Source organism: Kitasatospora sp. NPDC090091, assembly GCF_044747365.1.
Taxonomy (GTDB): domain Bacteria; phylum Actinomycetota; class Actinomycetes; order Streptomycetales; family Streptomycetaceae; genus Kitasatospora.
This window is the reverse complement of record NZ_JBIVDY010000025.1, coordinates 67,108-124,778: the sequence shown is the minus strand read 5'-3', so window position 1 is coordinate 124,778 and position 57,671 is coordinate 67,108. Positions and strand designations below refer to the sequence as shown.

44 protein-coding genes and 1 pseudogene (2 of these 45 only partly in view) are annotated in these 57,671 nt (G+C 76.2%); 29 read left to right on the top strand and 16 right to left on the bottom strand.

Translation table 11 applies throughout. From position 1 onward, the window contains the following. Positions 1 to 532, bottom strand: partial view of an NDP-hexose 2,3-dehydratase family protein gene (locus ACIPSC_RS32815; protein WP_400831469.1) — the 5' portion only. Its footprint begins 893 nt before the window's first position; the window shows 532 of its 1,425 coding nt (coding positions 1-532); its start codon is at positions 530 to 532; the stop codon falls past the left edge of the window. Positions 533 to 724: 192 nt separating this feature from the next. On the opposite strand from ACIPSC_RS32815, the gene ACIPSC_RS32810 reads away from it, so the two are divergent. The 6 genes from ACIPSC_RS32810 to ACIPSC_RS32785 all read left to right on the top strand — a co-directional run bounded on the left by ACIPSC_RS32810 (position 725) and on the right by ACIPSC_RS32785 (position 7,645). Further along, the gene (locus ACIPSC_RS32810) at positions 725 to 976 is read left to right on the top strand and encodes an acyl carrier protein (RefSeq protein WP_400831466.1); all 252 of its coding nucleotides are present in this window, start codon (positions 725 to 727) and stop codon (positions 974 to 976) included. Continuing rightward, positions 976 to 1,737 (top strand): SDR family oxidoreductase, encoded by a 762-nt coding sequence (locus ACIPSC_RS32805; protein WP_400831462.1) that lies wholly within the window; start codon positions 976 to 978, stop codon positions 1,735 to 1,737. The genes ACIPSC_RS32810 and ACIPSC_RS32805 overlap by 1 nt, the downstream gene beginning before the upstream one ends. Positions 1,738 to 1,812: 75 nt before the next feature. Continuing rightward, on the top strand, positions 1,813 to 2,592 hold the full coding sequence (locus tag ACIPSC_RS32800) for a cyclase family protein (RefSeq protein WP_400831460.1): 780 nt from the start codon (positions 1,813 to 1,815) through the stop codon (positions 2,590 to 2,592). A gap of 188 nt (positions 2,593 to 2,780) precedes the next feature. Beyond that, complete coding sequence (locus ACIPSC_RS32795) at positions 2,781 to 6,308, top strand: BTAD domain-containing putative transcriptional regulator (protein ID WP_400831458.1); 3,528 nt, start codon at positions 2,781 to 2,783, stop codon at positions 6,306 to 6,308. 66 nt (positions 6,309 to 6,374) lie between these two features. After that, on the top strand, positions 6,375 to 6,731 hold the full coding sequence (locus ACIPSC_RS32790) for a hypothetical protein (protein ID WP_400831455.1): 357 nt from the start codon (positions 6,375 to 6,377) through the stop codon (positions 6,729 to 6,731). A 170-nt stretch (positions 6,732 to 6,901) separates the two neighbouring features. Continuing rightward, positions 6,902 to 7,645: a response regulator transcription factor gene (locus ACIPSC_RS32785; protein ID WP_400831453.1), complete on the top strand. Its 744-nt coding sequence runs from the start codon at positions 6,902 to 6,904 to the stop codon at positions 7,643 to 7,645. Positions 7,646 to 7,718: 73 nt separating this feature from the next. Here the strand turns inward: ACIPSC_RS32785 and ACIPSC_RS32780 are convergent, their stop codons facing one another. Beyond that, positions 7,719 to 9,065 carry a ricin-type beta-trefoil lectin domain protein gene (locus tag ACIPSC_RS32780; protein WP_400831449.1) on the bottom strand — a complete coding sequence of 449 codons (1,347 nt, stop codon included), beginning with the start codon at positions 9,063 to 9,065 and terminating at the stop codon, positions 7,719 to 7,721. Positions 9,066 to 9,494: 429 nt separating this feature from the next. Here ACIPSC_RS32780 and eccCa point away from each other — a divergent pair, with 429 nt between their 5' ends. The 13 genes and pseudogenes from eccCa to ACIPSC_RS32715 all read left to right on the top strand — a co-directional run. Continuing rightward, positions 9,495 to 13,508 (top strand): type VII secretion protein EccCa, encoded by a 4,014-nt coding sequence (gene eccCa / locus ACIPSC_RS32775; protein ID WP_400831446.1) that lies wholly within the window; start codon positions 9,495 to 9,497, stop codon positions 13,506 to 13,508. Continuing rightward, entirely contained in the window at positions 13,505 to 14,899 is a 1,395-nt protein-coding gene (eccD, locus tag ACIPSC_RS32770; RefSeq protein ID WP_400831444.1) for a type VII secretion integral membrane protein EccD, read from the top strand. Before eccCa ends, eccD begins: the two co-directional genes overlap by 4 nt. A 14-nt stretch (positions 14,900 to 14,913) precedes the next feature. After that, positions 14,914 to 16,281 (top strand): type VII secretion protein EccB, encoded by a 1,368-nt coding sequence (eccB, locus tag ACIPSC_RS32765; protein WP_400831442.1) that lies wholly within the window; start codon positions 14,914 to 14,916, stop codon positions 16,279 to 16,281. Then, entirely contained in the window at positions 16,278 to 18,674 is a 2,397-nt protein-coding gene (locus tag ACIPSC_RS32760; RefSeq protein ID WP_400831440.1) for a hypothetical protein, read from the top strand. Before eccB ends, ACIPSC_RS32760 begins: the two co-directional genes overlap by 4 nt. Beyond that, on the top strand, positions 18,671 to 21,943 hold the full coding sequence (locus tag ACIPSC_RS32755) for a right-handed parallel beta-helix repeat-containing protein (protein ID WP_400831437.1): 3,273 nt from the start codon (positions 18,671 to 18,673) through the stop codon (positions 21,941 to 21,943). Before ACIPSC_RS32760 ends, ACIPSC_RS32755 begins: the two co-directional genes overlap by 4 nt. Before the next feature lie 206 nt (positions 21,944 to 22,149). Continuing rightward, positions 22,150 to 22,482, top strand: a complete 333-nt coding sequence (locus ACIPSC_RS32750; RefSeq protein WP_400831434.1) for a WXG100 family type VII secretion target — start codon at positions 22,150 to 22,152, stop codon at positions 22,480 to 22,482. Positions 22,483 to 22,541: 59 nt separating this feature from the next. Then, positions 22,542 to 22,832: a WXG100 family type VII secretion target gene (locus ACIPSC_RS32745; RefSeq protein WP_400831430.1), complete on the top strand. Its 291-nt coding sequence runs from the start codon at positions 22,542 to 22,544 to the stop codon at positions 22,830 to 22,832. Between the two features lies 1 nt (position 22,833). Next, a complete protein-coding gene (locus tag ACIPSC_RS32740) occupies positions 22,834 to 23,586 on the top strand; it encodes a hypothetical protein (protein WP_400831427.1) in 753 nt (250 codons plus the stop codon). Positions 23,587 to 23,636: 50 nt separating this feature from the next. Next, positions 23,637 to 26,006 (top strand): WXG100 family type VII secretion target, encoded by a 2,370-nt coding sequence (locus tag ACIPSC_RS32735; protein ID WP_400831423.1) that lies wholly within the window; start codon positions 23,637 to 23,639, stop codon positions 26,004 to 26,006. An 88-nt stretch (positions 26,007 to 26,094) separates the two neighbouring features. Then, positions 26,095 to 26,526 carry a YbaB/EbfC family nucleoid-associated protein gene (locus ACIPSC_RS32730; protein WP_400831419.1) on the top strand — a complete coding sequence of 144 codons (432 nt, stop codon included), beginning with the start codon at positions 26,095 to 26,097 and terminating at the stop codon, positions 26,524 to 26,526. Beyond that, positions 26,519 to 26,902: a WXG100 family type VII secretion target gene (locus tag ACIPSC_RS32725; protein WP_400831416.1), complete on the top strand. Its 384-nt coding sequence runs from the start codon at positions 26,519 to 26,521 to the stop codon at positions 26,900 to 26,902. Before ACIPSC_RS32730 ends, ACIPSC_RS32725 begins: the two co-directional genes overlap by 8 nt. 96 nt (positions 26,903 to 26,998) lie before the next feature. After that, the gene (locus ACIPSC_RS32720; protein WP_400831411.1) at positions 26,999 to 34,162 is read left to right on the top strand and encodes a hypothetical protein; all 7,164 of its coding nucleotides are present in this window, start codon (positions 26,999 to 27,001) and stop codon (positions 34,160 to 34,162) included. Positions 34,163 to 34,186: 24 nt separating this feature from the next. Further along, a pseudogene (locus ACIPSC_RS32715) lies at positions 34,187 to 34,444 on the top strand (GDSL-type esterase/lipase family protein); the annotation flags it as partial. Positions 34,445 to 34,500: 56 nt separating this feature from the next. On the opposite strand, the gene ACIPSC_RS32710 reads toward ACIPSC_RS32715, so the two are convergent. Continuing rightward, on the bottom strand, positions 34,501 to 35,238 hold the full coding sequence (locus tag ACIPSC_RS32710; RefSeq protein WP_400831409.1) for a class I SAM-dependent methyltransferase: 738 nt from the start codon (positions 35,236 to 35,238) through the stop codon (positions 34,501 to 34,503). Between the two features lie 286 nt (positions 35,239 to 35,524). Between ACIPSC_RS32710 and ACIPSC_RS32705 the strand changes: the two genes are divergently transcribed. Then, entirely contained in the window at positions 35,525 to 36,952 is a 1,428-nt protein-coding gene (locus tag ACIPSC_RS32705; protein WP_400831406.1) for a diaminopimelate decarboxylase, read from the top strand. A gap of 85 nt (positions 36,953 to 37,037) precedes the next feature. Here the strand turns inward: ACIPSC_RS32705 and ACIPSC_RS32700 are convergent, their stop codons facing one another. Then, the gene (locus tag ACIPSC_RS32700) at positions 37,038 to 38,663 is read right to left on the bottom strand and encodes an ADP-ribosyltransferase domain-containing protein (RefSeq protein ID WP_400831404.1); all 1,626 of its coding nucleotides are present in this window, start codon (positions 38,661 to 38,663) and stop codon (positions 37,038 to 37,040) included. A 264-nt stretch (positions 38,664 to 38,927) separates the two neighbouring features. Between ACIPSC_RS32700 and ACIPSC_RS32695 the strand changes: the two genes are divergently transcribed. Then, entirely contained in the window at positions 38,928 to 39,605 is a 678-nt protein-coding gene (locus ACIPSC_RS32695) for a macro domain-containing protein (protein ID WP_400831401.1), read from the top strand. Positions 39,606 to 39,687: 82 nt separating this feature from the next. On the opposite strand, the gene ACIPSC_RS32690 is transcribed toward ACIPSC_RS32695, so the two are convergent. The 5 genes from ACIPSC_RS32690 to ACIPSC_RS32670 all read right to left on the bottom strand — a co-directional run bounded on the left by ACIPSC_RS32690 (position 39,688) and on the right by ACIPSC_RS32670 (position 44,363). Next, positions 39,688 to 40,770, bottom strand: a complete 1,083-nt coding sequence (locus tag ACIPSC_RS32690) for a DUF3048 domain-containing protein (RefSeq protein ID WP_400831397.1) — start codon at positions 40,768 to 40,770, stop codon at positions 39,688 to 39,690. A gap of 163 nt (positions 40,771 to 40,933) precedes the next feature. After that, the gene (locus ACIPSC_RS32685) at positions 40,934 to 41,230 is read right to left on the bottom strand and encodes a hypothetical protein (protein WP_400831394.1); all 297 of its coding nucleotides are present in this window, start codon (positions 41,228 to 41,230) and stop codon (positions 40,934 to 40,936) included. Continuing rightward, positions 41,230 to 41,763, bottom strand: coding sequence for a nucleoside-triphosphatase (locus ACIPSC_RS32680; protein ID WP_400831391.1), 534 nt, complete (start codon positions 41,761 to 41,763; stop codon positions 41,230 to 41,232). Before ACIPSC_RS32680 ends, ACIPSC_RS32685 begins: the two co-directional genes overlap by 1 nt. Before the next feature lie 280 nt (positions 41,764 to 42,043). Continuing rightward, positions 42,044 to 43,411 (bottom strand): serine hydrolase domain-containing protein, encoded by a 1,368-nt coding sequence (locus tag ACIPSC_RS32675; protein ID WP_400831388.1) that lies wholly within the window; start codon positions 43,409 to 43,411, stop codon positions 42,044 to 42,046. Between the two features lie 259 nt (positions 43,412 to 43,670). Further along, a complete protein-coding gene (locus ACIPSC_RS32670) occupies positions 43,671 to 44,363 on the bottom strand; it encodes a DUF998 domain-containing protein (protein ID WP_400831384.1) in 693 nt (230 codons plus the stop codon). A gap of 336 nt (positions 44,364 to 44,699) precedes the next feature. Between ACIPSC_RS32670 and ACIPSC_RS32665 the strand changes: the two genes are divergently transcribed. The 6 genes from ACIPSC_RS32665 to ACIPSC_RS32640 all read left to right on the top strand — a co-directional run bounded on the left by ACIPSC_RS32665 (position 44,700) and on the right by ACIPSC_RS32640 (position 49,051). Further along, positions 44,700 to 44,876: a hypothetical protein gene (locus ACIPSC_RS32665; protein ID WP_400831381.1), complete on the top strand. Its 177-nt coding sequence runs from the start codon at positions 44,700 to 44,702 to the stop codon at positions 44,874 to 44,876. Between the two features lie 368 nt (positions 44,877 to 45,244). Next, complete coding sequence (locus ACIPSC_RS32660; RefSeq protein ID WP_313762417.1) at positions 45,245 to 45,484, top strand: hypothetical protein; 240 nt, start codon at positions 45,245 to 45,247, stop codon at positions 45,482 to 45,484. 75 nt (positions 45,485 to 45,559) lie between these two features. Further along, entirely contained in the window at positions 45,560 to 46,135 is a 576-nt protein-coding gene (locus ACIPSC_RS32655; protein WP_400831375.1) for a hypothetical protein, read from the top strand. Positions 46,136 to 46,137: 2 nt separating this feature from the next. After that, positions 46,138 to 48,051 carry an ABC transporter ATP-binding protein gene (locus ACIPSC_RS32650; RefSeq protein WP_400831485.1) on the top strand — a complete coding sequence of 638 codons (1,914 nt, stop codon included), beginning with the start codon at positions 46,138 to 46,140 and terminating at the stop codon, positions 48,049 to 48,051. Next, positions 48,048 to 48,530, top strand: coding sequence for a S26 family signal peptidase (locus ACIPSC_RS32645; protein WP_400831373.1), 483 nt, complete (start codon positions 48,048 to 48,050; stop codon positions 48,528 to 48,530). The genes ACIPSC_RS32650 and ACIPSC_RS32645 overlap by 4 nt, the downstream gene beginning before the upstream one ends. Continuing rightward, positions 48,527 to 49,051: a MauE/DoxX family redox-associated membrane protein gene (locus ACIPSC_RS32640; protein ID WP_400831369.1), complete on the top strand. Its 525-nt coding sequence runs from the start codon at positions 48,527 to 48,529 to the stop codon at positions 49,049 to 49,051. Before ACIPSC_RS32645 ends, ACIPSC_RS32640 begins: the two co-directional genes overlap by 4 nt. A 116-nt stretch (positions 49,052 to 49,167) precedes the next feature. Here ACIPSC_RS32640 and ACIPSC_RS32635 read toward each other — a convergent pair whose 3' ends face one another. From ACIPSC_RS32635 to ACIPSC_RS32620, 4 genes are all read right to left on the bottom strand, one after another. After that, positions 49,168 to 50,034, bottom strand: coding sequence for a BTAD domain-containing putative transcriptional regulator (locus ACIPSC_RS32635; protein WP_400831366.1), 867 nt, complete (start codon positions 50,032 to 50,034; stop codon positions 49,168 to 49,170). Positions 50,035 to 50,299: 265 nt separating this feature from the next. Further along, positions 50,300 to 50,863, bottom strand: coding sequence for a CGNR zinc finger domain-containing protein (locus ACIPSC_RS32630; protein WP_400831364.1), 564 nt, complete (start codon positions 50,861 to 50,863; stop codon positions 50,300 to 50,302). 165 nt (positions 50,864 to 51,028) lie between these two features. Continuing rightward, positions 51,029 to 51,499, bottom strand: a complete 471-nt coding sequence (locus ACIPSC_RS32625; RefSeq protein ID WP_400831361.1) for an SsgA family sporulation/cell division regulator — start codon at positions 51,497 to 51,499, stop codon at positions 51,029 to 51,031. Between the two features lie 582 nt (positions 51,500 to 52,081). Then, positions 52,082 to 52,441 (bottom strand): hypothetical protein, encoded by a 360-nt coding sequence (locus ACIPSC_RS32620; protein WP_400831359.1) that lies wholly within the window; start codon positions 52,439 to 52,441, stop codon positions 52,082 to 52,084. Positions 52,442 to 52,734: 293 nt separating this feature from the next. Here ACIPSC_RS32620 and ACIPSC_RS32615 point away from each other — a divergent pair, with 293 nt between their 5' ends. Next, complete coding sequence (locus tag ACIPSC_RS32615) at positions 52,735 to 52,929, top strand: hypothetical protein (protein ID WP_400831357.1); 195 nt, start codon at positions 52,735 to 52,737, stop codon at positions 52,927 to 52,929. Between the two features lie 100 nt (positions 52,930 to 53,029). Here the strand turns inward: ACIPSC_RS32615 and ACIPSC_RS32610 are convergent, their stop codons facing one another. The 3 genes from ACIPSC_RS32610 to ACIPSC_RS32600 form a co-directional block, all read right to left on the bottom strand. Beyond that, positions 53,030 to 53,734 (bottom strand): TNT domain-containing protein, encoded by a 705-nt coding sequence (locus ACIPSC_RS32610; RefSeq protein WP_400831355.1) that lies wholly within the window; start codon positions 53,732 to 53,734, stop codon positions 53,030 to 53,032. A 228-nt stretch (positions 53,735 to 53,962) separates the two neighbouring features. Continuing rightward, positions 53,963 to 55,348 (bottom strand): RICIN domain-containing protein, encoded by a 1,386-nt coding sequence (locus ACIPSC_RS32605; RefSeq protein ID WP_400831353.1) that lies wholly within the window; start codon positions 55,346 to 55,348, stop codon positions 53,963 to 53,965. Positions 55,349 to 55,509: 161 nt separating this feature from the next. Continuing rightward, complete coding sequence (locus tag ACIPSC_RS32600) at positions 55,510 to 56,958, bottom strand: hypothetical protein (protein ID WP_400831349.1); 1,449 nt, start codon at positions 56,956 to 56,958, stop codon at positions 55,510 to 55,512. Positions 56,959 to 57,547: 589 nt separating this feature from the next. Here ACIPSC_RS32600 and ACIPSC_RS32595 point away from each other — a divergent pair. Beyond that, positions 57,548 to 57,671 carry the start of a sigma-70 family RNA polymerase sigma factor gene (locus ACIPSC_RS32595; RefSeq protein ID WP_400831346.1) on the top strand. 1,469 nt of this gene lie beyond the right edge of the window, so 124 of the gene's 1,593 nt are visible here — the first part of the coding sequence; the start codon lies at positions 57,548 to 57,550; its stop codon lies beyond the right edge, outside the window.

Genomic DNA, 57,671 nt, shown 5'->3' with positions numbered 1-57,671 from the left:
GGAGCACGTCGGTCAGCACGGTGCCGCGGCCCGCGGCCAGGAAGTACTCGATGTACGGGGTGGCCAGGCCCTGGTGGACGCGGGTGTAGTTGCTGCGGGTGGCCTGGACGGTCGGGCCGAGCTGGATCGTGCCGATGTTGCCCGGCTCCATCTTGGCCTGCATCAGGAAGTGCAGGACGCCGTCGAACTCCTTGGCCAGGATGCCGAGGATGCCGGTCTCCGGCTGGCAGATGATGGGCTGCGACCACGTCCGCCCGTCCTCCTCCCGGACCTCCAGGCCGCGGATCGCGAAGAACCGGCCGGTCTCGTGCACGAGGTCCCCGGTGCCGGCCTCGGTGTGCCACTTCTCCAGGCGGTCGAACGGGATCCGCTCGACCCGGAAGGTGCCGGCCCGCCGCCGGTCGGCCAGCCAGCCGGGCACCTCCTCGGCCCCCTCGGCGGCCGCCGCCGAGCGGGCCAGCCGGGCGGCCGTCTCCGTCGACGGGTGACGGGCGGGCCGGTCCGCCGTCCTGGTCTCTGCTGCGCGGGCCATCACGGTCCCTTCCGAGCGCGGGTGTGGAGGGGCCCACCGTCCCGCGGCGGCGTCGAGACGGCATCGAGGGGGCATCGAGGCGGGCTCGAAGCGGGCTGGAGCGGCGTTCCACGCCGATTCGAGCGGCGCTCCGGCGCCGGCCGCCAGGCTCGACGCGGACCACCTCCATCACGACCCGAGGAGCGAACGACCATGATCACCGAAGCCGATCTCAAGCGGATCATGCGCGAGGGGGCCGGCCAGGCCGAGGGGATCGACCTCGACGGCGACATCGCCGACGTACTCTTCAGCGACCTGGGCTACGACTCGCTCGCCGTCCTGGAGACGGTCAGCCGGATCGAGCGCGAGTACGGCATCCGCATCCCCGAGGACGCGCTCAGTGCCGTCCGGACCCCGGGCGAGTTCCTGGACCTGGTGAACCGGGCCACCGCCGAGGCGGCCTGATGGCCGGGTGGGAGCACCGGACGGCCCTGATCGCCGGCGGTACGCGCGGGGTCGGCCTGGCCGTCGCCCGCGAGCTCGCCGGCCGCGGCTGCCACGTCTACCTCAACCACGCCCGCGACGACGCCGCTGCGAAGGACGCGCTCGCGGCACTCGCCGGCCTGCCCGGCCGGGCGACCGTCCTCAAGGGCGACGTCACCCGCCCCGACACCCTGCCGCGCCTGCTGCGGCGCGTCCGGGAGGAGCGCGGCCGCCTCGACGTCTTCGTCCACAGCGCGGCCTCGTTCCACCCGATGGACGCCGCCCGGCCGGACGTCGAGCTGTTCCGGCAGGACGTCACCACCGCGCTCGCCCCGTTGCTCCTGGGCGTCCGCCCGCTGGTCGAGGCCATGGCCGGCGGACCGGGCCGGATCGTCGCCGTCTCCAGCAACGGCGCCCGGCGCGTCGTCCCGCGCTACCTCGCGGCCGGCGTGGCGAAGGCCGCCCTGGAGGCGCAGATCCGCTACCTCGCCGTCGAGCTGGCACCGCTCGGCATCACCGTCAACGCGGTCGCCGCGGCCAAGCTCGACAAGGGCCCGGGCGCCGCCTCCGCTTCCGCCGCCGACGCCGGCGTCCTGCGCGTCCTCGCGGAGCGCACCCCCGGCGGCCGCCTCACCACCCCGGCCGACCTGGCCCGGACGGTGGCCCTGCTCTGTGCGGACGAGGCGTCCTGGATCCACGGCCAGGTGGTCACCGCCGACGGCGGCCTGAGCCTGCGCGCCTGAGCCCCCCTCCTTCAGCCCCCACGACCACGCGGGCCGTCCGCACGGCCCGCGCCCCACCCCTCCCCGAGGAGACCCGTGCGCATCATCGACCTCTCCACTCCGATCGACGCCGCGGGCTGGGAGCCGGAGCCCGTCGAGCACCGCATCATGTCCGCCGCCGAGGGCGCCAAGCACATGAGCGAGGAGATGCTCGAACACTTCGGCCTGGAGTTCGACCCGACCGTCCTGCCGGACGGCGAGCTCCTCACCATCGACACCCTCACGCTCACCACCCACACCGGCACCCACATCGACGCCCCGTCCCACTACGGCTCCGCCGCCCGCTACGGTGACGGCCGGCCCCGCCACATCGACGAGCTCCCGCTGGAGTGGTTCCACGGCCCCGGCGTCGTCCTGGACCTCACCACCGCCGAGCCGGGCGCCGTCGACGCCGCCCACCTGCGCCGCGAACTGGACCGGATCGGCCACACCCCGGCGCCCGGCGACATCGTGCTGCTGCGCACCGGCGCCTCCCGGCTGGCCGGCACCCCGGAGTACTTCAGCCGCTTCACCGGGCTGGACGGCTCGGCCGTCCACTTCCTGCTCGACCAGGGCGTCCGGGTGATCGGCACCGACGCGTTCAGCCTGGACGCACCGTTCCGGATCATGATCGAGGGCTACCGGGAGACCGGCGACCGCAGCCTCCTCTGGCCGGCCCACCTCGCCGGGCGGGAGCGCGAGTACTGCCAGATCGAGCGGCTCGCGAACCTGGAGGACCTCCCGGCCCCGACCGGCTTCACCGTCAGCTGCTTCCCGGTGAAGATCACCGGTGCCGGCGCCGGCTGGACCCGCGCGGTGGCCGTCCTCCCGGCCTGACCGCCGCGGGCGGCCGTGACACGCGGGGGCGTGTCGGAGGGCGGCTTCCCGGCAGGTCGGACTGTTGTTCGGTAGGTTGGCCCGTCATGCTGGGTGTGCGGGTGCTGGGGCCGACGGAGGCCACGGTCAGTGGAGTACCGGTCTTTGTCGGGGGGCCCCGACAACGGGCCGTGCTGGCGCTGTTGCTGATGGGGAAGGGGCAGGTCGTCCCGGTCGACCGACTGGTCGACGCGCTCTGGCCGGACACCCCCACCCGGCGCGCCCTCGCCTCCCTGCACCCCTGCCTCTCCCACCTGCGCCGCGTGCTGGAGCCCGGGCGCCCGCCGCGCTCGGCGTCCGAACTGCTGGTCAGCCTGCCGCCCGGGTACGCCGTCCGCCTGCCGGTGGAGGCCGTGGACGCCTGGCGGTTCGAAGCCGCGGTGCGGGAGGCCCGGAACGCGCCCCCGGCGGCGGCCCACCGGCGGCTCACCGAGGCGCTCGGCTGGTGGCGCGGCCCCGCCTACCAGGAGTGGGCCGACCAGGACTGGGCGGTCACGGAGATCGCCCGGCTCCGGGAACTGCGCGCGGTGGCGGGGGAGTCGGCGGTCGCCACCGGGCTGCGGGCGGGACTCCCGGCCGAGGTCCTTCCGACGGCCGAGGAGCTGGTGCACGCCGACCCGCTGCGGGAGGAGGGCTGGCGGCTGCTGGCGCTCGCCCAGTGGGCGACGGGACGGCAGGCCGACGCACTGCTGACCCTGCGCCGGGCCGCGGCGGTGATAGCCGAGGAGCTCGGGCTCGACCCTGGCCCGCGGCTCGCCGAGCTCGAACAGGCGGTGCTGAACGGGCGGTTCGACGTGCTGCGGCGGGACGTGCCGGAGCAACTGGACGTCTCGCCCGCCCCTGCACCCGTCCCGGTCGCCCGCGCCGCCGTCGTCCCGCGGCCGCGCGCCGCGCTGGAGACCGGGCGCGGCGCGGCGACGACGCTCGCGGTGCCGGACGCCCGCGGCCCGCTGGACACCCTGCCCGGCGCAGCCCCGCACACCCCGCCGCCCGCCGGGCCCGACCCGGCCCGGCTGGTCGGCCGTGCGGAGCAGACCGCGCTGCTCGCCGCCGCCCTGGAGGGCGCCCGGAGCGGCGCCGGCGGCACCGCCGTCCTGCTGCGCGGCGAGGCCGGCATCGGAAAGTCGGCGCTGCTGGAGTGGACCGCCGGCCGCGCGGAGCGGGCCGGGTTCACGGTGCTGCGCGCCGTCGGCTCCGAGGCCGAGCGCGAGTACGCCTTCAGCGGCCTGCACCAGGTGCTCTGGCCACTGCTGGAGCGCACCCACGACCTGCCGCCGCACCAGCGGGAGGTGCTGGAACACGCGCTGGGCGTCCGCCCCGGCGCGCCGCCCGGCGGGCTCACCGTCGGAGCCGCGGCGCTCGCCCTGCTCGCCGCGGCCGCCCGGGCCCGGCCGCTGCTGGTGCTGGTCGACGACCTGCACTGGGTCGACTCCTCCAGCGTCGCCGTCTTCGCCTTCCTGCACCGGAGGGTCGCCGCCCTGCCGGTCGTCATCGCCAGCGCCAGCCGCCCCGAGGACTCCACCGTGGAGGCCTGGTCGATGCAGCCGGTCGAGGTCGGTGCGCTCTCCTCGGCCGAGGCCGGCGAACTGCTCGAACTGCGCCACCCGGGCCTGGCCGCCGTCGCCGCGGCCCGACTGCTGGCGGACGCCGGCGGCAACCCGCTGGCCCTGGTCGAGCTGCCCCGGCAGCTGCGCCCCGGCCAACTGCGCGGCATCGACCCGCTGCCGGACCACCTGCCGCTCGGGCAGCGGCTGGACCGGCTCTTCGGGGACCGCCTCGCCGGGCTGACCCCGGCCGCCGAACGCGTCCTCCTGCTCGCCGCGCTGGCCGGCTCCGGCACCGCCGAGGGGACGGCCTCCTGGCTGCGCGCCGCCGCGGGCGAGGACGCCGAGTCCGTCCTGGAGACGCTGGAGGCGACCGGGCTCGCCCGGCTCGACCCGGTCGGCCGCCTCGCCTTCCGGCACCCGCTGGTCCGCCGGGGCGTCATCTCCCGGGCGTCGGGCCCCCGCCGGCGCGAGGCCCACCGGCTGCTCGCCGGCTGCCTGGCCGCCGACGACCCGCGCCGGCTGGTCCACGAGGCCGGCGCCGCGCTGCTCCCCGACGCGGACCTCGCCGCCCGCCTCCAGGAGGCCGGGCACCGGCTGGTGCGCCGCGGCGGCGACGCCGAGGCCGCCCTGCTGCTGGACCGTTCGGCGGCACTCACCGCCGACCCGGCCGACCGGGCCCGCCGGCTCACCTGGGCCGCCGTGGCGGCCGCCCGCGGCGGGCAGCTGCGGCACACCGCCCGGCTGGTGGAGGAGATCGGCCGCGGCCCGGTGCCGGCCGACATCGCCCCGCTCTTCTCGTACGCCGTCGTCTACGTCGACCAGAGCCACCGGGTCGAGTTCGGCTCCTCCGTGGAACTGCTGCCCGGCCCGGTCGAGGCGCTCACCCGCCCCGGGGCGGAGTCCTTCGGGGGCCTCGCCGAGCAGGCCTACTTCAAACTGCTGCTCGCCGCCGTCTACACCGGCGACGCCCGGGCCTGGCAGGTGCTGCAGGACCACCGGCCGCACGTCTCCCCGCTCGCCCGGCTCTGCCACCGGGCCTGGTCGGACCCGGCACGCACCGCCCACGGGGTGCCCGGGCTGCTCACCGCCCTGCTGGACGGACTGGACCGGGGCCAGGAGGCCGGCGCGGCCTGGCTGCTGTTGTGGACGGCGGCCGCCGTGGACGCCGCCGACGGCCCGCTTCGCCGCCGCTTCGCCGCCCAGCACGGCTACGCCACCCGGGGCTCGGTCGCCAAGGCCGAGGTCTACCGCGCCTACCTGCGCGGCCGCTGGGACGAGGCGCCCGGCTGCCTGCACGAGGCCGAGGCGGCCGAGGAGCTCGGCTACCACTGCAACGCCCTGCTGTTCCGCCACTACCACGCGCACTTCCTGGCCGGCCGCGGCGACGAGGCGGGCCTGCACGCGGCCGAGGAGCGGATCCGACCGGTCGCGACGCGGGCGGGCATGCGGTTCGTCACCGACCAGCTCGACCACCTCCGCGCGCTGGCCGCCCTCGCCCACGGCCGGGACGAGGAGGCCTACCACCGCCTCACCTCGCTGATGCGCCCCGGGGAGCTGCCGCCCGGACTGCCCTGGTTCCACCTGCCGTTCCTGGACCTCGTCGAGGCGGCCGTACGGACCGGACGGCGCGCCGAGGCCGCCGCGCACGTCGCCGCCGGCGAGGCCGCGCGGATCGGCGAGATCTCCGCCCACCACGCCTTCCTGCTGGCCGCCGCGGCGGCGCTCGCCGCCGACGACCGGCAGGCCGACGCCCGGTTCGCGGCGGCCTACGCGGTGCCGGGGGCCCGCGGCTGGGTCTTCCCGTACGCCCGGCTCCGGCTCGCCGACGGCCTGCGGCTGCGGGCGCTGGGCCGCCCCGGGGCGGGCGAGGCGCTGCGCGAGGCACGGCGTGCCTTCGAGGAGCTGGGCGCCGAGCCGTGGGCCCGGCGCTGCGCCGATCAGACGGGTGGCGGCATCCCGCGGCAGGCCGGCGGGCCGGGGGCGGGCGAGCCGTTCCGGCGCCCGCCGACCGGCCAGGAGCTGCGGGTCGCCCGGCCGGCGGCGACCGGGCTCGGCACCGTCGGGCCCGCCGGGCGGTTCGCGGGGCAACCATCGGTGGTCCGCGGGGCAGCGCAGCCCGGCGCGTGCTGACAGCGGTGTCCGCCGAACGGTTTCCTCACGGTGAAGACCTGACCACCACTCACCCCGGGGGACCCGATGCGCCCGAACCGAACCACCCTGCACCGCGCGGCCGCCGCCGGCTGCGCCGTCGCCGCCCTGGCTGCCGTCCTCGTTCCGGCCGGCGCGGCCCAGGCGGCGACGCCGGGGCAGTTCACCCTCTGCTCGGACGGCTACTACGGCTCCTACGCGGAGTTCCCCGACCGGCACATGGCCACCAGGATCGTGCAGCCCGGCACCTGCACCACCCTCTGGCTCTCCGGGCGGAGCAAGGACTACGTGGTGCTGCACCAGGACAACGGCGCGATCGTCGGCAGCTTCTCCTACGACGACGCGGCCGGCGCGGGCGTCTCCACCACGGGCAACAGCTGGGCCACCGGCTGGTACCGCTGGTGACCCGACGTCACCGCTGACCCCTGACCGCGTACCGCCCCGGGACCCCCGCCGGGGCGGTACGCCTCTTCTCGCGCCCTTGCCGTCCTCTTGCCAAGTGCTTTGCAAGTGGCCGGCAAGCGGTGGCCCCTACGGTGCTCGCGTCCCCGAACCCTCGACGACAGGCGAGCCCCATGCCCATGACCACCGTGCCCGACCAGCGCAGCCACCGCCCCACCGAGCCCTACGCCGCGGCCTCCGCGCCGCGCGCCGGGACGGCCGGCCGGACGGGCGGGGTGGGGGTGATCCGGTCGATCGGCGTCGCCGTGCTCGCCGGCGACCCGATCACCGGCGAGGGGACGACCCTCGGACTGCGCCGCCACCCCGGCCTGCGCCTGCTGGCGGCGGACGACCACCCGACGGCGGACGTCGCCCTGGTGGTGACCACCCGGGTCACCGAGGAGACCATGACCGGGCTGGAGGACTTCGCGGCCCGCTCGGCCAACCCCGGCCTGGGGATCGTGCTGGTCACCGAGAGCGTCCGGGAGCACCAGGTGCTGCGGGCGGTCGGTCTCGGGCTGCGCGGCGTGCTCTGGCGTCAGGAGTGCGACTTCGACCAGGTGCTGGAGGTGGTCCGCTCGGTGGCCGTCGGCGGCACCGAACTGCCGCCGACCGTGCAGGGCTGGCTGGTCGGCGGCCTCCGCACCGTCCAGCGCGACGTCCTCGGACCGCGCGGGCTGACCACGGCCGGGCTGGAGACCCGCGAGCTGGACGTGCTCCGGCTGCTGGCCGACGGCCTGGACACGGCCGACATCGCGCGGGAGCTGAGCTACTCCGAACGGACCATCAAGAACATCGTCAGCGGCATGATGACCAGGCTCGGCTTCCGCAACCGCACCCACGCGGTGGTGCACGCGATCCGCACGGGCGTGCTCTGACCCGGGACCGGCAGCGGGCCGTGCCGGACGTCCCGGCCGGGGCAACCCCGGCCGGGCCGTCCGCGCGCGGGAATCAGCGCAGGTACCACTTCTGGTTGGAGCCGCCGACGCAGTCCCACAGCTGGAGGCCGGTGCCGTTGGCGGTCCCGTGGTCCCGCGCGTCCACGCACTTGCCGAGGCGGGTGCTGACCAGGTCGTGCGCGGCGTTGAGGGCGAACTGCTGTGCCCAGCCGCCGTTGCAGCGGGCCAGCTGGACGGTGGTGCCGGACTCGGCCGAGGCACCGGCGATGTCCAGGCACATCCCCATCGCCCGGACGGTGCCGTCCGGGCGGATGTCCCAGGACTGCCAGGCGGCGCCGCCGCAGTCCCACAGCCGCAGCGGCGAACCGTCCACGGCTCCGTGGGCGGACACCTCCAGGCAGCGGTTGGAGTCGTACCCGGCGATCATGCGTCCGACCGGGGCGGCCGCCGGGGCGGGCGGTGCCGCCGGGGCCGGCTGCGCCGGCGACTGGGCGGGTGCCGGTGCGGCCGGTGCGGCCGGTGCGGGCTGGGCCGGGGCCGGCGTGCCAGGTGCGGCGGGTGCGGACTTGGCGGGTGCGGCGGCGGGCGGTGCGGGCTGGGCCGGGGGCTGCGCCGCCCCGCCGGGCCGGCGGTCCTGGGCGGCGGCAGGCGCAGTCGCGGGCGCGGGCGGGGCGCCGGGCGCGTTCGCCGCCGCCGCGGGCTCGGCGGTGGGTGCGGGGGAGCCGTCCGGAGCCGGGACGCCGGTCGCGGCGCCGGTGGCGGCTGCGGGCGGTGCGGCGGTGGCCGAGGCGTCCGGGGTCGCCGGGGCGCCGGTGGGTGCGCCCGTGCCCGGCAGCAGTCCGGCGGCCGGCGCCGGCGGCAGGACGGCGTCCGCCGGGTGCGGGGGTGCGTCGGGGCCGCCGGTCACCGAGACGGCCGTCACGGCGAGCGCCACCAGCACCGCGGCGGCCACCAGGACCCCGCCGACCCGGGCGGTGCGCTCCGGCTGCTCCTCGCCGGGCGGCGCGGCCGCGCCACCCTCCCGGGGCGGCTCGGCGACGACCGGGCGGAACGCCGGGGCGTCGGGTGCCGACGGGCCGTCCGCCCCGGGGGCGTCCGCCGACGGGCCGTCAGCCTCCCCCGGCCCGGCCGGGTCCGCCGGGTCGGCGGAGGCCCCGGTGCCCGCACCGTCCGGGGCGCCGTCCGGACCGTCCTCGCCCGCAGGCTCCTCCGGCGCCGCCGCCCCGCCGGCGGGCGGCTCGGCCGCTGGGGCCCCGGCGGCCTCCTCGGCCTCCCACGGCAGCGACCGGTCCCAGAGCGCCCCACCCGCGCCTTCTCCGGCGGCCGACGCCTCGTCAGGGCCCGGCGGCCGCCCGGCGGCCGTGCCGGACCGCTCCGTGGACGGTGTCTCGCGTTCCATCTCTCAGCTCCACTCCTCGTCGGGCCCGCACACCCGCTTCGCGCCCGCGCGACGCGCGGGCCCGGGCCGCCGCCATTGAACCGGCGGCCCGCCCGCCGGCCCCGGCCCCGGCCCGGACGAGGGCCCTGCGCACCGGAATCCGTGCCTCAAGGTGCAACCGGGCACCCCGGCCGGCCCCCGCCCGCGTCTTCCCGGGCTCCCGGCCCGCACCCCCCCGGCGGCCCGCTGCACCATCGGACACCGTTCCTGGTCCGCCGGGACAGCGAACGCCCCGCACGGCCCGGACGGCCCGCCGGCCGCTCCTAGGGTTTGTCCGGTCGATCTTGCGCCCGGCAAGATCGGCCGGACAGACCCCAGGCTGCGACCCGGAGCGAACCGCCGGCCGGCTGCCGGAGCCCGGCTCGCCGGAGAGACGGAAGAGGACCCGATGTGAGCACCGCGGTCGTGAAGCGCCCACCGCGCGCCGAAGGCCCGCGCCCCCCGGAGGAGCAGGTCGAGCTGGCCGAGCCCCCCGTGCTGGGCGAACCGGCCGCCGCGGACTTCGGCTCCGCCCTGACCTACCTGCCGATGGGGCTGGGCACCGGGGCGATGGTGCTGATGTTCTCCGTCGGCAACGGCGGCACCGCCATGTACGCGATGTCCGGGATGATGGGCGTCGCCATGGTCAGCATGACCCTGGTCCAGATCGGCCGGCCCGGCGCCGAGCGCCGCCGCCGGATCCGCGCCGAGCGCCGCGACTACCTGCGCTACCTCGGCCAGAAGCGCCGTCAGGCCCGGCAGGCCGCCGACGAGCAGCGCGCCGCCCTGTCCTGGGACGAACCCGACCCGGCCGAGCTGTGGACGCTGGCCGGCGGCCCCCGGCTCTGGGAGCGCCGGCCGGGCCACGAGGACTTCGCCCGGATCCGGATCGGCACCGGCACCCGGCGCGCCGCACTGGAGTTCCTGCCGCCCCGGACCAAGCCGGTCGAGGACCTCGAACCGCTCTGCGCGATCTCGCTGCGCCGCTTCACCGAGGCACACCGGACGGTGCCGCACCTGCCCGTCCCGGTCGCCCTGCCGCGGTTCACCGCCGTGGAGTTCGTCGGGGACCACGACGAGGCCCTCGCCCTGGCCCGGGCCGTGGTCGGCCGGCTCGCCGTCCTCCACGCGCCCGACGACCTGCGCGTCGCGCTGCTCGCCGACGACCGCGGCCGCCGTGCCTGGGACTGGCTCAAGTGGCTGCCGCACAACGCCCACCCGCACGAGGAGGACTCCGCCGGACCGGCCCGGCTCGCCGCCGACGACCACGACGCGCTGCTGGACCTCCTCGGCCCCGAGGTCCGCGACCGCCCGGACCACGACCCCGACGCCGTGCCCGGCCCGGCCGAGCCCTTCGTGGTCGTGGTCGCCCACGGCGTCCGGCTGCCCGAGACCTCCCGCCTGCTCGGCCCCGGCCTGCGCGGCGTCGTCCTGCTCGACCTCACCGGCACCACCCCGGGCGGCCCCCGCGTCCTGCGGCTCACCGTGCGCGACGGCCTGGTCGCCCTGCCCGCCGGCGGCGAGACCCGCACGGCGCGCGCCGACCGGCTCGGCACCGCCCAGGCCGACACCCTGGCCCGGACGCTGGCGCCGCTGCGCACCGGCGGCGGCACCGACCTGCGGGACCGCCCGCTGGAGTCGGACTTCGACCTGGCCGCCCTGCTCGGCCTGCGCGACGTCCGCGGCTTCGACGTCGCCGCCGCCTGGCGCCCCCGGCAGGCCCAGGACGCCCGGCTCAAGGTGCCGATCGGTGTCACCGAGGACGGCGAGGTCGTCGAACTCGACCTCAAGGAGTCCGCGCAGGGCGGCATGGGCCCGCACGGCCTGCTGATCGGCGCCACCGGCTCCGGCAAGAGCGAGCTGCTGCGCACCCTGGTCGTCGGGCTGGCCGCCACCCACTCCTCCGAGGTCCTCAACCTGGTACTGGTGGACTTCAAGGGCGGCGCCACCTTCCTGGGACTGGACCGGCTGCCGCACACCTCCGCCGTCATCACCAACCTCGCCGACGAGATCCACCTGGTCGACCGGATGCGCGACGCCATCAGCGGCGAGATGATCCGCCGCCAGGAGCTGCTGCGCGAGGCCGGCCACGCCTCGCTCTTCGAGTACGAGAAGGCACGTGCCGCCGGCGCCACCCTCGCACCGCTGCCCGCGCTGCTGATCGTGGTCGACGAATTCTCCGAACTGCTCGCCGGCAAGCCGGAGTTCGTCGACCTGTTCGTCTCCGTCGGACGGCTCGGCCGCAGCCTCGGCGTGCACCTGCTGCTCGCCTCGCAGCGCCTCGACGAGTCCCGGATCCACCGGGTCGAGGGCCACCTGTCCTACCGGATCGCGCTGCGCACCTTCTCCGCCATGGAGTCCCGCAGCGTCATCGGCACCGCGAGCGCCTACGAACTGCCCTCCGCACCCGGCAACGGCTACCTCAAGGTCGACACCACCAACCTGGTCCGCTTCAAGGCCGCCTACGTCTCCGGCCCCGCGCCGGCGCCACCGCACCCCGGCCGGCAGGCCCGCGTGGAGCGGCCCGCCCGCGAGATCACCGCCTTCGGCCTGGAGCAGCGCGGACCGCTCTCCTCCGCCCGCGCCGAGGAGGAGGCCGCGCTGGTCTCCCTCGCCGAGCAGGCGCTGCGCGAGCGGCCCGCCGACCCGGCCACCGCCGAGGACACCCCGGAGAGCCTGTCGGAGGTTCTGGTCGCCCGCCTGGAGGACGCCGGCCCGCCGGCCCGCCAGGTCTGGCTGCCCCCGTTGGCCACCCCGCCCAGCCTGGACCAACTGCTGCCCGGCATCGTGCCCGACCCCGAACGCGGCCTCGGCACCGCCGACCCGCGGCTGCGCGGCGCGCTGCGGGTGCCGCTCGGCATGGTGGACCGCCCCTTCGAGCAGCTGCGCGACCTGCTGGTGGCCGACCTCTCCGGCGCCGACGGCCACGTCGGCGTCGCCGGCGCCCCGCAGACCGGCAAGTCCACCCTGCTGCGCAGCCTGATCCTCGCGCTGGCCCTCGCCCACACCCCCGCGGAGGTCCAGTTCTACTGCCTGGACTTCGGCGGCGGCGGACTCGCCTCGATCAGCGGACTGCCGCACGTCGGCTCGGTCGCCACCCGCCTGGAGCGCGACCGGGTGCTGCGCACCGTCGAGGAGCTCCACCAGCTCCTGGAAGGGCGCGAGCAGCAGTTCACCTCGCTCGGCCTGGAGTCCATGGCCGCCCACCGCGCGCTGCGCGCCCGCGGCGAGGGCGGCGACCCGTACGGAGACGTCTTCCTGGTCGTCGACGGCTGGGCCACGCTGCGCCAGGAGTACGAGGAGGTGGAGCAGCGGGTGATGGACCTCGCCGCCCGCGGCCTGTCCTTCGGCATCCACGTGGTCGCCTCCGCGGTGCGCTGGTCCGAGCTCCGCTCGCGGCTGCGCGACCTGCTCGGCACCAAGCTCGAACTGCGGCTCGGCGACGCCATGGAGTCCGAGGTCGGGTCGAAGACCGCGGCCGCCGTCCCGCACCGCCCCGGGCACGGCCTCACCGCCACCGGCCACCACTTCCTCTCCGCGCTGCCCCGGCTCGACAGCTCCGGCCGCACCGACGACCTGACCGCCGCCACCAAGTCCGCCGTCGCCGAGATCGACGCCTTCGCCCCCGGCAGCCCGGCCCCGGGCGTCCGGCTGCTGCCCACCCGCCTGGACGCCGACCGGCTCCCCGGCCCCGGGCCCGCCGCCGACCTGGAGTTCTGCCTCGGCCTGGACGAGCAGCGGCTCGCCCCCGTCCGGCACGACTTCGGCGCCACCCCGCACCTGGCGGTGTTCGGCGACGGCGAGACCGGCAAGACCAACGCGCTGCGCCTGGTCGTCCGCGCCATCACCGCCCGCTACCGGCCCGAGGAGGCCCGCATCCTGCTGGCCGACCCGGGGCGGGGGCTGCTCAACGACGTGCCCGAGGCGTACCGGGTCGGCCTCGCCGTCGACGCCGACGGCCTCGCCCGGCTCGCCGAGAGCGCCGCGGTCTCCGTCGGAGGGCGCCTGCCCGGCAGCGACATCACCCCCGAACAGCTCGCCCGCCGCGACTGGTGGCAGGGGCCCCGGCTGTTCGTCCTGGTCGACGACTACGACCTGCTCACCGGCACGCCCGGCGCCGCCGCCCCGACCGCCCCGCTGGTGCCGCTGCTCGCCCAGGGCGCGCACATCGGGCTCCACCTGGTCGTCGCCCGCAGCACCTCCGGCGCCATGCGCGCCGTCATGGACCCGCTGCTGCGCCGGATGTGGGAGCTCGGCAACCCCGCGCTGCTCTTCTCCTACCCCAAGGAGGAGGGAAGGTTCCTCGGCGAGGCCCGGCCCCGGACCCTGCCTGCCGGCCGCGCCCAGCTGGTCACCCGACGCACCGTCACGCTCGTCCAGACCGGCCTGGTCCCCGCACCCCCCGCCCCGACTGGAGCACGATGACCACCGCACCGCCCCCGGTGGAGGCCGCCGAGGTCTGCCGGATCACCGTCGACGGCCCGACCGGCCGCGCCGACCTCGCCGTCCCCGTCACCACCACCGTCGCGGCCCTGCTGCCGGTGCTGCTCCGGGCACTGCCCGGGCGGGCCGCCCGGCCGGACACCCCCTGGGTCCTGCAGCGCCTCGGCGAGGAACCGCTCGACCCCGAGGCCACCCCCGCCACCGCCGGGCTGCGCCACGGTGACGTCCTGCTGCTGCGCCCCGCCGAGGCCGCGCTGCCCGTCGCACACTTCGACGACCTCGCCGACGGGGTCGCGCACAGCGTCGGCCGCGCCCCCGGCCGGTGGCGCCCCGAGCTCACCCACGCCCTCGCCCTGTTCCTCGCCGGCGCCGCGCTGACCGCCCTCGCCGCCGCCCTGCTCGGCGGCGGCCCGGGCCCGGCCACCGCGGCGCGCTGCGCCGCCGTCGCCGCCGTGCTCGCCGTCGGCGCCGCCGTCACCGCGCGGATGCGCGCCGACCGCGGGGCCGTCCTGCTCGCCGGCCTCGGCGCGCTCGCCTTCGCCGCCCTGGCCGGGCTCACCGCACGCACCCTTCCGGCCGGCGGCCACCTCCCCGACGCCACCGGCGTACTGGCGGGCGCCGGCGCCGCGGTGGCGCTCGCCGCGCTGCTGCTCGGCGTCGGGGCGCTGCCGCTGGCGGTGCCCGGCACGGCCCTGCTCGCCGGCGTCGCCACGGCCGCCGGGGCGCTCGCGGTGCGGGCCGACTGGACGAGCCCGGTCCGCGCCGCCGCACTGGCCGCCGTCGCCCTGTTCGTCCTCGGCCACCTCGCCCCCCGGCTCGCCCTGCGCACGGCCCGGCTGCGGGTGCCGCACCTGCCGCGCGACGCCGAGGAACTGCAGCGCGACATCACCCCCGAACCCGGCGACCGGCTCGCCCGCCGGGTCACCGTCGCCACCGCCTGCCTGGACGCCGTCGCCGCGGCCTCGGCGCTCGTCCAGGCCGCCGCCGTGACGCTGCTCGTCCTGCTCGACCGCTCCTGGACCGGCTGGCTGCTGCCGCTCACCCTCGGCACCGCGGTGCTGCTGCGCGCCCGCGGCACCGACGGCACCGCCCAGCGCGTCCCCGCGCTGCTCCTCGGCGCGTACGCCCCGGCGCTGGTCCTGGTCCTCCGGGCCGCGCCCGCCGGCCCGGCCGGCCGGACGGCCGCCGCCGCGGTGCTGCTCGGCGCCGCCGCGCTCCTGCTGCTCGCCGCCTGGCGGCTGCCGCGCGCCCGGCTGCTCCCGCTCTGGGGCCACCTCGGCGACCTCGCCGAGACCGCCACCGCGATCGCGCTGCTGCCCCTGCTGCTGCAGGTGCTCGGCGCCTACGGCGCGCTGCGCGCGCTGGCCGGCTAGGGAGAGGAGGAGCTGTGCAGACGCGACGCGACCACGTGCAGTCCTACCAGTTCGCGATGGGCCGGCTCGCCTCCGCCCTGGTCGGCGGGGACCCGGGGCAGGGCGACAGCCCGACCCGCCGCTCGGCCTTCGGCACCGTGCTCGGCGCCGGCGTCGCCGTCCTGCTCTGCGGCGGCTTCGTGGTGTCCGGGCTGCTGTCGCCCACGGCCGGCACCGCGTGGCGCAAGAACGGCGCGCTGGTCGTGGAGAAGGAGACCGGCAACCGCTACGTCTATCTGGACGGCGAACTCCACCCGACCCGCAACCAGGCCTCGGCACTGCTGCTGGCCGCCGGCCCCGGCGCGCCCGAGAGCGTCGCCGCCGGGGCACTGGCCGGGACGCCGCGCGGCGTCCCGGTCGGCATCCCGGACGCCCCGGACGCCGTACCCGCGGCGTCCCGCCTGCTCACCGGCGCCTGGGCACGGTGCCTGCGGACCGACGTGACCGGTGCCCCGCCACCGGGTGGCGCGGCCTCTGCCGCGGCGGTGGGCAGTGGCAAGGGCCCTGGCGGGGCGGCCGTCGGGCAGGGCCTGGTCTTCGGCGCGGCCGCCGAGGCGCTGCCCGCGCTCGCCGCCGACCGCGCCGTGCTGGTGGCCGGGCCCGACGGCGCCCGCCACCTGCTGGCCGGCGGCACCAAGTACCCGGTGCCCGCCGACTCCGCGCTGATCGCGCTCGGCCTGGACGACCGTCCGGCCGTCCCCGCCCCCGCCGACTGGCTCGCCGCGGTACCCACCGGCGTCCCGCTGGCCGTGGACCCGCTCCCCGGCGCCGGGGCCCCCGCCGGCACCGTCGCCGGGCAGGACTCGGTCACCGGCCGGCTCTTCCGCACCGGCGCGGGCGCCGACGCCCACCACTACGTGCAGCGGGCCGACGGCCTCGCCCCGGTCGGCGCCACCGAGTTCGCCCTGCTCGCGGCGGTGCCCGGCGCCGCCGCCCCGCGGACGGTCACCCCGGCGGACGTCGCCGCCGCGCCCGTCTCCGCGGACCGCTCCCTGCTCAACCGCCTCCCCGCCGTGCTCGGCCTGCGCGCCCCCGACGCGGGCACGCTCTGCCTGCGGACCACCCCCGGCGGCGTGGCGGGCCTCGCCCTCGCCCCGGTCGGCCTGCGACCGGTCGTCATGCCGCCCGGCAGCGGGCTGTTCGCCACCGCAGCGGGCGGCGGGCCGGTCTACCTGATCACCGAACAGGGCACCCGCTACCCGGTCGCCGACGCCGACGCCGCGCGCGCCCTGGGCCTCGGCGACACCCACCGGGCCGTCGCACTTCCCGCCGACGTCCTCGCGCTCCTCCCCGAGGGGCCCGCGCTCAGCCGCGCCGCCGCGGCCGTCGGGCGGCGGTCATGAGACTGCGCCTGACCGCCGTCGCGGACGGCGGCGCGCTGCTGGTCCACCCCAAGGGACGGCCGGACGAGCGGGCGATGGCCTTCGCCCGCGGCCTCGCCCGGGACGACCTGCACACCCTGGTCGTGGTCGACCTGCCCGACGGGGCCGTCGGCACCGCCTGGCCGTCGGTGGCCCGCCTGCTCGCCCCGGCCCGGTACCGCAGCCTGCGCCTGGTCTTCGGCCGCGGCGGTCGCGCGGACGTCCGGCAGGCCGCCGCCGGGATCGCCGACCGGCTCGGCCGCGAGGTGCTCGCGCCCGACGGCGAGGTGTCACCGACCGTCGCCGGCGGACTGTTCGTCCCCGCGCACCACGGCGAGGGCTGGCTGCGCTACCGCCCGGGCCGGGCCGCCGAACGGGACTCGCAGCGGTTCCCGAAGCCGGCCTGGGAGTTCTCCGCCCCGGTCCGCCCCCGGCCGCTCGGCCCGCACGCCGTCGCCGAGCCGCTGCCCTGCGGGGTCTGGGTGCGCAGCACCCGCGCCGAGCCGTCGGCCGCCGACCGGCGGCGGCTGGTCGAGGCCGTCCCGGCCGACCCGGACCTGTTGCTGGTGGTGGTCGGCGGCCCCGGCGCGCCGCGGGTCGGGCTCGACGACCTGGCGCGGTTCTGGGCCACGGTGCTGCCCGGCGCCCGCCCGGCGACGCGGTTCGTGCTGCACGGCGCGCTGGACGTCCCCGACGGGACCGAACCCGGCCCGGCGCTCGCCGCCGCCCTCGGGCACCCGGTCGTCCGGTACGCGGAGCTGCCGCACGCCGCCTCGGTGGCGGACGGCGCCGGGAGCACGGGCCGCGCGGGGGTGTGGCGGCCGGAGGAGGTGCTGCACCTGCCGGCGCCGCGGCTCGGCGTCGGCGCGTCCGCGACCGCCGGGGCGGACGCCGCTCCGGGGCCGCGTCTCGGCGCCGGGGAAGCGGCCGGGTCCGGCCCTGCCGTCGTCCTGGTCTCCGGCGGGCCCGGCGGTGGGCCGGTCCCCGCAGTGGCTCCCGCTGCTCCGGTCCGGGCGGCCGGAGCTGCCGACGGTCCGTTGCCGCCGCCGGAGCGTGCGGCGGCACCCGTGGCTCCGGCGTCCTCCGGCGTGCCGTCGGTCGGTGCGACGGCCGTGGCCGCCCCGGCTGCCTCGGCCGCCCTGGGCCCGGCGGCGCCGGACCGGCCGACCGGTGGCACCCCCGATGCCGCCCCGGAGGCCACCGACTCGCTCCCGTCTTCAGCCGGCGCGGTCACGGCAGATGGAGCTGCCCCCGAGGCGGAGACCCCTGCGCCCGAGGCCGACCCCGCCCCCGCGCCGGAAGCCGACCCCGCGTCGGCCCCCGTACAGGCCCCGCTCCCCGCGCGGGTGCGGGCGGAGCGGCCCTCCCGGGCGCCGGTGCCGAGCTTCCGCCTGGAGTCCGGCGGCCCGCCGCCCCTGCCGGAGGCCGCCCCCGTGCCGCCGACGTCCGACCCGGAGCCGTCTCCGGCCGCGCGGCCCCCGGCCGCCCCGTCGTCGGAGCCGGCGCCCGCCCGGGTCCGGGTGCAGCCGACCCCGACCGCCGCCGCCTGCGCCGTCCCGCCCGAGCGCGGGATCGACCAGGAGCGCGACTGGGTGCGCCGCACCTTCAGCGAGCAGTTCAACGCGATCGCCGGATCGGTGTCGCGGGCGATGTCGGAGGCGCCGGGCCTGCGTGCCGCGGACCGGGCCGAGGCGGCCGTGACGCTCACCGAGCTCGCCGCCGTCCGGCTCTACCTCGGCGGGGACAGCCGCGCCGCCGACGCCGCGGTGCGCCTGGCCGCCCCCGGCGCGCACGTGCCGCTGGCGCGGTGCGTGGCCGCCGGGCTGCGCCGTCTGCCGTCCTACCGGGGCCCGGCGCTGCTGCGCACCCGGCTCACCGACGCGGAGCGGGCGCTGTACCGCGAGGGCGGGCTGCTCACCGAGTGGGCGTTCTGCCACGCCCGCACCACGCTCCGGCCCGGCCCGCCCGGTGCGACCGACGTCCTGATCTGGTCGATGACGGCCCGTCGGACCGCGCTGCTCGACCCGGAGCCGCCGGACCGGGTGCTGTTCCTGCCGGGCACCGGCTTCAAGGTGCTGCGGGTGGAGGGCCGGACCGTGATGCTGCGCGAGCTGTCGCCCTCGGAGGCGGCCGCCGACGGCCGGGCCGACACGGCCCCGGCGCGGCTGGACGCGATGGCGCTGGCCGCCCTGGAGCGGATCCCGTCCGCGCTCGCCGGTGTCGGCACCGACGAGGACGCCGAATGGACCGAGCCGCCGGGGCTGCTGTCCGAACCGCGCCCGTCCACGCCTCGCCCGTCCGAACCCCACTCGTCCGAACCCCACTCGTCGACGCCCCGCGTGTCCACCTCCCGTACGGAAGGAGCCCGCCCGTGAGCAGGCAGGTCCTGCTGGTCTCGCCGGGCCGCCCGGGCGCCCACCGCTCGATCGCCGCCGCCCTCGCCGAGGCGTCCGAGGGGGCGCTGATCACCGTCGCCCCCGGCCGCTACGAGGAGGCGCTGGACATCACCCGGCCGGTGACCGTCGCCGCCGGGGACGGTGGCCCGGTGGAGGTTCACGCCGCCGCCGGCAGCACGGTGGTGGTGGAGGCCGAGGCGGTCCGGCTGTCCGGCCTGGTGCTGTCCGGCGCCGATCCGCAGGCCCCGGTGCTCGACCTGCGCCGGGGCCAGACCGCGCTCGACGACTGCCGGGTCGCCGGGGCGGCGTGGGCCGCCGTGCTGGTGTGGCAGGACGCCTCGCTGGCCGCGCGCGGCTGTGCGGTGGCCAACCCGCAGGGCGCCGGTGTGGTGGTCACCTCCACCGGGAGCAGCGTGCTGGAGGACACCGAGGTGGCCGACGCCGGCTCCTCGGCCGTGGTGGTCGCCGAGCACGGACGCCTGGAGGTCCGCGGGTGCCGGCTGGTCCGGCCCCGCGGCAACGGTCTCTGCGTCAACGGCGACGCGGCGGTCACCGTCGAGCGGACCCGGATCACCGGCAGCGGAAAGCCGGGCGTCGCCGTGGAACAGGCAGGCCGGGCGACGCTGACGGAGGTCACCGTCGAGGGCAGTGCCGCGGTGGACGCCTACCTCGCCGGCCGTGGCGAGACCACGCTCACCGGCTGCACCTTCGTCGGCTCGGCCGCCCAGGCGGTGCACGTCGCCGACGGGGCGGCGCCGGTGCTGCGCGACTGCACCATCACCGGCGCGGCCCGCAGCGGGGTGGAGGTCGCCGGCGGCGCCCGGCCGGTACTGACCGACTGCGAGGTCAGCGGGACGCCGGTCGGCCTGCGGGTGACCGGTTCCGGCAGCACGGCCGCCGCCTCCGGCCTGACCGTGCGCGACGCCGCCACCGCCGCAGTCCTGGTGGCCGACGGAGCCGCGGCCGAGCTGGACCGGCTGACCGTCACCGGCGGCCCGGGCCACGGCGTCCGGGCCGAGGGCGGCGCGCGGCTGGCCCTGCGGGAGGCGGGCATCACGCTGACCGGTGGGCACGGCGTCGAACTGGCGGGCCCGTCCACCACCGGCCGCCTCCAGAGCGTGCGGATCGCCACCACCGGCCGGGGCCAGGGGCTGGCCGTGCTGGACGGCGCCGCGGCCCACCTGGCCGCCGCCACCCTGGACGGCTGCCCGGCGCTGGTCGGGGAGGGCGCCGACCTGGCCGCCCACGAGAGCGAGTTCACCGGCTCCTCCGGTGTCGGGGTGCGCGTCCTGGCAGGCGGCTCGTTCACCGCGGCGGGGTGCCGGGTGACCGGCGCGCGCGGTCACGGCGTCGAGGTCGACCCGGACGCGCGGGCCGACCTCGCCGGGTGCACCGTGGCGCACAACGGCGGCGACGGCGTGCGCGCCACGGGCGCGTCCGGCGCGGTGCGGCTCGACGGCACGGACGTCCGGGACAACGCCGCCGACCGGCCGCAGCCCAGCACGGCCCGGGACGGCGCCGCGGGGGACGGTGCGGGGGGCGACGGCGCACCGCCGCGTCCGGCCGGCGGTCCGCTCGCCGAACTCGACGCGCTGGTGGGCCTGGAGAGCGTCAAGCAGGAGGTCACCGGGCTGATCAACCTCAACCGGATGACCAAGCGGCGCACCGAGATGGGCCTGCCGATGCCCCCGATGAGCCGGCACCTGGTCTTCGCCGGGCCGCCCGGCACCGGGAAGACCACCGTCGCCCGGCTCTACGGCGCCGTCCTCGCCGAGCTGGGCATCCTGAGCCAGGGCCACATCGTGGAGGTGGCGCGCGCCGACCTGGTCGCCCAGATCATCGGCGGCACGGCCATCAAGACCACGGAGGTCTTCACCAAGGCGCTCGGCGGTGTGCTCTTCGTGGACGAGGCCTACACCCTGACCAACCAGTCCCGCGGCAGCGGGCCCGACTTCGGGCAGGAGGCCGTCGAGACGCTGATGAAGCTGATGGAGGACCACCGCGACGAAGTGGTGGTCATCGTGGCGGGCTACTCCGAGCAGATGGACCAGTTCCTCGCCTCCAACCCCGGTATGGCGTCCCGCTTCTCGCGCACCGTGGAGTTCCCCAACTACGCGCCGGAGGAGCTGGTCACCATCGTCCGCGGCCTCTGTGCCAAGCACTGCTACGAGTTGACCGCGGACGCCGTGGCGGGGCTGCGCCGCTGGTTCGCGGGAGTGCCGAAGGGCCCGACCTTCGGGAACGGCCGCGTGGCCCGCCAGGTGTTCGAGTCGATGATCAGCAGCCAGGCGTCCCGGCTCGCCGCGCGGCCGCCGGCCGAGGAGGGCGAGCTCAGCCTGCTGACCGCCGCCGACGTCGCCGCCGTACCGGGGTCGGTCGGCGCGGGGCCGGTGGGGGCCGCCGCCCCCGGGCCCGACGCCGGCGGTCCCGGCCCCGGTCCTGCTCCGAGCGCCGCGCCCGCGCCCGCGTCCGGTCCCGCTCCCGGTCCGGCCGCGGCTCCCGCCCGCCACCTGGCCGCGCTGACCGGCCTCGGCCCCGTCCGGCAGGCGCTGGCGGCCCGGCTCGACGTCCTCGCCGAACTCGGCCAGGGCGCCGAGGGCCTGGCCGACGTCGTCCTGGAGGGCCCTCTCGGCAGCGGCAGGCGCGCTCTGGCCGACGCCTATGCGAGGTCGCTGGCCGGGGCCGGCGTCCTCCCGCTCGGCACCCTGGACCGGCTGCCGCTGTCGGAGGTCCCGGCGCGCTGGCCGGAGCAGCCGCGCGGCGTCCTGGCAGACGCCTTCCGGCGGGCCGCGGGAGGTGTGCTGCTGGCCGAGGCGGACCCGTCGTTCGAGCGCCGGCCGGCCACCGAACAGGCCGCGGTGGTCGACGCGTTGGCGGCGGAGGCGGCCGGGCGGGACGCGCACGGCGCCGTCCTGGTGCTCTCCGGGCACCCGCCCTACCTGCTGGACCTGCTGGCCGCCAGGACCGATCTGGCGGGCACCTTCGCCGAGTACCTGCGACTGCCCGCGTACAGCGGTGCGGAGCTGGCCGAGCTGACGGCGCGACGGCTGGCGGTGCTGGGCTTCGAGGTCACCGAGGAGGCCCGCGCGCTGCTGGCCGGGCAGGACCCGGGGCAGGGCGCGTTCGGCGCCCACCGGCTGGCCCTGCGGATCGCCGCACGGACCCGCACCCGCACGGTCGCCGCGGCGGACCTGACCGGGTCCGCGCCGCCGCGCGACCGGGCGGAGCCGGGCGCCGTCGCGGTGTGAGCCGGGGACCCGGGGCACCCTCCGGCCGGGCGGAGGGCGGCCGGGTGCAGCGATCGCTGGTCGCCGGGGCAGCGGGGCCGTGATCCGCTACCCGGCCCGCCACGGCTCCACCAGCATGGCAGACAGGTAGACCCTGGCCGGCCGATCTTGCCCGGCAAGATCGACCGGACAGGGCCTGGATCCGACACTCCTGAGAGGACCGGCCGATGGCCAACCAGACGACCTCCGTCAGCATCGAGGGGATGCTGTCCGCCCAGGGCAACTTCCAGACCGCGCTGGACGAGGTGAACCGCACCTACACGCAGATGGCGAGCCAGATCGAGACCCTGCAGGCGAGTTGGACCGGTGAGGCGTCCAACACCTACCTCGGCGCGATGAACACCTGGATCCAGGACTTCGGCACCGTGCGCGGCCAGCTGGCCCTGATGCTGGAGAAGCTCCAGGCGAACACCGGCAGCTACGACACCACCCACCAGGCCACCACCGACCTGGCCTCCCAGCTCAGCAAGGGGATGGCCGCCCCGCTGCCCGGCTTCTAGACCGCCCCGCCACGCCGTCTCCGCAGCGCCAAAGCCCCGAACCCCGGAGGAGTCACCCCATGAGCACCTACACGATCAACATGAGCCAGGTCGAGTACATCGTCGGCGAGATGTCGGCGATCAGCAGCAGGCTCCAGCAGACCCTGAGCCAGCTGGACGACGGCACCACGCAGCACCTGAGCGAGTGGAGCAGCGACGCCCGCAGCACGTACGACGCGGCCAAGCTCCGCTGGGACGCCGCGGCGGCCGAGATGGTCGCGCTGGCACGGAGCGCGACGGAGGCGCTCGGCGGGGCTCACGACGCGTACCACGCCGGTGAGCGGTTCGGCGCGGGCCTCTGGGACCAGTGACATGTCAGAGACCGACGAGTCGTCCGACCCGAACATCAACAACGAGGACTACGGGGGCGGGGACGACTCCGGCTCGGGCTCCGGGTCCGGCGGCGACCACCACTGGACCGGCGACCCCAACGTCGGCGCCGGCCACGGCACGTTCAGCGACACCGACCCGATCCTGCTGCCGACCGTGCCGCGCAACGGCGCCACCGGCCCCGGCACCACCGCGGTCAGCACGCCCTCGCTGGACCTCTTCGCCGCCAACATCGACCGGCTGATCGAGCCGATGAACGCCGTGATCACCGCGCTGGACGGCGTCTCGGTGGCCCCCGGCGCCTTCTACCACGCCAATCTGATGCGCAACAAGGTGAACGGGCCGAACGGCGACGACGGGCTGAAGAAGGACTTCGGCGATTCGCTGGCCTCGCTGGTGACCGGGCTGACCGACCTGCGGGACGGCGTCCGGTCGCTGAGCGCGAAGTACCGCACGACCGAGGAGGCCAACGCCATGACGGCCCGGGACTTCCAGCTCGCCATGACGGACGCCGTGGGCGACTTCAACGCCGTGGTCACCGCGACCGGCGGCACCGGCAGCGGCCCCGGCACCGGCGGTACCGGCCCCGGCACCGGCGGTACCGGCCCCGGCACCGGCGGTACCGGCCCCGGCACCGGCGGTACCGGCCCCGGCACCGGCGGTACCGGTCCGGGCAGCGGGACGGGCAACGGCGACGGCGGCAACGGCGAGGGCAACGGGAACACCCGGGCCTGACCGGCCCGGCCGGCCGCGCCGGCGCGGCGGATCGAGAGGAGAGCGGGCGGGTGCCCGACTACAACGGCCACGGCTTCCACCAGGGCGACGACGGCACGGTCTTCGGCAGCCCGGACGGCACGGCGGTCGGTTCGAGGAACGACTACGTCCTGTGGGACTGGAAGCAGATCATGGCGGCCATCACCGGCATGTCCGCCGGGGTCGGCTCGGACGCAAACCACCTGCACGCGCAGACGATCTCCGACCCGCAGTCGCTCCAGAACGCGGCCAACGTCTTCCACCGGGTGCAGCGGAGCCTGGAGGCGGTCGGCAAGAGCCTGGTCGACCAGGCCAAGGCGCTGGCCGGGGACGACGGGCCGTGGCGCGGCCCGGCCGCGGACGCCTTCCTCGACATGATGACCACATTCTCCCGCCAGGTGCTGGCCAACGCCAAGGTGCTGTCCGGCGGTTCGACCGGCCGCCACTCGGTGCCCCAGCAACTGGCGAACAACGCCGTCACCCTCAAGAACGCCCGGGACAAGATCGTCGAGATCGACCACCACTACGCCAACGAGGCGATCCGGATGAACGTCACGCCGATGTCCAACGGTCTCATCCCGATCAGTCAGAAGCCCGAGCTGGTCCACATGATGAGCGAGGACATGCGGGTGGTGCTGCAGACGCTCGCCGCGCACTACCAGTTCACCGTCGACGCGATCGTCTCCCCGCAGCCGGTGCCCTCGCCGATCAACGACCCCGCGGACGGTCCCGGGGCGGACGGCCCCGGCGGCCCCGAGCCGCTGCCGGACCCGGCCGGCCTCGGCACCGGGCTGCCGGGCGGCGGCGACCCGATCGGCACGGAGCTGGGCGCATTCGGCCCCGGGGGCCTGGATCCGGCCGGCCTGGGTTCCGCAGGCCTGGACCCGGCCGGTCTCGACCCGACCGCCCTCGACCCGACCGGCTTCGGCTCGGTGGGCGACCTGGGCGGCGGCACGGGCGGGGTCGGAGACCTCGACGGGCTCGGCCTGCTCGGGCGGCCGACGCCCTTCCCGGGCGGGACCGGCCTCGGTGGCCTCGGCGGCCTCGACCCGACCGGGCTCGACGGCGCGCTCCACCCCGTCTCCTTCCCGGGGCTGGGCGGCCTCGACGGCCCCGGCCGGTTCGGGGGCCTCGACGGCCTCGGGGGCCTGGACGGGGCCGGCCTGGGGGCGCTCGGCGCGCTTCCGTCGCTCGCCCTCGGGGGGATCGGCGGCCTCGGCTCCCTGCCCAAGGGCCTCGCCGCCGGCCGGGCCGGCACCTCGGCGGGACTGGCCGGCTTCCCGCGCGGCCTCGGTCTCGGCGGGCGGGTCGGCACCGGGCAGGGCGACGGCGAGGAGACCGGCACCGGGACCACCGACGGTCTGCGCGAGGGCGCGCCCCTCGGACTGACCGCCGGAACGGCCACCGAGTCCGGCCTGCCCGCCGGCTTCGGCGGGGCCGGCATGCCCTTCATGCCCGGCATGGGCGGTGCCCCGGCGGGCCGGGGCGCGGACGGCTCGGGCGAGCGGTCCGACGCCTCCGGGCTGCTGGCGCCGAGCTCCGAGCCCTGGGAGAGCGGGGCGGCCGGGGAGGACCACGAGGCCGGCTCGGCCGACGGCGCGGCGGCCGGCGGCGAGGGCCTGATGGCGGGCGGTCTGCCCTTCCTGCCCGCCGCTGGGGCCGCGCCGGCCGCGGGCCGCTCCGAGGACGCCACCGGTGTCCGCTCCGAGGCCTTCGGCCTGCTCGACCCCAGCGCCGAGCCGTGGGCTGCCGCCGAGGGCGCCGGTGACGCGGCGTCGGCGGGGTCGCCGGCACCGGCCGTACTGCCGGGCGTGGGCCTGTTGCCGGGCTTCGGCGCGGCAGCGGTCTCGACGGCCCCGGCCGCCCGGACCTCGGCCGTAGGGCCCGAGGCGCAGCGGCGTCCGGCCGAAGCCGGCGCCGCGGCGGAGGCCACCGGCGCGCAGGAGCGTCCCGGCCCCGCGGAGCCGCTCACCGTGGCCGAGCGGACCGCCGCCCTGCCCAGGCCCGTGCCGGACGGCACCGAGGAGGACCCGGGGCTGTGGGACCGGGAGGCGGGGGCCTTCGTCGAGCTGCTCTGGGCGGTCGGCCCGGCCCGGGACGGCCGGGACGGTACCGAGGACCGGACGGCCGCCACCGACGACGCCACGACCGAGCCCTGGTCCACCTGGCAGCCGGACCGCGCCGGCGCCACCGCGGCGGCCGGCGCGCACACCGCGTCGCCGCTGGTGCTCGGGTGCGGCGAGGGCGGGCCGGAGCCGGAACCCGAACCGGCCGAGGAGACCGACCCGTCGGAGGCCGAGGAGCCCGCCGAGCAGCGGGGTTTCGCCCACCTGCTGGTCCAGGAGGAGAGCGTCTGGGGCACCGCGCCGGAGGGCCGCGCGGGCACCGGCGCCACCCACTGATCCGGCTGATCCGGGCCCGGAGCGCCCGCTGCCGGGCCCGCCCGCGGTCCCCGGCAGCGGACCGACCCGACGACGAGAGGAACCCCCAGTGCCCAGTCCCTACGACGAGCAGATCGACGACCTGCTGGCGCAGTACGAGCGCCAGCGCGCCGAGGCCGCCGAGACCAGGCGGCGGATCGCGGAGACCACCGCGACCGCCGCCGACCCCCGACAGGCCGTCAAGGTGACGGTCGGGGCCCAGGGCGAGCTCACGGCCGTGGAGTTCCCCACCGGCGCCCACCGCCGGATGGCCCCGAAGGAGCTGGCCGACCTGCTGGTCACCACCGTCGCACGGGCCCGGAGCGAGGCCCAGGAGGCCGCCGCCTCCGTGGTGACCGGGCAGCTCCCGCCCGGCGTCACCCTCGGCGACCTGCTCCAGGGCCGGATCGATCCGGCCGTGGTGCTCCCCGAGGATCCGGCCATGCCGGACGCCGTCCGGGAGTACGTGCTGCACGGCCACCCGGAGGCGGGCCGTGGCTGACCGCGTCTTCTCCGTCGACACCGAGAAGCTGGCCGCCGCCGCGCCCCAGGTGCAGGAACTGGCCGGGCTGATCAGATCGGTCGGCACCCGGCTGGAGGCGCGGCTGGGCGAGCTCGGCACCTGCTGGGGCGACGACTACACCGGCCGGGAGTTCCACCAGCAGTACGGCCTGCCGAAGGAGCAGCTCACGGAGGCGATCGACGGCACCGCCGAAGTGCTGGACAGCACCGTGGACGGCATCGGGACGATGGCCAAGGGGCTCCGGCGGACGGAGGAGCAGAACGTCGAGGCGCTGCGCCCGCTCGCGGCCGGCGTCGCCGACCTGAACGGCGGGGGCGGCCCGCGCCCCGGCACGCCCCACTCCGGCCGGCGCTGACCCGGGCGGTCCGGCCGACCACACCTCGACCGCCCCCACCTTGACCGCCCCCACCTCGACCGACCACGCAGAGCACGGTGTCCGATGAGCGTCCAGATGCCCCCCTCCTTCGACTGGCTGGCGAAGCTGACCGTCGGCCAGTCCTGGCCGCACGCCGACGAGGACAAGCTGCGCGAGCTCGGTTCGGCCTGGCACGACGCGGCCCAGGAGCTCCACGGCATCGGCCAACAGCTGGGCGCCTCGGCGTACGGCGTGCTGGACAGTGTGGGCGGTCAGGTGGCCGAGGAGTTCCGGGCCTTCGTGACCCAGCTGGAGTCCGCCCTGCCGGAGATGGCGGAGTCCTCGAAGCAGATGGGGGACCTCGGCAAGCACACCGCCCTTCAGGTCGAGTACTCGAAGTACATGATCCTCGGCCAGCTCGTGCTGCTGGCGGCGCAGATCGCCCAGTGGGCCTTCTTCGCGCCCGAGGTCCTTCCGGCCGCGATCACCTCGGCACGGGTCGCGGTGAAGATGATCCTGCGCCGGTTGCTGATCTCGGTCGCCGCCGGCGTCGGACTCGGCGTGGGTCTGGACGCAGCCGTCCAGACCATCCAGTTCCTCAAGGGCGACCGCACGCGCTGGAGCACCGAGAACACGGTGTCGGCGGCGGTGTCCGGGGCGATCGGCGGTGCCGTCGGCGGGGTGTTCTTCGGCGTCGGCGGGGTCGTCGCGCCGAGGTTCGCGAACTCGCTGGTCGGCAAGGGCGTGCTGGGCGCGGCCACCGGGGTCACCACCGCGGGGATCATGCTGGGCGTGTACGGCGGCGAGGAGCTCCTCGGGGCCTCCCTGGCGGCGGGCGCGGTGGGCGCGCTCGGTGGCGGCGGCCGGCGGCGGTTCGGCGGCAAGGACGGGACGGTGTCGGTGGACCCGGTCACCGTCGACGTGCCGGACCGCCCGGCGCTCGACGTCTCGGGCGAGCCGGCCGACAAGACCGGGGAGCCGGTGCCGGTGCCGGTGCCACTGCCGCTCCCGGTGACCGGCGAGGGCGGGCCCGGGCCGAGCGGCGGCCGGGGCGGTACGGGCACCGAGGGGGCGTCGGCGGGCGGCCGTCCGGGTTCCGGCGGAGCGGGCCGGGAGCGGTCCGACGGACCGCCACCGGCGTCCGGCGGCACGTCCGGGCGCGTCGCCGCCGTCCTGCCGGGCTTCGCGACGGCGACCGGCGACACCGGACGGACCGCCGCCAGGGGCGCGGCCGGCGCGGCGGCCGCCGCCGGCACCGCCGGGGCGGGCGCCGGGCGGCAGGGTGCGGCTGGCGCCGCGCGGGCGCAGGCCGCCACCGATGCGGCGACCGGCGGCGGAGCCGGGCGTTCTGCCGGAGCGTCCACCGGGCCGGTCCGGTCGGCGGAGGGCGGGACGCCCCCGGCCGGGCACACCGGATCGGGCGGCCGGACGGCGGCCGGCGCCTCCGGTGGGGCCGGCGCGCAGGCCGGACCGGGCGGCGGCTCCCCGAACCCGGCGGTCCGGACAGCCTCCGGCGGGCCGGAGGGCAGGACGCCCGCGCCCGCGGCGGGTGCTGCCCGCACCGGAGACATGGCTGAGGGGGAGGCGGGCGGCGGCTCCGGCCGCACCGCCCCGGCGGCGGGCCGCCCCGCGACGTCCGCCGCCCCGGCGGCGGCCGGTCCCGTCGGAGCGGAGCCCCGGGGGCGGGCCGCCGGCGCGGCCACGGTCCGCACGGAGACCGGCCCGGCCACGGCGGGTTCGGCCGCCCCGAAGGGCGAGCCGGCCCCGCGCCCGGCAGCGGCAGCGGCGACGGCCACGTCCGGCGGTCCGGCCGACAGCCGGCCGGCCCCGGCGGAGCCGCGTCCGTCCGGGGCGGGCCCGTCCGACGCCGGGCCCGCGGAGCCCCGTCCGCCTCGTCCGTCCGAGCCCCGCCCGTCCGACTCCGGTCCTGCGGACCCCCGGCCGCCGACGCCGCGCGTCCGCCCGGACCGGACGCCGCGGTTCGTCGTCCGGTCCTCCTTCGAGGCCCGCCGTTTCGAGCACGACGGCCCGGTCACCGACCTCACGGTGCGGGTCGCCTTCCGCGACGGCGGGCGCGGGCACGACACCGCCGGGATCTGGGAGCGCGTGGTCCGCGGCGTCGAGGAGCACTTCAACGCCCCCCGGTACGAGCTCCCCAGCGGCGACCGGCTGCACGTCACCGTGCTGCCCGCCCGCCCGGGCGAATCCGCGCACCTGACGGTGGACCTGGTCGGCCGCGACCACGCCATGGACCAGCGCTCCTGGTGGCCGGACGCCGAGCCGGTCGACTACGCCCACGAGATCGGGCACCAGCTCGGCCTGCGCGACGAGTACCGCACCGCGGACCTCCCGCACCGCCCGGACGTCGAGGGCAGCCTGTACGGCGACTACCGCCGCCCGGCCCCCGAGGGCCTGCGGCAGGGCGGGTTGCGCGTCCGGCACCGGGGGCTGATCGGCGCCGTCGTGGGCGATCTCGGCGCCCCGGCCCCTGCCGGTCCGCACCCCCGCACCTGGGACGAGGCCCGGGCGGCGGCCACCCCGCACGCCCGCAGTCACACCTGGGTGGACCCGGTCTCCGACCCACTGCACCTCGGGCCGGGCAGCCGCCCGCGGTCCTCCGAGTCGCTGCTCGTCGCGCCGCGGACGCACGCCGCGCAGACCGGCTGGCAGACCGGCCCGCAGGGCAGCAGCTCGCACGGCCAGTCCTCACACGGTCAGTCCTCACACGGTCAGTCCTCGCACGGTCAGTCCTCGCACGGCCAGTCGTCCACCGGCGGGCCGTCCCAGGCCCAGGGTTCCGACGACACCTCGCGCAACTCGGTGATCATGCAGCCCGGCTACTCCTCCGGGGACCAGTTCGGCATCTCGGTGGCCCTGCTCGACGACCCGGACCTGCACGTCCTGATCGCCCGCGGACCCGATCCCGGCACGCCCGGACACGACGCGGTCCGCGACAAGTCCCGGGCGATCGGGGCGTTCTACGAGTCCGTGGGGATCGAGCGGGAGCGGATCCACTACGTCCCGGTGCCGAGCATGGAGAAGAAGAGCCTCTGGCGGGCCCTCAACGCCGAGGCGTACCGCATGGTGCGGCAGGACTGGAGGATCGAGAAGCCGTTCGACGAGATGTTCCAGGTCAAGGAGATCTGGGGGGTCACCGACGCCACCGACCTCGTCGCCGAGCGGTTCTCGCCCCAGCTGCGCGAGACGGTGCGCGAGGCCTGGGGTCTGACCGACGCCGACGACGCGCGGATCGGCTCCTGGTTGTCCGGCCGGGGGATCGATCTGCCGGCGTCCGGCGGGAAGGTCCTGGTGATCTGGTCCCGCTTCACCGGCAAGGCCACCCAGTGGAGCGACCTGCGCAGCCGGATGGAGCACGACACGAGCTTCCAGGGCATCCGGCAGCTCGTGCGGGACGTCGCGCACGCGTACGACGCCGTCGTCATCACCGGCGACCCGCACCCGAACGCCGCGAAGGCCGGCAAGTGGGACGAGCTGGTCAACGGGCTCCGGGCCGAGCTGGGCGTCGGCAAGATCCACCAGATCACCGGCTTCTGGCGGGGCGGCGGGCCGGAGCTGACCGGCTGGGGCGGCCACACCCGGGCCGGGCAGTTCCGCCTCTACGACTACCTCGGCCGCCACCACAGGCTGGACCACCTCGGCTTCCGCTCCGGCAACCTGGAGGCCGTCGCGCTGCTCGGCCACCGGGTGACCTACCTGGAGGAGGCCGGCGCCAGCGGCTCGTCCCGGATGGAGAGCTGGCACGACACCGGCGACGGCCGGACGTCCCTCGGCGGCATGGCCCCGGGCTACGAGCGGGTGACCGTCCCCGAACCGCCCACCGCCTCCGGCCGGTTCGCCCAGCGCTACGACCTGGACGGGTACGACTCCGAGGGCGGGAAGTACCAGCCGCCGCCCCCGAACAGCTGGTGGCAGAAGCCGGTCGAGGTGCACGGTCGGGAACGCGGCTTCGGAATCGCCGAACTGGACGGCATCCGCGAGCAGTTGGGCCTCTCCGAGGCCGACCGGAGCGGGGCGGCCCGGGCCGCGTTCCACACGGACCGGGTCCGCCACCTGCAGCGCCGGTACGAGACGCTGCGCAGCGGCGTCGTGGCCTACTCGGGCGGCGGCCCGGAGGTGGAGGCGTACCTGGGCGGGTACGACCGGTACTTCCGGATGCCTGCCGACCAGTACCCGGCCGGGCCCGAGCAGCTGTACCACGACCTCGCCCAGCACGCCCTGCCCTCGCTGCCGCAGCTGTGGCAGTACTACCGGAGCCTGGTGGTCCAGGCGTACGCCAACGCGGCCGCCGCGTCGGCGCAGGCGGTGCCGGGCGAGGTGGCCCCCCGGGCGCCGCAGTCCGACGGCCCCGACCGCACCGGCTCCGCGTCCGCGGCGCCGGGCGGTGCCGGCGCGTCGTCCCCGGGCGCAGGACCCTCGTCCGCGGGTGGCGCAGGGTCCTCGTCGCCGGGCGCCGGGTCGTCCGCCGGGTCCGGTGACCCGGCCGCGCCGACCGGGCGCCGGGCCGGCGGGATCGGGGCCGGGACCGCGCGGGAGCAGTACGGCATCCCCGAGAAGAACTTCGGGAAGTTCCGGCGGCTGGCACACGACCGGGGCCTGGTCATCGACGTGCGGCCCACCAACACCGAGGCGCCGAAGTGGCTCGACCGGGGGATGCTGCCGAAGCCCAAGGACATCAAGGCCAAGACCATCAACGAGCTGGACGTCCACCTCGGGGCGAAGCGCGAACACATCGGCCTGGTCGGGTACTTCGAGCCCGAGCTGCCCGCGCGCGAGGCGTTGGACGACGCCGGTGCCCGGGAGCGGGTCGAGGCCCGGTACCGCCAGCGCGCCCACGAGTTCGCCGAACTCGCCCCGGTGCTGCGCCGGCTGTCCGACGAGGGCCGCTTCACCGTCCGCGACGGGCTGGTGCTGGGTCGCGACGGCCAGGGCGAGTGGCGGGGCATCACCGGTGACCACGACGTCTTCGACATCACCAGCCCCGGCGGCTCCCGGCTGACGCCGGCCCGGTACGACGGCGTGGTGGGGGAGATGATGGCCAACGACATGGCCGTCATGCACGGCGCGCACAGCTACTGGGCGCCGCAGTCGCCGTTCAGCAAGGGCATCTTCGACAAGATCAACGCCTCCCACCTGCCGGGCGGCGAGCCGCTGGTCCGGTTCCGCCCGGGCGCGGAGGACGCCGAGCTGGTCCACGCCGCCGAGCGGCCCGCAGGGGATGCGGCGTTCGACCGCCCCGCCGAGTCGGTCACCCATCACCCGGCCGAGCGGTCCGCGGTAGGCCCGGCGCACCCGGGCGGGGCCGGCATCCGCCCGACCGGGCCGACCGACGAGGGTCCGCGTGCCGAGGAGCCCCACGCGCCGGCGTCGTCCGTACCGTCGTCCGTACCGCCGGCCGTGATGCCGGACGGGCCGCTGTCCGGGCGGCCGTCGCCCGCGCGGGGCACCTTCCCGTTCCGGGCGGGCTCCGGCGAGCCCGATCCGGTCCAGGCCGCGCGGGTCGACGCGCTCGCCGCCGAGCTGGCGGTCGACGCGGTGGCGCGGTCGGCCGCGGGCCTGCCCCTGCCGCGGGTGACCGTCACCGGACACGCCAACGGCACGGTCGCCGGACAGCCGCACTTCGGCCGGTCGATGCAGCTCGGCCGGGCTCGGGCGGAGGCCGTGGCCGAGTTGCTCGGCCGCCGCCTCGGCGTCCACCTGGGCGGGGCGGACGCCGCGTTGGCGGCGGACCGCGTCGAGATCACGGTGCGCTCGCGCGGCCAGGAGCTGCCGGAGGGCGCGGATCCCACCCGGGTCACCGAGGAGACCCGACGTCAGGCTGTCGTCACCGTCGAGCACCCCGTCCCCGCCGAGCCGCCGCACCACGTCAACCCGCCGGTGCCGAGCGAGGGTTCACCGGGCGGACCCACTCCGGAGCGTGCGGCGGCCGAAGGTCCGGACGCCTCCGCAGCGGCCGCAGCGGCCTCGGGCACCGCCGAGGCGGCCGGGATCCGGCGGGACCGGCTCTCCGAGCAGGACCGCAACGCCCTGGACCGCGCCGTGCGGCACCGGATCGACCAGGAGACGATCTCCTACCTCTTCGGCGACGGCCCCCGGACCGACCGGGCGGCGGCCGGGACGGGCGAACACCCGTCCTGGGTCGACGACCGGGCGCTCGGCCGCTGGGCCGCCGGGGTCGAGCTGGAGCCCAAGTACCGGACCCTGCTGGAACTCAACCGGCTCTCCCACGAGGGCGACGCCCCGCGGGACCGGTCGCTGCTCTACCTCGGCGCCAACGCCGACGTCGAGCACCCGCTCTTCACCACCCGCGCCACGGAGCTGACGCTGGTCGGCGTGGACCCGATGAACCTCAACCCGGCCACCCGCCGCGCCCACCTGGACGAGGTGGTGGGCGCCATCGTCCGGAACCTGCGCGCCTACGCGCGCGACGGCCACACCGTGACCGGCACCGAGACCGACCCCGGGCGGGTGACCACCGTCCGCGTCGAGGGCCCCGACGGGCAGCCGGTGCTCACCGTCGACTACCACTCCCTCACCTACGACGAGTACCTCGCCGAGCACCCGGGCGAGCGGTTCGACGTGGTGATGGACAAGGACTCCTGGCTGCTGGAGTGGCGTTCGGAGGACGGCGTGGCGGAAGCGGTCGCGGGCCTGCTCGCCGACGACGGACGGTGGATCGGCGGGACCGAGCTGACGCGCAGCGCCGAGGCCCGGTTCGAGCGGCCCGCCGACGGCGGCACCGGCCACGCCGGCACCGGACACGGCGTCACGGGTGCCGGCGCGGTCTGGAGCGGCTACCAGGACCTCCAGATCCGCACCCGCGCCGCCGGCCCGGACCCGTCCGCCACCGCCGACCCGTCCTCCTCCATGGCCTCCTCCTCCATGGCCCCCGCCGCCGACCCGCGCACCGAGCTCCTCTTCGAGGCCGTCGCGAAGGCCACCAGGACCCGCTTCCAGTTCCGCGACTGGACCTTCGACGAGGCGGCGTACGTGTCGATGCTCGACGAGGACCTCGCCAACTCGCTGCCCTACCACGCCTACTTCGGGTCGGCGGACGAGGCGGCGAACGCAGCGGCCGCGCTCGCCCTGCTGCCCGGTGTGGCGACCCGGCTGTCCGCCGAGATCGCCACCTTCGCGCACACCGACGGCGACTTCGGTCCCCGGCGCGTGCTCACCGACCTCCTCGCCCTCCTCGACCTCGACCCCGCCCTCCTCACACCCCCGGGGGCCACGTCGTCCTGACCGTGCCACCACCCGCGCCGGGGCCCGGCCTCCGGCGACGTCCCCTACCTGCGGGCGATGCAGGGGCACCTCAACCGGGTCGTCCGGGAGTCCGCGGCGGCCACGGGCGCGGTCTTCGTCGACATGGCCGCCGTGTCGGAGGGGCACGACGCCTGCGCCCCGATCGGGACGCGGTGGATCGAGCTGCTCTTCTTCAGCACCAGCCTCGCCCTCGTCCACCCCAACCCCCTGGGCGAGGCGCGGATGGCGGACCAGGCGATGGCCGCGCTGCGGATCGGCTGACCGGGACGGCGCACCGGCGGGCGACGTCCGGCCGGACGTCGCCCGCCGTTCGGCGCTCAGGACCGCTGCGCGCCGTCCGCGCCGACCACCAGCCAGTGGGCCGGCAGCTCGATCCGGTTGCCGTCCGGGCCGAACTCCGTGAGTGCCAGCGGCATTTCGCCGACCGCGAGGACGGCGAGGCCGGCCGCGTGGAAGAGTGCGGCGAACGCCTCGTCGGCGACCTCGGCGGGGGCGAGACCGTGCTCGAACACCGGGCGGAGCTTCGGCGGCGGCCCGGCCGGGCTCTGCACGAGGCCCGCCAGGACCTGCTTCGCCGCGGCGGCCGGCTCGACGACGAAGGCCCGGCCGTGCTCGCCGACCAGCGCGGCGACGGCCTCGGCGACCGCACTGCGGTCGGCGGCCTCGCTCTGGTGGATCACACCGCGCACGTACACGTTGGCGTCGCCGAGGCGGTCGTGGAGCGCCCGGACGGCCTTGGCGTCGGTGGCGTCCAGCTGGGCGAACTCGGCCCGCCGCGCCGGATCCCCGCGCCGGGCGAGGCCGACGGCCGCGGCGGACAGATCGACCCCGAGCACGCGGGCGAAGCGGTCGGCGAGGAAGCGGGTCTGGGTGCCGTTGCCGCAGCCCAGGTCGACGAGGGGCAGCTCCGGGTCGGCCAGCTGCGGGTCGAACAGCACGAGGTGGCGTTCCGCGGTGATGGCCGGCTCCGCGTCCCAGATCACCCCGCCCGGCTCCTCCGGCGCGTCGCGCCAGAAGCCCTCCCAGGCGTCGCGGTACCGACTCGTCACGCTCATGGCGGAGACCTCCGGGTGTCACGCACGGTGTTGCGGTCGTGTCTATCGGTACCGGGCCCGGGCGGCAAGCATCCTGCGGCGGGCCCGTCGCGCGGTGTCGCCGGCCGCAGGCAGCGGCAAGGGGTCGGGGACCGCCGGCCGGGTGGAGCCCCGCCGTGCGCGTCGTCCGGGACGGGGAAACCGCCCGGAGGACGAGGACGCGGGGACCGGCCGCCCGGCAGCCTGGTGGGGTGCTCCGGGGAACCGCCCCGGGGCGTCCACCGACGAGCCAGCGGAGCGTGGCCCCATGACCGTCCATCAGCCGAGCAGCCCCGAGCCCGCGCGCCCGGGGCCCGCGAGCCCGGAGGCTGCACGCCCCGAGCCTTCGAGCCCGGAGCCGACCCGCTCCGGGTCGGGCGGCCTCGCGGAGGCAGGCCCCGCCGGTGCCGTGCAGCGGCGCGAACTGGTCCTGCGCGCGGCCGTGCGGCAAGGACTGCTCGACCCCGAGGACGCGCTGCTGGCGGCCTTCGTCGACCTCGACGGGGTGGCCGCGAGCGTCGCTGCGCTGCACCGGGCCTTCCCCGCCGACCTGGACGTGCTGCACACCTTCGCGGCCAAGGCGAACTGCCTGGTGCCGGTGCTGGCCGAGTTGCGCGGCCTCGGCATGGGCTGCGAGGTGGCCGGCCCCGGCGAGTTGGCCCAGGCGCTGGCGGCGGGCTTCGACGCCGCGCGGATCGTCTTCGACTCACCGGCCAAGACCCGCCGCGAGCTGGCCCGGGCACTGGACCTCGGCATCGCGGTGAACATCGACAACTGGCAGGAGCTCGCCCGGGTCGACGCGCTCCTGGACGCCCGCGAGTCCCCGACCCGCTCCCGGCTCGGCGTCCGGATCAACCCGCAGGTCGGCGGCGGGACGATCGGGGCCATGAGCACCGCCACCGCGACGTCCAAGTTCGGCATCCCGCTCGCCGACGAGGGCGATGCGGACCGCCTGCGCGCGGCCTTCCGGGAGCGGCCGTGGCTCGGCTGGCTCCATGTGCACGTCGGCTCCCAGGGCTGCCCGTTGGACCTCATGGCCCAGGGCGTCGGCGAGGCGGTCGCCTTCGCCGAGCGGCTGAACGCCGGGCCCGGCCCCCGCCGGGTGGTGGGCATCGACATCGGCGGCGGACTCCCCGTCAACTTCGCCGGGGAGGAGACCGACCCCACCTTCGAGGCGTACGTGGACCGGCTCCGGGCCCACGCGCCGGCGCTGTTCCAGGGCGGCTACCGGGTGGTCACCGAGTTCGGCCGCTCGCTGCTGGCCAAGAACGGCTTCACCGCCGCCTACGTCGAGTACACCAAGGTGTCCGGGGGCCGGCACATCGCCCTCACCCACGCCGGCGCGCAGGTCGCCACCCGGACCGTCTTCATGCCCGAGGCCTGGCCGCTGCGGATCAGCGCGCACCACCCGTCGGGCGCGGCCAAGGCCGGGGAGCCGGTGGAGCAGGACGTCGCCGGGCCGTGCTGCTTCGCGGGCGACGTGGTCGCCAGGGCCCGGCCGCTGCCGCTGCTGGAACCCGGCGACCTGGTCGCCCTCCTCGACACCGGCGCCTACTACGCGACGACCCACTTCGAGTACAACAGCCTGCCCCGGCCGGCCGTGCACGGCTTCACCGTGGACGCCGCGGGCGGCGTGCACTTCGAGCCACTGCGGCCGGCCCAGGGCATCGACGAGCTGGTCCGGGCCGACCGCTGACCCCCGGGGGCCGCGGGGGCCCGGGGCGGCCCGCGGCGGCCTGCGGTGGCCCCCGGGGCCTGCGCCGGCCGCGGGGACCCCGACGTCAGGACACCAGGGTCTGCTCCTCCAGCTCCGTGAGCCGGACGGTGCAGAGTCCGCCGCGCTCGGTCCGGACCTCCGTCACCTTCAGCTGGGTGCCCGGCAGCAGGATGAACTCCTCCTCGCCGGTGAACGCGGAGAACGCGCGGATGCCCACGGCCCGGGCGGGCTCCACCTCGAAGAGCGTCCGCTTGCCGCGGCTGCCGAGGAACGCCCGGGCCACACCCAGCTCGGAGGTGCAGGAGGACACGCCCCACCAGGTCACCGTCCGGCCGAGCGGGTACTGGCCCCGCAGGTCCAGCGGCACCCCGCGCCAGAGCGGCGCCGTGCGGGCGGGCAGCTGCGACACGGCCGCGAACAGCAGCCGCAGGTACGGGAGGTAGGGGACGAGCCGGCTCCGGTCCGGCGAGCGCAGGATGGCGTTGATCTCCCGGTAGAACGCGGACTCGCAGGTGTAGAGGTAGAGCGCGGCGATCGCGTCGGCGGACAGCCCGCCCGCCGTCTCGTCGGCCCGCCGCTTGCCGAACTCGTGCGCCCGCGTGACGTGCCGGTCCAGCCCGGACAGCAGCTCGGCGACCGGGCCGACGGCGTCGCGGAAGTCCATCATCGGCGTGTCGAACACGCCGGTGATCGCGGGGAGGACGAGTCCCTCGTCCTTCACGCTCGCCAGGCGGTCGAGGTAGAGCTGGTGCAGCTCCATGGTGGACGCGATGAAGGCCCCCATGCGCTCGGCGGTGTCGCCGTCCGCCCGGCCGTCCTCCGCCGCGCGCTCGTTCCACCCCGTGCTCGGCAGCCAGTCGATCTCGTCCGCGCCCAGCGAGGCGAGGGCCGCGTTCACCGTGCCGAAGTGGTCGCCGTCGCAGAAGATGTCGCCCTGCGCCGCGGGGTTGGCGTGGTCGATGTGCCGGACCTCGACCGCGGGGTACTTCTCCTGCAGCTTGAGCACGACCTTCTTCAGGCTGCGCGCGTGCGCGCCCCACCACGCGAAGACCACACCGCGGTCCTCCTCGGCGGCGTCCTGCTTGGCCTTGAGGATCTCCTCGACGATCCGCTCGGCGACCGGCCGCCAGAACGCGGTGTGCCGGTCGGTCCCGGTCGAGCCGTCGCTGCTGGCGGTGAGCGCCGCGTTCAGCAGCAGCACGCCCTGGGTGAGCATCGCCTGGAACCACTCCGGCGGCTGGACGGTCTCCCGCTCCTTCAGCAGCGCGCGGATGTCGGCGATCGGCGTCTTCTTGACGATGCCGTACTTCCACATCGCCGCCGCCTTGATGATGCAGCGGATGCTGACGACCCGGCCGAACTGGCTGTCCTTCCAGTCGTGGAAGGTGTTGTCGAACATGGCGATGCCGGTGGCGCTCTCCGGCCTCGGGTAGGGGTTCTGCCCGAAGACGACGACCTTCCACTTGTGCGGCGCGTTCGGCTTGAGCGCCTGGAAGGTCAGCTCGCGGACCGGGACGACCTCCGGGCTGCGGCCCGTGCCGATGAACGAGGCGGCGTCCGGCTGTGCCTCGATGACCGGCTTCAGCAGCGGCAGCCAGGGCTCGCCGCCGCCCTTGAAGAGCTCCGTGAGCGCCAGCGGGTCGTTCGGGTCGGGCGTCGCGGGGGTGGCGGGGGTGGTGGCGTCGGTCATGGTGGCGGGCTCCGAAGGTCGGACCGTGCGTGCGCAGGGCGGGCGTGCTCGTGAGGGGCCGTCAGTCTCTGCTGACCGCCACTCACAGTCCTACCGTCCGGGTCTGACAGCCGGCCCGGCGCCTCCGGCCCGCGGGCGCCGGCGGGCCCGGGCCGCCCGCGCCCGGGCTGCCCGTGCCGGAGCCGCTCCGTCACTGCCGCTCTGTCAGTGCCGCCCGCTAGCGTCGGTGGTGTTGGACGAACCGCAGCTCGATCGGAGTGAAGTATGACCATGGACCGCGTGCAGTCGCCGCTCAAGGTCGTGTTGACCGACATCAACGCGACGGTGGTGGAGGCGTGGCGGGCGGCGTTCGCCGACGCCCCGGGGATCGAGATCCGCCAGGGCTCGATCCTCGACGAGCAGGTGGACGCCTGGGTCAGCCCCACCAACTCCCGCGGCCGGATGGACGGCGGCGTCGACGCGGTGGTCAAGCGGCACCTCGGCGCGGGCATCCAGCTGCGCGTCCAGCGGGCGATCCGCGACCGGTTCGCCGGCCGGCTCCCGGTGGGCAGCGCGGTCTGCGTCCCGTCCGGGGCGGCCAACCCGACGTTCCTGATCTCGGCGCCGACGATGGAGACGTCCTCGCAGAACGTGAGCGAGACCCTGAACGTGGCGCTGGCGTGCGCCGCCGCGTTCCAGGCGGTCCACCAGCAGAACCGGAAGACGCCCGGCAGTATCACCTCCGTGGCGCTGGTCGGGATGGGCGCCCAGACCGGCCGGGTGCCGGCACGGGTCTGCGCCAACCTGATGTGGACCGGCTACACCCTGTTCCAGGACCACTGCTTCGAGGACTACGACGACCTGCGCGCGACGATCACCGCGCAGCTCGACGACCTGGAGAGGGCGCCCGTCGAGCAGCGGGTGCGGATAGCCCCGCCCGCGCGCCGCACCTCCCGTCGCTGACCGGCGCCGTCGCTGACCGGTGTCACCGTCCGGACCCGGCCCGGGCCCGGACGGCGACGCGAGTCGGCGACGGGAGCCGGCCTCACGCGGGTTCGAGGACGATCCAGACCTGCCCGGGGTGGAAGGCCATCGGCTGCCCGGCGTAGCGGAACTCCGTGCCGCCGGCCGGATCCGGCCGGGACCAGCTGCCCCGGTACGCCGCGCCGTCGCGCAGGAAGACCGCCTCGCCGCTGCCGACCGTCGGGGCGAACGGCACCAGGTGCCCGAAGGAGTCGACCAGCCCCCGCGGCGACGTCGTCTCGGTGACCTTCTGCACCACGATCGTCGGTGCGCCCATCTGCCCGGCGTCCGTCGTCATCGCCGGCTTGCCGTCCACCGCCACCAGGTACTTGCCCTGCGCGGCGGACCAGGTGAAGGTGAACGAGGCGGCCGGCATCCGCGCGGTGAACGAGCCGGTCGGGACACCGCCGGCCGGTGCGTCGCCGAAGTGGAACCCGACGTCCCGGGCGGCCGCCGCGTCCGGGAAGTGGTCGAGGATCCCGGACGGCACCACGTACTCGTTGAACGGCGCCACGTTCCACTTCCCGCGGAAGAAGGAATCGTCCTGCTGCGGCGAGCAGTTGAACAGATCGGCCCGCGCGAGCACGGGCAGGAACGCGGTCTGTGCGCCGGAGTAGGCGAAGTCCACCCGTCCGTACTGCTGCAGGAGCGGCAGATCGGTCTCCCGGGCGCTGCGCACCGGGCCGATCCGGTCGCCCTGGGGCAGGTGGTTGGAGTCGTACACGGCCAGGAAGCGGGAGAGCCCGCCCTCGACCTCGATCGCGTAGACCACGTCGGCGGCGTTCACACCCGTCTGCGGCCGGGCGGCCGGAGCGTTGTCGATCTTGACGGCGACGATCCGGCCGGCCCCGCCCGGGAGCCCGGTGAGCGGCGACACGCCGCCGGGGGCCGGGGGAGGGGCGGCCGGCGGGGCCGACCCGGTGGCCGACGGACCGGCGGGCGGACCGGCCGCCGGAGGCCCCGGGGAGCCCCCGCCGCCGACGGTGAGGACGGCCGCCAGCACCGTCGCGAGGAGGACGGCGACGCCGCCCACGACCAGGGCCGCGATCCGCTGCCGGAGCGACAGCGCCCGCCACCGGCCCCGCGCACGTTCGAAGTACCGCATCCGGGCCCACCTCCGTGCCCCCGGCTCTCAGGACCCCGCCACCTGGGAGGACGAACCGGCCGGCCCGTGCGGTTCCGCCAGATATCAGCTCTTTCGTCCGGTCCGCCGACCCGGTTCCGCGCGGCCGCTGCTCCGGGCCGCTGCTCCCGCTCTCAGAGCCCTCTCAGAGGGCCCGGGCGAGGCTCCGGCACACCAGGCCGGCCAGGCGGCACCAGGCCCGTGCCACCCCGCCGGGCACCCGGTACCAGGCCAGGCCGAACGGCAGGGCGATGGCGAACCACGACGGCGGCGCCATCTCGCCGGGCCGCTGCGCGCCCTCGCGCGCCCACCGGCGGCACCGCTCGACACCGCGGCCGGTCCAGTCCGCGCACCGGTCGGCCCGCCCGGCCCAGCGCGCCGCGACGTCCAGCAGCCGGGCGCGCCGGTCGCCGGGCCTCCGCCCCCTCGCGGAACCGGTCATCACCGCTCCAGCCGCGCCGCCAGCCACTCCGGGAGGGTGTCCCGATTCGCCCGGCTCACCTGGAGGAGCTCGACGTCGGCGCGGCGCTTGAGTTCGTCGGTGAACGGGCCGGGCTGTGCGTGCACGGTGGCGACCACGTCGACCTCGCCGGCGAAGAGCTCCCGGACGGCCTCCTGGAACGGCGGGTACGCCAGCTCCATCCGCCCGAGCTCGTCGACGAGCACCAGCCCCTTCGCCGCCCCCGACGCGGCGGTCGGCTGCCACACCAGGGACGGCACCGCCAGCCGCTCCATCACCCCCAGATCGACCCCGTACCGCCCGACCCGCGGCGGGCCGGGGAGCCCGACGTGGGCGAGTACGCCCCGCCGGCCGGCCAGTGTTTCCAGGGCGAAACCGACCCGGGCGCCGCCCTCGCGGATCTCCTCGGTGGTGAACCCGACGGCCTCGCCCGCACGCAGCAGCGCCGCCAGCCGGCGGATCGCGGTCGTCTTCCCGCTGCCGGGGCGCCCCTCCAACAGAATCCTCGTCGCCATCGCGTGCTCCGCGGCATGGGCGGTGGGTGGCCGGGCTCTCGCGGCCCGGGGCCTGTTCTGTGGATCGGGCCGGGGCCGCGGCGGCCTGATCCGACCTGATCCACAGAACAGGCCCTGCTCCCAGGCTCCCACCGCAGCGCCCGGCCGGGCCACCGGACGGCGAGGGCGGGGGCCGCGCCCGCCGGCCCCCGCGCGAACGCACAGCGGCCCGCCGCCGGCACCCGGGAGTGCCGGCGGCGGGCCCGACGGCACGCTGCCGCCCGGTCCTCGTCCGGGAGGGCTACTTCGACGGCATCGGGAGGAAGTAGACGTTGTTCGGCGTCACGACGTTGGTGACGGCCTGGCCGAAGAGGGTGCTCGGCTCGTGGCCGTCGGTGAGGATGTCGGTGTTGAGCACCATCACGAGGGTCGCGTCCAGCTCGGGCAGGTAGAGCACGAGGCTCTCGTACCCGGGCAGCGAGCCGTTGTGGCCGATCCACCCCTGGACGTTGAACAGGCCGAGGCCGTAGCCCGCACCGGGGATACCGCCGGGCAGGAACTTGGTCCGCTCCGCCTGCGTCTCGGGCGAGAGCAGGGTGCCGGTGGCGAGGTCCTTGGCCCAGCGCCTGAGGTCGTGGACATCGGAGATCATCGCCCCGGCCGCCCAGCCCCAGCTCGGGTTCCAGTCCGTGGCGTCCACCGTCGCGCCGTTGAGGGTCTGGTTGGTGTACCCGTGTGCGTGCGGGTCCGGGAACTCGGCTCCCTTGGGGAACAGGGTGTTGCCCAGGCAGCTCGGTTCCGCCACCCGGTCGTGGATGAACTCGGCCAGGGGGATGCCGCTGACCTTCTCCACGAGCAGGCCGAGCAGGATGTAGTTGCTGTTGTTGTACAGGAACTGCGTGCCCGGCTGGGCGACGTTGGGGTGCTTGTAGCCGTAGGCGAGCAGCTCGTCCGGAGTGAACGGCCGGGTGGGGTTCGACTCCAGGGCCGTGATGAAGTCCGGGTCCGAGGAGTACGGGAACAGGCCGCTGCGCATCTCGGCGAGGTTGCGCACGGTGATGTGATCGCCGTTGGGGACGCCGGAGATGTACTTCGAGATCGGGTCGTCGAGCCCGATCAGCCCGTCGTCGACCAGCTCCAGCACCGCGGTGGCGGTGAAGGTCTTGGTCACGCTGCCGATCCGCATGAAGAGGTCGTCGGTCATGGGGGCGCCGGTCTTCTTGTCGGCGACGCCGAAGGACCGGAGGTAGTGGCCCTGGCCCGGCAGCCAGAGCCCGACCGTCACGCCGGGCACGCCCGTCTTGGCCATGGTCTGCTTGATGGCCGCGTCGAGCTTGGCCGCGACCTCGGGGCTCAGCTCCGCCGACGGCTCGTTGGTGTCGGCGCAGACGCCCGCGTCCCCGCGGTCCTCCTCGCGCTGCTCGTGACCGCGGGCTTGATCCTGCCCGTGCCCGTGCCCGTGCCGGTGCTTGTGGTGGTGCGCGTGGCCGCGTCCGTGCTCGTGGTCGGCACCGTGCCGGTGGCCGTGGCCGTGGGCGGCGGCCAGCCCGGGCGTCGCCGCGTTCGCCGGGGTCGCCGCCACCGGTATCAGGCCCGCGACGGCTATGGCCGTGATGGCCAGGCCGCGGCGGGCTCTCGTGTTCCGACGGTGGGGCAGCGCTCGGGTCATCTCGAATGTCCTCGTTCCGATGGTGTCCAGCTCTTGGTGCGATCGTCGGCGGCGGATCCCGCCGGGACGACTCTGACGAGCTGTACGGGTGACAAGGCATCGGATGACCCGGGCGCCCCCGTCCGGGGCCGGCCCGCGCCCCGGTCCGGCGCGCCGGGCGGGCCGCCGCTGAAGGGGGTTCACTCGTTCGAGTGCGGTCCCTTCGGCGGCGGGCGCTTGCGGCGGTGGTGCCGAACCGGGGCGGGGGAACGGCGGACGGTCAGCCCTCCGCGGCCGCGGAGGGTGCTCCGCGGGGCACGAGGGCGGCGGAGACGGCCTCGCTCTTGACCAGCCACGCCACGCCGAAGGCGAAGACGGAGACCGCCTCGCCGACGTACATCAGGGTGAGCGGCGAGTCCCAGGTGAGGTGGAGGACGGCCCCGACCGCGACCACGGCGAGGCACGCCACGATGGTCCAGCCGCAGACCAGGTACACCCGGTCGGCGGCGGTCCGGCGCACGCCCGGGCTCCGGGAGTCGGCGAACAGCCGGAGGCAGAAGTAGGCGAGCACCCCGAACAGCCCTGCCGCGAAGCCGAGGTGGAGCGTCCCGACGACCTTCTGCGTGGTGGTCGGGTCCGCGGTGACCGACGCCGGCGGCTCGGTGGGGAAGAGCGCCACCAGGACCGCGAGGACGCCGGCCACCGAACTGAGCCGGTCCTCCCGACGGTCGTGGCGGTAGCAGATCAGGAAGACGCCGACGGCGCAGAGACCGCCGACGAAGACGTTGCGCATGTGGGTGTAGTAGGAGGCGCTCATCGAGCTGAGCAGGGCGACGTGGGAGGAGGTGAGGATGTTGCCCACGGGAAGGACGATCGGCAGGAGGAACCCGATGACGCCGACGCCCCGGCGCAGGCGCCGCACGGTCGCCCCGTCCTGGGCTTGGAAGTTGACGAGGGGAGGTTGATCGGCCATGACGGCCCCCTTGACGGCCTGAGGCTGGGTGGGTCGCGGCCGGACGGGGCCGCACACCAGGCACGGTGGTCGCTGTGGGATGTACCCGCACAACCGGCCCGGGAACCCGCACCCACCCGACCGTTCGGCAACCGTGACGGGGCGTTGCACAGCCCCTCCGGCCGAGTCGGGCACCCGGCCTCTCCCGCACCGGCGGCGGGAAATCCCGTACCGGATACACAAAATGCGCGGCTGGCAGGATATTGACGAGAGCCGATCCGGCTTCTTGCCGAAGTCAACGGCAGGCCCGTACTCTCGCTCCGTCATTGATCCGTGAACCACGTCGGGGGGTCGATTGTGGACGAGTCCGAGTGGGTGCTTCGGCGGCTTTCCCGGGCCGTCGGCCCCATGCCGGCCGACCTGACCGCCAAGGTCAAGGAGCTGATCCGGCTGGAGTTCGCAGCGGAAAGCGTGCCCGGCGGCGCACATTTCCTGAAGGGCGCGACGGACCGTTCGGCCGAGGGAGAGTGTTAGACCCGGCCAAAATCGCCCGGTGGCGCGGAGTAGGTCGGAGACGATCCGTCAACGCACGACTCCGGTGAAAGCGGTTTCGCCACGCTCCGGGTGTGCCGTGGTGCGGCTCCGGAATTGACGGTGCGGCGACTCGGGAGCGGCCGGAGTCCGCCCTGCCCCGGCCCGACCGCCGCCGGCGCAGCTTCCCGAGCACCTCCCCCCGCAGTGGCCGCTCCGGGCACGTCCTCCGCCGTGGCCCCGGGCACCGCCGGTGCACCGGCCCTCTGCTCGGCCGGCGACCGCAGAGCCGATGAGGAGCCGATGGAGAGGGGGCCCGGACAGCATGGTGGAGCGACTCGAACAGCGGGTCGAACCCACAAGGAGGTCACATGACCAGGACCCTCACGTCGCTCGGCGACAAGATGCTGGGCGCGCTGCTGAAGCAGAAGAAGGCCGGCGCCTGCGTGCCGCCGGACTACTGCGGTGTCGTCGCCTGCAACTCGCGGGGTGGCTACTGCTCGGGCGGCTGGTGGTGGCAGCCGATGTGCAACGGCTACTACAACTGCCAGGGCGTCTGCAAGGGCACCGGCGGCCTGCAGTACAACAAGAAGGTCGCGTACGGCTGCTGACGACCCGAGGGCGGGGGCCCGTTCCCGGCGGCCCCCGCCCTCCGTCGCCATCGCCCGGCCCAGAGAGGAACCGACATGCTCACCGCCCTCATCGTTCTCGCCGTTGTGCTCGGCGTCGCCACCGCGGCCAACCTCGTCCTCACCTTCGCCGTCATCCGCAGGCTGCGGACGCTGGAGGAGGGCGGCGGCACGGGCGCCCCCGACGCCCTGCCGGCGGTCGGCACCGCCGTGGGAGAGTTCACCGCCGTCACGACCTCCGGGGAGGAGGTCACCGCGGCCGACGTGGCCGCCGGCGACGCCTTCGCCGGCTTCGTCATGGTCGGGTGCACGCCCTGCGGCACCCTGATCGAGTCCCTGGCCGGCGGCGCCGCCACCGGGGCCGCCGACCCGCTCTTCTTCGTCGTCGGCGACCCGGAGAGCCCCGAGACCCGCCGGATGACCGCCGCCCTCGGCCCCGTCGGCCGGGTGGCCGTCGTCGCCGAGAGGTCCGCGGTCACCGCCGCCTTCGGCCGGGTCGACGCCTTCCCCACGCTGCTCAGGATCAAGGACGGCGTCATCGCCGCAGCCGGCCACGAGCTGGGCGACGTCGTGCCCGCCCCGGCCCACCGCGCTGCGCCGGCCCGCCCGGAACTGGTCGGGGAACGGGTGTGACCATGACCGTCCTCGGGCGGGTCCGGACCGCGGCCGCCGCGCTGCGGCTCGGCTGGCGGGCCTCCCGCGGCGGGATCCTGCTCCAGCTGCTGCTCGCCCTGCTCACCGGCGCGCTCCCGGCCGCGATGGCCTACGTCACCAAGCTGCTCGTCGACGATCTCGCCGGCGCGGGAGGGCCCGGCGCGGCCGACGGCACCCGGGTGGCGTGGCTCGCGGCCGCGGGCGCCGCCCTCGCCGGCGCGACCGCCGTGCTCAACCACGTCACGGCGCTGATCACCGCCACCGTCGGCCGGGCCGTGAACATCGAGGTGCAGGACCGGCTCTACGAACGGGTCAACGCCTACCGCGGCCTGCGCCCGTTCGAGGACCCGGCGACCCAGGACCGCATCCGGCTCGCCGAGACCGCGGCCCAGGGCGCACCGCACGACGTCCTCGACTTCCTGCTCGACTCGGTCCGCAGCACCGCCACGATCACCGGATTCCTCGGGACCGTGCTGGTGTTCTGGCCGCCGATGGGTGCACTGCTGGTGCTCTGCGTCGCGGTCTCCGTCGCCGGCCACCTGCGCACCTCCCGGGGCATGGCCGACACCGCCGCCGCCGTCGTCCCCGCCGCCCGCCGGCAGTACTTCTACCGGATGCTGCTCACCGACCCCCGGGCCGCCAAGGAGATCCGCCTCTTCGGCACCGGCCCGCTGTTCCGGCAGCGCGCGCTCGACGGGCTCCGCGAGACCACCGGCGCCGGCCTGGCCGCGCTGCGCCGCAGCGTCCTCGTCCAGTCCGGGCTCGCCCTGCTCACCGCGGCCGCCGCCGGCACCGCGGCGGTCGTCGTGGCCCGCCAGGTACTCGCCGGCCGGATCACCCTCGGCGACATGACGCTGTTCACCGCCGCGGTGGCGGCCGTGCAGGGCGCCCTCTCCTCGATCGTGATGCAACTCGGCCGCGCGGAGGAGGCGTTGCGGCTCTTCGGTCACTACCTCGCGCTGCTCGGCTCGCCCGCCGACCTCGCCGACGGCACGCACGTCCCCGCCCCGCTGCGCGAGGGCATCACCTTCGAGGACGTCTGGTTCCGCTACACCCCCGACGCCCCCTGGGCGCTGCGCGGCGTCGACCTGCACCTCCCGCACGGCCGCGCGGTAGGCCTGGTCGGCGTCAACGGCGCCGGCAAGAGCACCCTGGTCAAGCTGCTCTGCCGGTTCTACGACCCGGAGCGCGGGCGCATCCTGTGGGACGGCGCCGACATCCGCACGATGCCGGTCGACGAGCTGCGGCGCAGGATCGGCGCGACCTTCCAGGACTTCATGACGTACGACCTGACCGCCGCCGAGAACATCGGTCTGGGCGCGCCCGAACACCGGGAGGACCTCGACCGGATCCGCGCCGCCGCCGCCCGCGCGGGCATCGGCCGGAGCCTGGAGCGGCTGCCCCGCGGCTACCGCACCCTGCTCAGCCGGACGTTCACCGACGAGGACGAGCAGACCGGCGTCTCGCTCTCCGGCGGCCAGTGGCAGCGTGTCGCCCTCGCCCGCTCACTTATGCGGGCGGACGCCGAACTGCTCGTGCTCGACGAGCCCAGCTCCGGCCTCGACGCGCTCGCCGAGCGGGAGGTGCACCAGGCGCTGCGCCGCCACCGGGCGGGGCGCACCAGTCTGCTGATCTCGCACCGGCTCGCCGCCCTGCGCGAGGCCGACCTGATCGTGGTGCTCTTCGAGGGGCGGGTCGTGGAGCGCGGCAGCCACGAGGAGCTGGTGGCCCTCGACGGCCGGTACGCGGAGCTGTTCGCCGCGCAGGCCGAGGGCTACCGCGACGGCGAGGAGGCCGCCGTCGCGGGTGAAGTCGAAGGTGAAGGCGCCGTCGTCGACGGTGCGGACGCCCTGCTGCCGCGTGTTGCCGCGGCCCGTGCCGAAGGAGTGCGATGAACGCCCTTCCCCTGACCGCCGCCGTCACCGCCGGGGCGCTGGCCGGGGCCGCGGCGACGGCGCTGCTGCTGCGCCGCACCTTCGAGCTGGTCGACGTCCAGGGCAGCAGCATGGAGCCCACCCTGCGCGACGGCGACCGGGTGCTGGTGCGCCGCACCCGGGTGTTCCGCCGCGGCGACGTCGTGGTCTTCCCGGTGCCGGCCGGGCCGCGCGACCCGCAGGACGCGCCCTGGCTGGTGAAGCGGGTCAGCGGCGTGGCGGGCGATCCGGCCGCGGACGGCTGCCCCGCGGTGCCGCCCGGACACCTGGCGGTCCTCGGCGACAACCCGCGGAGCCTGGACTCGCGGACCTTCGGCACCGTCCCGAGCCGCACCGCCCTCGGTGTCGCCGTCCGCCGGATGTCCCGCGACGGGCGGCCCGCGCAGTCCCTGAGCCGATCGGGCCACGGAACGAACCACGGTTCGAGGAGGACCGCATGACGATGCTTCAACTCGCCGCCCGTGCGCTGCTGGTGGTGGTCTTCGGTGCCGCCCTGGTCGGCAAGGCGCGCAGCCGCGCCGCGCTGGCCGCGTTCGCCGCCGACCTCGCCGACTTCAGCTGGCTGCCCGCCGCCCTGCGGCGGCCGACCGCCGTCGGCGTGATCGCCGCCGAGGTGGCGGCCCTGGTGCTGCTCGCGACCGTGCGGCAGCTCGGCGCGGTGGCCGTGCTGGTGCTGCTGACCGGGTTCACCGCCGCGACCCTGCAGGCCGGGCGGGCGGCGGACTGCCGGTGCTTCGGCGCGGCGAAGCCCGCCGCCCGCGGCACCGCCCGGGGCTTCGTCCTGCGCAACTGCCTGCTCGCCGCCGCCGCGCTCGCCGTGGCGCTGGCCCCCGGCGGTGCCGTGGCCCCGGCCCTGGCGGCGGCCGCCCTCGCGGTGGGCGCCGGCGTGGGCGCCGTGATCGTCCGGTGGGACGACATCGCCTACCTGTTCCAGGGGCCGGCCACGCCCCGCCGGTTCTGACGGTCCTGACGTTCCGGCGCCGCCGGTCGCGGGCGACCGCCGCTCCCGGAACCTGCTGGAGGCGCCTTCGGCAGGCACCTGCGGGAGGCTCCTGCCGGGAGCGGCGGCCGCCGCTGTCAGCGGCCCGTACGCCGCCCGTACGGGTGGGTGCGCGCCGGCTGGCGGCAGAGCCGCGGGAGCCGGGGGACGCACGCACGAGTGTGCCGGCGCGGGCCGGTCAGGGCCGGGTCACCGCGCAGGACGGCGCTCTCCAGCTCCACCAGGGCAGCCCCCGGGTCCAGCCCGAACTCGTCGGCGAGCAGGGACCGCAGCCGACGGGCCGCGGCCAGCGCGTCCGTCTGCCGCCCGCTGCGGTAGAGGGCGAGAACCAGCCGTTCCACCAGCCGCTCGCGGGCCGGGTAGCGGTCCACCATGGCGGTCAGCTCGGGGACGAGCTCCTGGTGCCGCCCGGCTCCGAGCTCGATGTCGGCCAGCAGCTCATAGGCGGCGAAACGTTCCTCCTCCAGGCGGGCCCGGAACGGTTCCACGAACGGTGCGTCGATGCCGGTGAGCGCGGCACCGCGCCAGAGGCCGAGCCCGGTCCGTAAGTGCTGGACGGCCCGGGTGTGTTCGCCCAGCGTCGTGAGCCGCCGCGCCTCGGCGACCTCCCGCCAGAAGTCCATCGTGTCCAGGTCGTGCCGGCCGACCGAGAGCCGGTAGCCGCCCGCCAGTGAGGCCAGCGGCCCGCCGTCGTCCGCCGCCCCGTGGCCGGCCGCTGCGCCCGGAAGGAGCTTGCGCAGGGCCGAGACGGCGGTGTGCACCTGCCCGCGGGCGCTGCGCGGCGGCCGCTCGCCCCAGAGCGCGTCCACCAACTGCTCGATGCAGACCTGGTGGTTGGCGTTGAGCAGGAGAAACGTCAGTACCGCCCGCCGTCGCGGTCGGTCGATGGGCACGACGGTGCCCTGGTCGAAGACTTCCAGCGGTCCAAGAACTGTGTAGCGCATGCATCCCCCGTGCTATGGACCTTCAGGGCAGCTCGCGTCAACTCCCTTTTGACAAACAGGAGTCAACAGCTCGTGATGCGCGTGATCATAAGCCGTCGTCTCAGCTATTGGAACAGCGTTGCCGAAAGACCCGCCGGGGGCGGCCGGAGGCGAGGACCGAAGGGTCTCGTGCGGCTTCCCGCGCGGGGCCTCGCGTCACTCCGACGCGACCGGGCCCGGCTCCACGAGGGTGTACAGGACGGAGCGTTGCTGCTTCCGGCGCCGGCTACCGCGGGCCCACGGCGGGCGCGGACTTCTTCCGTGCGCGGTAGGCGGCGGCCTTGATCTTGTTGCCGCAGGAGTCCATGCCGCACCACTGGCGCCGCATGCCCCGGGAGCGGTCGAGGTAGATCCGCGTGCACTCCGGGTTGCCGCACTCCTTCATCAGGTCGACGTCCGAGCCGCTGAGGAGTTCGACGGCCTGCCGCGCGACGGTCGCCAGGGCCTGCGCCGGCGTGCCCTCGTTGTGCCGCCCGGTCAGCGTCAGCTGCGGCGTCACGGGCGTCCCGCGGGCGGCGCCGTTGACCACGGCGAGCGCCTCGCGGTCGAACTCCTCGCCGAAGAGGCGGTTGGCCACGAGCCGGTAGACGGCCTCGCGCACCGTGGTCGCCTCCCGGACGTCCTGCGCGTCGGCGGGCGTGATCGAGTCCACGAGTCCGCACGCCAGGTACCAGGCGTTGAGCCGCTCCGGGGTCACGAACATCTCGAACCGGGTCGAGCGCCGCGCGCGGAGGGTGGCCGCGAAGTCGAGGGCCGGGTGCCCGCAGACGAAGACATGGTCGAGATTCACATCACCATCCTGGCAGGTGACAATTTCGGGCGCAAGAAACCTCCACCGCAGGGTGTGTGCGTCCCTTCCGGACACCCGCGGCCGTCCGGTTGACGGTCCGGGGCGCGCATTGCGACACCGTCACCGGTTGAACGGGTGGCGGAGCGTCCGGCCGTGCCCGGGTGATCAGTCGGACGGCGCGCCCGGATCGTGGAGCAGGCCCGTGGTGGTGGCGTCCCAGTCGACTCCGGTGAGCTCGTGGCCCGCGGGGACGAGCTCGTAGGTGTGCTGCAGCCACTGAGCCAGCGGCGGGAGCGGCAGTTCGAACAGGGCCGCCGTGTCGCCGGAGGCCAGCCGGAGCCAGACGGTCGCCCGGTCCCGATGGCCCGACGGCCAGATCCGCACGTCACCGGGGCCGCTCGCCACGTGCAGCCCCTGGCGGACGAGGTCGCGCCCGAGCCGCCACCGGACGCGCGGGCCGCCTTCGGCGACGAACTCCACGGACACGACCAGGGGGAGGGCCCGGTCGTACCGGAACTCGGCCGTGATTGCCTGCCGGGTGCAGACGCCCAGGACGCGCTCGATGTCCAGGGTCAGCGCGGGGTGGCCGTGCGGTGTCGTCCGGCCGTCCCGCGTCCCTGGCTGCCGGCTGCTCATGGCGGGTGGATCCTTCCCTCCGGCGGAAGCTGACCCGTTCACTCTCGTCAGCGCGGCGTCGTTTCACCTAGGTCAGTTGACGGTCGAACACCAACTTCCGTCACCGGGACCGGTACGACGGGCCCCGCCGACCCCCCGGTCGGTGCCGGCGCGTGCCAAGCGGCCGACCATCGCCCCGTCGGATGCGTTCCACCGTCCCCACTCGTTCCCCCGCCTCGACCCGAGAGCCTGGATGTCCCCGGGGATCTTCGTCACCTTGGGAAGCGGGTGCGGTGCCCCGCGAACACGACCGGCTCACCTGCCGGACAGGTGACGCCTCGTCATCCGTGCTCATGTCGAAGGGCGGTGGGGGCGGCCCCTCTCCGTGGCCCGGGCCGGCGACACCCACTTTCGCGGGTGTCGACCCCGCGCACATCCGTCACATGACGGTACGGCGCGGCGCGGGTGCTGGGTGTGCGGCGCGCGCCGCCGGGTGCCCGGCACCCGGCGGCGGTTCTGCCGGCGGCCCCGGCACCCGGCGGCGGTTCTGCCGGCGGCCCCGGCGGACGGTTCCTTGCTGTCGGATCGGGCGGAGGGCCGGCGTCAGGCCGGGACCACCCGGTAGCTCTGCGCAGCCCACGGGAGGTTCGACTGGGCCAGCGAGCCGGTGGCCCAGGCGTAGCCGCCGGTGCACCCGGCCCCGGGGTACAGCACCACGGACGCGGAGCCGGAGACGACCTGGACCGAGCGGGCGGGCATCGACAGCGTGTGGCAGGTGCCGAAGTCGCCGAGGTCCACCGCGGTCACCGTTCCCGTTCCGCCGCTGCCCGAGTAGAGGTGCGCGCCCGGCTGCAACGGAGGCCACCCGGCGGCGTCCGACGCCCCGGCGCCGAGGCCGAGCAGGGCCGCGGCCATGGTCGCGGCAACGGCTGTACCGCGGAGATGCGCCCTGGAGATGAACATGCAATCCACCTTTCCGTGGGGTGTGGTGATGCTGGAGACAGCGGGCCCGACCGTGCGGTCGAACGCCGCCCGCAGCAGACCCTTGCATGGTCAACCATGTGCTCGGGAGGGCAGAACCGGTCACGCATGTGTGTGGATGGCCGAGCGGCGACGGACACACCCGCACCGCGCTCGGGGTGGCCATCCACTGCGGCCGTCACCGCCTTGACGGGTGACTCTCGGGGGTGCACCCTGGTGGTCTTCCCCGGTGCCGATGAGGACGCCAGTCGTGCTCGACGAGGTGGAGGACGATCATGGTCAAGGAACCCGCCCACGATCCCGAGGCCGAAGCGCGGCACGCACGCTACGGCCGGCTCCCCGAGCGGATCCGCTTCGAGGACATGACCGAGGAGGTGGAAGCCCGCCCCCGCGGCGACACCACCGGCCCGGACCACCCGGCCCGCTCCTGGACCTTCTACTCCTGCCTCGTCCTCGACCTGGGTCTGTAGGCCGCACGGGCGCCCTGGCCGCCAGGCGCCCCCGTGCCACTGGCGGACGGGGGGCCGGGCCGGCGGGGGTGGGGCCGGCCCGGCTGCTGCCGGATGCTGCTCAGGAGCCGTTGACGCACCGCTCGGGCGGGGCGTCCTTCAGGTACTCGTGCTTGACGAGGTTGGCGACGTTGTACGTCTCGGAGTCGGAGAGGTCGGACGGCTTGAGGGCGGGGTCCAGCCACTGCTGGTAGCCGAACCCGGGCTGCGCGAAGGCGGCGGCGATGTGGCCCGTCTGGACGCGGAAGTCGCGGTTCACCACGTAGCAGTGGTAGTTGTTCCCGGCACCGTTGAGCGAGTCCGGGGGCAGGGCGCGCTTGGCGTACGGCGTCCCGCCGGTCGCGAGGTACTTGCCCGTGTCGGCGCCGAAGCGGTCCAGGGTCGTGCCCGGCTGCACCGTCTGCTGGTGCATGTCGAGGTTGCCGTTCAGCTCGGCGAAGCCCCGGTTGTTCGGGTACTTCCACTGGTCGCCGCTGCGGTACCAGTCGAGGAACTGGGCGGGCTGCAGGCCGCCGAGGCGGTGGTAGCCGGCCAGGAGCGCCGCCACCGGCCCCTGGGTCGGCAGGACGGCCGGGCCGAGTTCGGGGCGGCCGCAGTAGTAGACGGCCGGGTTGTCGGGCGGGAGCAGGTCCGGACAGTCCGCGGGCAGGCTCCGGTGGGCCGACGCCCGGACCGGCACCGCGGCCACGGCGTCACCGGCGGCGGCGAGCAGCGTCAGCGGCAGGGCGGCCGCCATGGACATCGAGACGAGCGTGACGGAACGCATGGGCGGCTCCAGGGGGACCGGGGGAGAGCTGGCGACCCGGGTGCGGCGTGGCGCAGCGGTCGCAGGGCACCGTCATTGCACACGGAAGCCGGTCCGGATACGAAGGACCGCGACGATCGGCAGCGTCGACAGCACGCGGGCGGGCTAATCGGTATGACGATCGGTCCGATCGACCGGCCGTGCCCGGCGCCGGCAGCGGCGCCGCCGCCACTGGAGGCCTCCCGTCGGTCAGTTCGTGGTGAAGCGGAAGTCGTCCTTGTTGTAGTAGTCGGGCTGGTGGACGAGCGGGGAGCCGTCCGTGGCCGGGCCGGGCCAGATGTCGCGGGGGCCGAGCACGTGGTCGGCGTAGTCGCTGGACGGGACCGGCGAGGCGAGGTGGATGCGGAACACGGTGGGGCTCGTGTCCGCGACCAACCTCCAGAGCTGTTCCCGGCGGTCGGCACGGCAGTCCCGGAGGACGACGGCGACGGTGTTGCCTCCGCCGGCGGTCCCGTCCAGGCACCGGCCGTCGGCCGCGTTGCGGATCCGGTACAGCCCGTTGCCGTCTCCGGCGAGGAACTGCCAGCGCTGCGGGCTGCCACCGGTGCAGGTCTGCAGGCGGACTCCGGCACTGTCGCTGTCGCCGGGGCCGACGCAGAGCTTGGTGCGAAGGTTGACGAGGCGGAGTCCGGCGGGCCGATCGGTGGGTGACGGTGCGGAGCCGCCGGCCGGTGCCGTCGGGCCGGGTGCGGCGGTGCGGGGGCCCGGAGTCGGCGGGGCCGGGGAGGCAGTACCTGACGGCACCGGGGACGACCGGGCGGACGGCGGGGCCGACGGGCGGACCGACGGCCGGATCGGCGGTGGAGCCGAGGGCGGGGCGGGCTGCACGGCTGCGCCGTGCGGGCCGGACCGGCCGGGCGCGACGGCCGCCGCCGTCGCGACGGTCAGCGCGCCGACGCCCAGCACGATGAGGCCGATCATGACGGGCCGGTCGGACGGGCGCAGGCGCCGGACGGTGGCAGCGGCCCGGGACGAGACCGAAGCGGCGAGAGGGGCGTGGACAGGTGGCGCCGGTGGCGGATCCGGTACCGGCAGGGTGGCGACAGGCGGCGGAGACGCCGCTGCGGCGGCCGACGGAGTCGGCTCCGGGTCGCTTGTCCGCCCCAGCAGCACGTCGCGCAGGACGGGCCGCTGCCAGGTGTGGATGGCGGTGAGCTCGGTGCGGGCGCGGGCGCAGTCCGGGCACCGGGCCAGGTGGCGTTCGAGGGCGTGATCACGGTCGTCGCCGCGCCGTACGGCGTCGCCGAGCCTGGCGGTGAGCTGGCGGCAGCCGCGGCGGGGCGTGTACAGGGCGTGGACCCGCAGGTAGGCGTCGAAGAAGCCCTGGACGTGCTGGAGCGGCGGCAGCGTGAGGGTGTCGGCGTCACCGGTCGGTGGGGAGGTGGCCGGTGCCGTGGTCACCTCCAGATGTCGCCGCAGATCGGCCTGGACGGTCGCGGGAAGCCTTCGGAAGGCCTGGAGGGCGGGCGAGGCCTCGGACCGGCAGGTGTGGTCGGAGCGGGCGTGCTCGGAGCGGGCGGGCTCGGAGCGGGTGTGCTCGGAGCAAGCGTGCTGGTCGGCGGCTGGGTCTGACACTGTCTGGTCCCATTCCTCGGGCGGGTGTGGGGCGGCTGTCCGTGCCGGCCCGCTGCCGCCGCGCGCCTCCGGGGGCGACGCGTGGGCAGCGGGCCGGCACGGGCTTCTCGACGACGGCCCGGCCTGACCGGCCTGACCGGGGTGGCCGGCGGGGCCGGGGGTCAGGGCCTGCGGCGCCGGGCCACGACGACCGCCGTGGTGCCGCCGACGAGGATGAGGAGGACGCCGACTGCGGCGGGGACGGTGGCCGTGGCGCCGGTGTGGGCGAGGGAGTCGGCGCCCGCGGTCACGGTTCCCGCAGCCGTGGCCGCAGCGGTGGCCGTGGCTGTGGCGTCGGTGGCTACGGTGCCGGTGGACGGGGACGGGCCGGTGGTGCCGATGTCGGTGGTGACGTCGCCCTCGCGAGTGGGCTGGGCGGGCGCCGGTCGGGTGGGCGACGGGGTGGTGCCGCTGGTCGGGGAGGTGCCGGTACCGGGCTTGGTGGGCGACCCCCCGGACGTCGCACCGGACGTCGGGCCCGACGTCGGGCCGGGGACGGTGCCGAGCGCTATCCGGACGTCGGCGCCGGCGGCGGTCGCGTTGGTGACGCTGACGGACAGGCCGCTCGCGGTGTCGGTGAGGGCCTCATTGCCCTTGAGCGAGCCGGCGATCGTCTTGTCGTCCTGCTTGCCGTTGCTGATCATGACAGCGTGGTCGTACTGACCCTTGGGCACGCGGTAGACGACGACGCCCTGCGCGACGTCGCGGTCCGGGGTGTTGGCCTCGGGCGTGCGGTACTCCACGACGACCCGGTCGCCGCCGCCTCCCAGGGGGAGGTCGATCGCGCGCGCACCGGCGGTGTTCGCGGCGGCGTGCAGCGGCGTGAGGTGCACGGTGGCGGTGGAGCCGGGTGTGACGATCTGCTGGGCGGTCAGCCACTTCTGGGCCAGCAGCTCGGGTGCGGAGAGGCCCTTCTTCTCGCCGCCCGCGCCCATCGGCGTCCGCCTGCTGTAGCCGTCGGCGGTGCAGGCGGTGAAGCTGCCCGGCGTGCACACCTGGCGGTCCTGGTGGGCGAAGCCGAGGTTGTGGCCGATCTCGTGGGCGATGGCGGCCAGGTCCTTGACGGCACCCTCCTGGAACCAGGTGGTGTCTCCCGGCTGGTTGCCGAGACCCCACCACTCGCACGCCTTCGTGTTCGGCATGACGATCGACAGGTGGTCGTAGGTCACGTCCTGGACCGCCTTGCGGGCGAGCGCGGCCATCTTGCCGGTGTCGCAAGTGGAGTTGTCCATGTCGAGGTCGAACGGTCCGAACACGCCGTCCCCCTTGGCGGGCACCACGCTGAGGCGGCCACCGGAGTTGGCCGCGTAGTACGAGGTCAGCGAGTCGGTCGGGCCGAAGAAGTGGTTGCGGGCGTCCTGGTGGTCCGCGTCGGGGCTCGCGAGCTTGGCGTTGCGGAAGTTGACCAGGACGACGGCGTGGTGATGGGTCTTCTGCGGTCCGGGATCGGCTGCGGCCGGCGTGGCGAGGACCGCCGCGGAGAGCGTCAGAGCGCTCGCGGCCGTGACGGCGAGGAGGGCGTTGGCCGACGAACGACGGGTCGCGTCACTGCGGGAGGTGTGGCGTGCCATGTGTGGGGTCCCTCGGTTGTGGTGGTTGCGGTCGTGCGGTGTCCCGCGGAGGTTCCCCGGCAGTCCGCGGTGCGGGGGAGCGGGCGGACTGCCGGGGCGGGTGTGCCGGCGGACGACGGGGGAGGCCCGCCGGCACGGCGGGAGGGAACACGGCCCGGGAGGCGGCGCGGTCCGTGCGCCGGCGGCGGGCCGGACGGTTCGCCGACCGGTCGTCATGGTGCGTGCCTCCCTGTTTCTCGGTTCCTGAGACGGAGACCGCGCGGGCCGGCGGACGTCCCGCGACTTTGCCAAGTCTTTACCCGAGCCGCTTCGCGGCGGGGCGGCCCACAGGAAGTGCGCATGCGGAGGAAGCCGGAACTGGGCCGCCATCCGGCCGGAGGGCCGCGGCGGCGCGCACCCGTCGGTTTCTGGCCCGTCCCGCGCCGCCGGGCCGTCGCGCGCGGCTCCGCCGCTCATCGCGCGTTGACCTGCACGTGGACGGTCGTGGCACACTTTCGCGCTGTCCGGCCGGGACGCAGTCCGGCTCCCCGGGCGGGGGCGTCGTCCGCTCTCGTCCGACCGGCTGTCAACGAGTAGACGGGAGCGCGCGTTGAGCGCCCTGACCACGGCTTTCCGGGTCGATCTCACCGACCTGACCGATCCCGAGCTGGCCGCACTGCTGCGCGAGCCGACCACCACGCGCGGGCCCGCCGTCCACGACGTGATGGGTGAGG

Coding starts and splice junctions, on each gene's coding strand:
- eccD (WP_400831444.1), top strand. CDS start 13,505: ATGACCACCGCACCGCCCCCGGTGGAGGCCGCCGAGGTCTGCCGGATC.
- ACIPSC_RS32640 (WP_400831369.1), top strand. CDS start 48,527: ATGACGATGCTTCAACTCGCCGCCCGTGCGCTGCTGGTGGTGGTCTTC.
- ACIPSC_RS32690 (WP_400831397.1), bottom strand. CDS start 40,770: ATGCGGTACTTCGAACGTGCGCGGGGCCGGTGGCGGGCGCTGTCGCTC.
- ACIPSC_RS32685 (WP_400831394.1), bottom strand. CDS start 41,230: ATGACCGGTTCCGCGAGGGGGCGGAGGCCCGGCGACCGGCGCGCCCGG.
- ACIPSC_RS32710 (WP_400831409.1), bottom strand. CDS start 35,238: ATGAGCGTGACGAGTCGGTACCGCGACGCCTGGGAGGGCTTCTGGCGC.
- ACIPSC_RS32745 (WP_400831430.1), top strand. CDS start 22,542: ATGAGCACCTACACGATCAACATGAGCCAGGTCGAGTACATCGTCGGC.
- ACIPSC_RS32655 (WP_400831375.1), top strand. CDS start 45,560: ATGCTCACCGCCCTCATCGTTCTCGCCGTTGTGCTCGGCGTCGCCACC.
- ACIPSC_RS32700 (WP_400831404.1), bottom strand. CDS start 38,663: ATGACCGACGCCACCACCCCCGCCACCCCCGCGACGCCCGACCCGAAC.
- ACIPSC_RS32780 (WP_400831449.1), bottom strand. CDS start 9,065: ATGGAACGCGAGACACCGTCCACGGAGCGGTCCGGCACGGCCGCCGGG.
- ACIPSC_RS32645 (WP_400831373.1), top strand. CDS start 48,048: ATGAACGCCCTTCCCCTGACCGCCGCCGTCACCGCCGGGGCGCTGGCC.
- ACIPSC_RS32675 (WP_400831388.1), bottom strand. CDS start 43,411: ATGACCCGAGCGCTGCCCCACCGTCGGAACACGAGAGCCCGCCGCGGC.
- ACIPSC_RS32785 (WP_400831453.1), top strand. CDS start 6,902: ATGCCCATGACCACCGTGCCCGACCAGCGCAGCCACCGCCCCACCGAG.
- ACIPSC_RS32790 (WP_400831455.1), top strand. CDS start 6,375: ATGCGCCCGAACCGAACCACCCTGCACCGCGCGGCCGCCGCCGGCTGC.
- ACIPSC_RS32720 (WP_400831411.1), top strand. CDS start 26,999: ATGCCCCCCTCCTTCGACTGGCTGGCGAAGCTGACCGTCGGCCAGTCC.
- ACIPSC_RS32600 (WP_400831349.1), bottom strand. CDS start 56,958: ATGGCACGCCACACCTCCCGCAGTGACGCGACCCGTCGTTCGTCGGCC.
- ACIPSC_RS32805 (WP_400831462.1), top strand. CDS start 976: ATGGCCGGGTGGGAGCACCGGACGGCCCTGATCGCCGGCGGTACGCGC.
- ACIPSC_RS32810 (WP_400831466.1), top strand. CDS start 725: ATGATCACCGAAGCCGATCTCAAGCGGATCATGCGCGAGGGGGCCGGC.
- ACIPSC_RS32660 (WP_313762417.1), top strand. CDS start 45,245: ATGACCAGGACCCTCACGTCGCTCGGCGACAAGATGCTGGGCGCGCTG.
- ACIPSC_RS32635 (WP_400831366.1), bottom strand. CDS start 50,034: ATGCGCTACACAGTTCTTGGACCGCTGGAAGTCTTCGACCAGGGCACC.
- ACIPSC_RS32760 (WP_400831440.1), top strand. CDS start 16,278: ATGAGACTGCGCCTGACCGCCGTCGCGGACGGCGGCGCGCTGCTGGTC.
- ACIPSC_RS32680 (WP_400831391.1), bottom strand. CDS start 41,763: ATGGCGACGAGGATTCTGTTGGAGGGGCGCCCCGGCAGCGGGAAGACG.
- ACIPSC_RS32650 (WP_400831485.1), top strand. CDS start 46,138: ATGACCGTCCTCGGGCGGGTCCGGACCGCGGCCGCCGCGCTGCGGCTC.
- ACIPSC_RS32795 (WP_400831458.1), top strand. CDS start 2,781: ATGGGGAAGGGGCAGGTCGTCCCGGTCGACCGACTGGTCGACGCGCTC.
- ACIPSC_RS32750 (WP_400831434.1), top strand. CDS start 22,150: ATGGCCAACCAGACGACCTCCGTCAGCATCGAGGGGATGCTGTCCGCC.
- ACIPSC_RS32625 (WP_400831361.1), bottom strand. CDS start 51,499: ATGAGCAGCCGGCAGCCAGGGACGCGGGACGGCCGGACGACACCGCAC.
- ACIPSC_RS32610 (WP_400831355.1), bottom strand. CDS start 53,734: ATGCGTTCCGTCACGCTCGTCTCGATGTCCATGGCGGCCGCCCTGCCG.
- ACIPSC_RS32705 (WP_400831406.1), top strand. CDS start 35,525: ATGACCGTCCATCAGCCGAGCAGCCCCGAGCCCGCGCGCCCGGGGCCC.
- ACIPSC_RS32670 (WP_400831384.1), bottom strand. CDS start 44,363: ATGGCCGATCAACCTCCCCTCGTCAACTTCCAAGCCCAGGACGGGGCG.
- ACIPSC_RS32740 (WP_400831427.1), top strand. CDS start 22,834: ATGTCAGAGACCGACGAGTCGTCCGACCCGAACATCAACAACGAGGAC.
- ACIPSC_RS32615 (WP_400831357.1), top strand. CDS start 52,735: ATGGTCAAGGAACCCGCCCACGATCCCGAGGCCGAAGCGCGGCACGCA.
- ACIPSC_RS32695 (WP_400831401.1), top strand. CDS start 38,928: ATGACCATGGACCGCGTGCAGTCGCCGCTCAAGGTCGTGTTGACCGAC.
- ACIPSC_RS32620 (WP_400831359.1), bottom strand. CDS start 52,441: ATGTTCATCTCCAGGGCGCATCTCCGCGGTACAGCCGTTGCCGCGACC.